The sequence below is a fragment of the Frigidibacter sp. MR17.24 genome (assembly GCF_037095655.1).
In the GTDB taxonomy this organism is placed as follows: Bacteria; Pseudomonadota; Alphaproteobacteria; order Rhodobacterales; family Rhodobacteraceae; genus Frigidibacter.
Genome location: NZ_JBAWKE010000004.1, coordinates 227056 through 281742, shown reverse-complemented (window position 1 = coordinate 281742; position 54687 = coordinate 227056). Strand labels below are relative to the sequence as shown.

The 54687-nt window shown below is 71.5% G+C and carries 55 protein-coding genes and 1 tRNA gene; 36 read left to right on the top strand and 20 right to left on the bottom strand.

Features of this window, described 5'->3' with window-relative positions; translation table 11 throughout:
- Positions 1 to 41: 41 nt before the first annotated feature.
- The 13 genes from fghA to V8J39_RS15695 all read left to right on the top strand — a co-directional run bounded on the left by fghA (position 42) and on the right by V8J39_RS15695 (position 12134).
- Positions 42 to 878, top strand: coding sequence for an S-formylglutathione hydrolase (gene fghA, locus V8J39_RS15755; protein ID WP_336461883.1), 837 nt, complete (start codon positions 42 to 44; stop codon positions 876 to 878).
- Between the two features lie 322 nt (positions 879 to 1200).
- Positions 1201 to 3003 (top strand): methanol/ethanol family PQQ-dependent dehydrogenase, encoded by a 1803-nt coding sequence (locus V8J39_RS15750; RefSeq protein WP_336461882.1) that lies wholly within the window; start codon positions 1201 to 1203, stop codon positions 3001 to 3003.
- Positions 3004 to 3172: 169 nt separating this feature from the next.
- A complete protein-coding gene (locus V8J39_RS15745; RefSeq protein WP_442902604.1) occupies positions 3173 to 3706 on the top strand; it encodes a c-type cytochrome, methanol metabolism-related in 534 nt (177 codons plus the stop codon).
- 1 nt (position 3707) lies between these two features.
- Positions 3708 to 4535 carry a substrate-binding domain-containing protein gene (locus tag V8J39_RS15740; RefSeq protein WP_336461880.1) on the top strand — a complete coding sequence of 276 codons (828 nt, stop codon included), beginning with the start codon at positions 3708 to 3710 and terminating at the stop codon, positions 4533 to 4535.
- Positions 4536 to 4634: 99 nt separating this feature from the next.
- Positions 4635 to 5846 (top strand): ABC transporter substrate-binding protein, encoded by a 1212-nt coding sequence (locus tag V8J39_RS15735; protein ID WP_336461879.1) that lies wholly within the window; start codon positions 4635 to 4637, stop codon positions 5844 to 5846.
- A complete protein-coding gene (locus tag V8J39_RS15730) occupies positions 5843 to 6805 on the top strand; it encodes a YVTN family beta-propeller repeat protein (RefSeq protein ID WP_336461878.1) in 963 nt (320 codons plus the stop codon). Before V8J39_RS15735 ends, V8J39_RS15730 begins: the two co-directional genes overlap by 4 nt.
- A 23-nt stretch (positions 6806 to 6828) precedes the next feature.
- A complete protein-coding gene (locus V8J39_RS15725; RefSeq protein WP_336461877.1) occupies positions 6829 to 7254 on the top strand; it encodes a hypothetical protein in 426 nt (141 codons plus the stop codon).
- An 8-nt stretch (positions 7255 to 7262) separates the two neighbouring features.
- Complete coding sequence (locus tag V8J39_RS15720; RefSeq protein ID WP_336461876.1) at positions 7263 to 7829, top strand: hypothetical protein; 567 nt, start codon at positions 7263 to 7265, stop codon at positions 7827 to 7829.
- A gap of 184 nt (positions 7830 to 8013) precedes the next feature.
- Entirely contained in the window at positions 8014 to 8724 is a 711-nt protein-coding gene (locus tag V8J39_RS15715) for a response regulator transcription factor (protein ID WP_336461875.1), read from the top strand.
- A gap of 6 nt (positions 8725 to 8730) precedes the next feature.
- Entirely contained in the window at positions 8731 to 9900 is a 1170-nt protein-coding gene (locus V8J39_RS15710) for an FIST N-terminal domain-containing protein (protein WP_336461874.1), read from the top strand.
- A complete protein-coding gene (locus tag V8J39_RS15705; RefSeq protein WP_336461873.1) occupies positions 9893 to 11239 on the top strand; it encodes an ATP-binding response regulator in 1347 nt (448 codons plus the stop codon). Before V8J39_RS15710 ends, V8J39_RS15705 begins: the two co-directional genes overlap by 8 nt.
- On the top strand, positions 11236 to 11784 hold the full coding sequence (locus tag V8J39_RS15700; protein ID WP_336461872.1) for a hypothetical protein: 549 nt from the start codon (positions 11236 to 11238) through the stop codon (positions 11782 to 11784). Before V8J39_RS15705 ends, V8J39_RS15700 begins: the two co-directional genes overlap by 4 nt.
- Positions 11781 to 12134, top strand: coding sequence for a hypothetical protein (locus V8J39_RS15695; RefSeq protein WP_336461871.1), 354 nt, complete (start codon positions 11781 to 11783; stop codon positions 12132 to 12134). Before V8J39_RS15700 ends, V8J39_RS15695 begins: the two co-directional genes overlap by 4 nt.
- On the opposite strand, the gene V8J39_RS15690 is transcribed toward V8J39_RS15695, so the two are convergent.
- The 8 genes from V8J39_RS15690 to mutM form a co-directional block, all read right to left on the bottom strand.
- Entirely contained in the window at positions 12135 to 13313 is a 1179-nt protein-coding gene (locus V8J39_RS15690) for a hypothetical protein (RefSeq protein ID WP_336461870.1), read from the bottom strand.
- Positions 13307 to 13903 carry a hypothetical protein gene (locus V8J39_RS15685; protein ID WP_336461869.1) on the bottom strand — a complete coding sequence of 199 codons (597 nt, stop codon included), beginning with the start codon at positions 13901 to 13903 and terminating at the stop codon, positions 13307 to 13309. Before V8J39_RS15685 ends, V8J39_RS15690 begins: the two co-directional genes overlap by 7 nt.
- Positions 13900 to 14826 carry a VWA domain-containing protein gene (locus tag V8J39_RS15680; RefSeq protein ID WP_336461868.1) on the bottom strand — a complete coding sequence of 309 codons (927 nt, stop codon included), beginning with the start codon at positions 14824 to 14826 and terminating at the stop codon, positions 13900 to 13902. The genes V8J39_RS15685 and V8J39_RS15680 overlap by 4 nt, the downstream gene beginning before the upstream one ends.
- A complete protein-coding gene (locus V8J39_RS15675) occupies positions 14823 to 15791 on the bottom strand; it encodes a VWA domain-containing protein (protein WP_336461867.1) in 969 nt (322 codons plus the stop codon). The genes V8J39_RS15680 and V8J39_RS15675 overlap by 4 nt, the downstream gene beginning before the upstream one ends.
- Before the next feature lie 3 nt (positions 15792 to 15794).
- Positions 15795 to 16178 carry a hypothetical protein gene (locus V8J39_RS15670; RefSeq protein ID WP_336461866.1) on the bottom strand — a complete coding sequence of 128 codons (384 nt, stop codon included), beginning with the start codon at positions 16176 to 16178 and terminating at the stop codon, positions 15795 to 15797.
- The gene (locus V8J39_RS15665) at positions 16175 to 17032 is read right to left on the bottom strand and encodes a DUF58 domain-containing protein (protein WP_336461865.1); all 858 of its coding nucleotides are present in this window, start codon (positions 17030 to 17032) and stop codon (positions 16175 to 16177) included. Before V8J39_RS15665 ends, V8J39_RS15670 begins: the two co-directional genes overlap by 4 nt.
- A complete protein-coding gene (locus V8J39_RS15660) occupies positions 17029 to 18033 on the bottom strand; it encodes an AAA family ATPase (protein ID WP_336461864.1) in 1005 nt (334 codons plus the stop codon). Before V8J39_RS15660 ends, V8J39_RS15665 begins: the two co-directional genes overlap by 4 nt.
- An 83-nt stretch (positions 18034 to 18116) precedes the next feature.
- The gene (mutM, locus tag V8J39_RS15655; protein ID WP_336461863.1) at positions 18117 to 18968 is read right to left on the bottom strand and encodes a bifunctional DNA-formamidopyrimidine glycosylase/DNA-(apurinic or apyrimidinic site) lyase; all 852 of its coding nucleotides are present in this window, start codon (positions 18966 to 18968) and stop codon (positions 18117 to 18119) included.
- 158 nt (positions 18969 to 19126) lie between these two features.
- On the opposite strand from mutM, the gene ubiE reads away from it, so the two are divergent.
- Together ubiE and ubiB are read left to right on the top strand one after the other, a co-directional pair.
- Entirely contained in the window at positions 19127 to 19891 is a 765-nt protein-coding gene (gene ubiE / locus V8J39_RS15650; RefSeq protein ID WP_336461862.1) for a bifunctional demethylmenaquinone methyltransferase/2-methoxy-6-polyprenyl-1,4-benzoquinol methylase UbiE, read from the top strand.
- A gap of 4 nt (positions 19892 to 19895) precedes the next feature.
- A complete protein-coding gene (ubiB, locus tag V8J39_RS15645; RefSeq protein WP_336461861.1) occupies positions 19896 to 21425 on the top strand; it encodes a 2-polyprenylphenol 6-hydroxylase in 1530 nt (509 codons plus the stop codon).
- A gap of 22 nt (positions 21426 to 21447) precedes the next feature.
- On the opposite strand, the gene V8J39_RS15640 is transcribed toward ubiB, so the two are convergent.
- Together V8J39_RS15640 and V8J39_RS15635 are read right to left on the bottom strand one after the other, a co-directional pair.
- On the bottom strand, positions 21448 to 22122 hold the full coding sequence (locus V8J39_RS15640) for a flagellar hook capping FlgD N-terminal domain-containing protein (RefSeq protein ID WP_336461860.1): 675 nt from the start codon (positions 22120 to 22122) through the stop codon (positions 21448 to 21450).
- A gap of 17 nt (positions 22123 to 22139) precedes the next feature.
- Positions 22140 to 24314, bottom strand: a complete 2175-nt coding sequence (locus V8J39_RS15635; RefSeq protein ID WP_336461859.1) for a flagellar hook-length control protein FliK — start codon at positions 24312 to 24314, stop codon at positions 22140 to 22142.
- A 111-nt stretch (positions 24315 to 24425) separates the two neighbouring features.
- Here V8J39_RS15635 and V8J39_RS15630 point away from each other — a divergent pair, with 111 nt between their 5' ends.
- The 6 genes from V8J39_RS15630 to V8J39_RS15605 all read left to right on the top strand — a co-directional run bounded on the left by V8J39_RS15630 (position 24426) and on the right by V8J39_RS15605 (position 28147).
- Complete coding sequence (locus tag V8J39_RS15630) at positions 24426 to 24746, top strand: chemotaxis protein chel (RefSeq protein ID WP_336461858.1); 321 nt, start codon at positions 24426 to 24428, stop codon at positions 24744 to 24746.
- Entirely contained in the window at positions 24739 to 25074 is a 336-nt protein-coding gene (locus V8J39_RS15625; RefSeq protein ID WP_336461857.1) for a hypothetical protein, read from the top strand. The genes V8J39_RS15630 and V8J39_RS15625 overlap by 8 nt, the downstream gene beginning before the upstream one ends.
- A gap of 173 nt (positions 25075 to 25247) precedes the next feature.
- Entirely contained in the window at positions 25248 to 26498 is a 1251-nt protein-coding gene (locus V8J39_RS15620) for a flagellin (protein WP_336461856.1), read from the top strand.
- 88 nt (positions 26499 to 26586) lie between these two features.
- The gene (flaF, locus tag V8J39_RS15615; RefSeq protein WP_336461855.1) at positions 26587 to 26958 is read left to right on the top strand and encodes a flagellar biosynthesis regulator FlaF; all 372 of its coding nucleotides are present in this window, start codon (positions 26587 to 26589) and stop codon (positions 26956 to 26958) included.
- A complete protein-coding gene (gene flbT / locus V8J39_RS15610; protein WP_336461854.1) occupies positions 26955 to 27359 on the top strand; it encodes a flagellar biosynthesis repressor FlbT in 405 nt (134 codons plus the stop codon). The genes flaF and flbT overlap by 4 nt, the downstream gene beginning before the upstream one ends.
- Positions 27360 to 27403: 44 nt before the next feature.
- On the top strand, positions 27404 to 28147 hold the full coding sequence (locus V8J39_RS15605; protein ID WP_336461853.1) for a DUF1217 domain-containing protein: 744 nt from the start codon (positions 27404 to 27406) through the stop codon (positions 28145 to 28147).
- A 411-nt stretch (positions 28148 to 28558) separates the two neighbouring features.
- Here V8J39_RS15605 and V8J39_RS15600 read toward each other — a convergent pair whose 3' ends face one another.
- The 3 genes from V8J39_RS15600 to V8J39_RS15590 form a co-directional block, all read right to left on the bottom strand.
- On the bottom strand, positions 28559 to 30214 hold the full coding sequence (locus V8J39_RS15600) for an FMN-binding glutamate synthase family protein (protein ID WP_336461852.1): 1656 nt from the start codon (positions 30212 to 30214) through the stop codon (positions 28559 to 28561).
- Between the two features lie 112 nt (positions 30215 to 30326).
- Positions 30327 to 30412, bottom strand: a tRNA-Leu gene (locus V8J39_RS15595).
- 113 nt (positions 30413 to 30525) lie between these two features.
- Positions 30526 to 30993, bottom strand: coding sequence for an Lrp/AsnC family transcriptional regulator (locus V8J39_RS15590; RefSeq protein WP_336461851.1), 468 nt, complete (start codon positions 30991 to 30993; stop codon positions 30526 to 30528).
- Between the two features lie 116 nt (positions 30994 to 31109).
- Between V8J39_RS15590 and putA the strand changes: the two genes are divergently transcribed.
- Both putA and V8J39_RS15580 read left to right on the top strand, forming a co-directional pair.
- A complete protein-coding gene (gene putA, locus V8J39_RS15585; RefSeq protein WP_336461850.1) occupies positions 31110 to 34565 on the top strand; it encodes a bifunctional proline dehydrogenase/L-glutamate gamma-semialdehyde dehydrogenase PutA in 3456 nt (1151 codons plus the stop codon).
- Between the two features lie 101 nt (positions 34566 to 34666).
- Positions 34667 to 35404, top strand: a complete 738-nt coding sequence (locus V8J39_RS15580) for a rhomboid family intramembrane serine protease (protein WP_336461849.1) — start codon at positions 34667 to 34669, stop codon at positions 35402 to 35404.
- Positions 35405 to 35418: 14 nt separating this feature from the next.
- Here V8J39_RS15580 and V8J39_RS15575 read toward each other — a convergent pair whose 3' ends face one another.
- Positions 35419 to 35985 carry a YqgE/AlgH family protein gene (locus V8J39_RS15575; protein WP_336461848.1) on the bottom strand — a complete coding sequence of 189 codons (567 nt, stop codon included), beginning with the start codon at positions 35983 to 35985 and terminating at the stop codon, positions 35419 to 35421.
- Positions 35986 to 36118: 133 nt separating this feature from the next.
- Here V8J39_RS15575 and V8J39_RS15570 point away from each other — a divergent pair, with 133 nt between their 5' ends.
- The 8 genes from V8J39_RS15570 to V8J39_RS15535 all read left to right on the top strand — a co-directional run bounded on the left by V8J39_RS15570 (position 36119) and on the right by V8J39_RS15535 (position 44424).
- Positions 36119 to 36988, top strand: a complete 870-nt coding sequence (locus V8J39_RS15570; protein WP_336461847.1) for a protein-disulfide reductase DsbD domain-containing protein — start codon at positions 36119 to 36121, stop codon at positions 36986 to 36988.
- Positions 36989 to 37129: 141 nt separating this feature from the next.
- The gene (locus V8J39_RS15565; RefSeq protein WP_336461846.1) at positions 37130 to 38434 is read left to right on the top strand and encodes an extracellular solute-binding protein; all 1305 of its coding nucleotides are present in this window, start codon (positions 37130 to 37132) and stop codon (positions 38432 to 38434) included.
- 91 nt (positions 38435 to 38525) lie between these two features.
- On the top strand, positions 38526 to 39479 hold the full coding sequence (locus V8J39_RS15560) for a carbohydrate ABC transporter permease (RefSeq protein WP_442902603.1): 954 nt from the start codon (positions 38526 to 38528) through the stop codon (positions 39477 to 39479).
- Positions 39480 to 39489: 10 nt separating this feature from the next.
- Complete coding sequence (ugpE, locus tag V8J39_RS15555; RefSeq protein ID WP_336461845.1) at positions 39490 to 40332, top strand: sn-glycerol-3-phosphate ABC transporter permease UgpE; 843 nt, start codon at positions 39490 to 39492, stop codon at positions 40330 to 40332.
- Between the two features lie 11 nt (positions 40333 to 40343).
- A complete protein-coding gene (locus V8J39_RS15550; protein ID WP_336461844.1) occupies positions 40344 to 41447 on the top strand; it encodes a sn-glycerol-3-phosphate import ATP-binding protein UgpC in 1104 nt (367 codons plus the stop codon).
- A gap of 286 nt (positions 41448 to 41733) precedes the next feature.
- Positions 41734 to 42003: a hypothetical protein gene (locus V8J39_RS15545; RefSeq protein ID WP_336461843.1), complete on the top strand. Its 270-nt coding sequence runs from the start codon at positions 41734 to 41736 to the stop codon at positions 42001 to 42003.
- 51 nt (positions 42004 to 42054) lie between these two features.
- Entirely contained in the window at positions 42055 to 43185 is a 1131-nt protein-coding gene (locus V8J39_RS15540; protein ID WP_336461842.1) for a capsular polysaccharide export protein, LipB/KpsS family, read from the top strand.
- Positions 43186 to 43401: 216 nt separating this feature from the next.
- Positions 43402 to 44424, top strand: coding sequence for an aspartate-semialdehyde dehydrogenase (locus V8J39_RS15535; RefSeq protein WP_336461841.1), 1023 nt, complete (start codon positions 43402 to 43404; stop codon positions 44422 to 44424).
- Between the two features lie 70 nt (positions 44425 to 44494).
- Here the strand turns inward: V8J39_RS15535 and V8J39_RS15530 are convergent, their stop codons facing one another.
- Both V8J39_RS15530 and V8J39_RS15525 read right to left on the bottom strand, forming a co-directional pair.
- Positions 44495 to 44926: a DoxX family protein gene (locus V8J39_RS15530; RefSeq protein WP_336461840.1), complete on the bottom strand. Its 432-nt coding sequence runs from the start codon at positions 44924 to 44926 to the stop codon at positions 44495 to 44497.
- 126 nt (positions 44927 to 45052) lie between these two features.
- Positions 45053 to 45700, bottom strand: coding sequence for a carbonic anhydrase (locus V8J39_RS15525; RefSeq protein WP_336461839.1), 648 nt, complete (start codon positions 45698 to 45700; stop codon positions 45053 to 45055).
- A 213-nt stretch (positions 45701 to 45913) separates the two neighbouring features.
- Here V8J39_RS15525 and V8J39_RS15520 point away from each other — a divergent pair, with 213 nt between their 5' ends.
- From V8J39_RS15520 to V8J39_RS15510, 3 genes are all read left to right on the top strand, one after another.
- Positions 45914 to 46318, top strand: coding sequence for a hypothetical protein (locus V8J39_RS15520; protein ID WP_336461838.1), 405 nt, complete (start codon positions 45914 to 45916; stop codon positions 46316 to 46318).
- Positions 46319 to 46562: 244 nt separating this feature from the next.
- Positions 46563 to 47957, top strand: a complete 1395-nt coding sequence (locus tag V8J39_RS15515; RefSeq protein ID WP_336461837.1) for a leucyl aminopeptidase family protein — start codon at positions 46563 to 46565, stop codon at positions 47955 to 47957.
- Positions 47954 to 48787: a C40 family peptidase gene (locus V8J39_RS15510; RefSeq protein WP_336461836.1), complete on the top strand. Its 834-nt coding sequence runs from the start codon at positions 47954 to 47956 to the stop codon at positions 48785 to 48787. Before V8J39_RS15515 ends, V8J39_RS15510 begins: the two co-directional genes overlap by 4 nt.
- A gap of 102 nt (positions 48788 to 48889) precedes the next feature.
- Here the strand turns inward: V8J39_RS15510 and V8J39_RS15505 are convergent, their stop codons facing one another.
- A complete protein-coding gene (locus tag V8J39_RS15505; protein WP_336461835.1) occupies positions 48890 to 49240 on the bottom strand; it encodes a DUF2794 domain-containing protein in 351 nt (116 codons plus the stop codon).
- Between the two features lie 103 nt (positions 49241 to 49343).
- Here V8J39_RS15505 and V8J39_RS15500 point away from each other — a divergent pair, with 103 nt between their 5' ends.
- Positions 49344 to 50201, top strand: a complete 858-nt coding sequence (locus V8J39_RS15500) for a fumarylacetoacetate hydrolase family protein (RefSeq protein ID WP_336461834.1) — start codon at positions 49344 to 49346, stop codon at positions 50199 to 50201.
- Positions 50202 to 50232: 31 nt separating this feature from the next.
- On the opposite strand, the gene V8J39_RS15495 is transcribed toward V8J39_RS15500, so the two are convergent.
- From V8J39_RS15495 to V8J39_RS15485, 3 genes are read right to left on the bottom strand one after another with little or no spacing between them, the layout of a single operon-like run.
- Positions 50233 to 51333, bottom strand: coding sequence for an ABC transporter substrate-binding protein (locus V8J39_RS15495; RefSeq protein ID WP_336461833.1), 1101 nt, complete (start codon positions 51331 to 51333; stop codon positions 50233 to 50235).
- The gene (locus V8J39_RS15490) at positions 51323 to 52771 is read right to left on the bottom strand and encodes a sensor histidine kinase N-terminal domain-containing protein (RefSeq protein WP_336461832.1); all 1449 of its coding nucleotides are present in this window, start codon (positions 52769 to 52771) and stop codon (positions 51323 to 51325) included. The genes V8J39_RS15495 and V8J39_RS15490 overlap by 11 nt, the downstream gene beginning before the upstream one ends.
- Positions 52764 to 53435 carry a response regulator transcription factor gene (locus V8J39_RS15485; RefSeq protein WP_336461831.1) on the bottom strand — a complete coding sequence of 224 codons (672 nt, stop codon included), beginning with the start codon at positions 53433 to 53435 and terminating at the stop codon, positions 52764 to 52766. Before V8J39_RS15485 ends, V8J39_RS15490 begins: the two co-directional genes overlap by 8 nt.
- 252 nt (positions 53436 to 53687) lie before the next feature.
- Between V8J39_RS15485 and V8J39_RS15480 the strand changes: the two genes are divergently transcribed.
- Positions 53688 to 54671: a Bug family tripartite tricarboxylate transporter substrate binding protein gene (locus tag V8J39_RS15480; RefSeq protein ID WP_336461830.1), complete on the top strand. Its 984-nt coding sequence runs from the start codon at positions 53688 to 53690 to the stop codon at positions 54669 to 54671.
- Positions 54672 to 54687 lie beyond the last annotated feature (16 nt).

Genomic DNA, 54687 nt, shown 5'->3' with positions numbered 1-54687 from the left:
CGGCCCCGTTTCCATGTTCGAAAACGATCGGGAGATCACCGATGGCGATGAAGACCGTCTCCGAGAACGCGAGCTTCGGCGGGGTGCAGGGCGTCTATTCCCATGCCGCCAGCTCCACCGCCTGCGACATGACCTTCGCGGTCTACCTGCCGCCCGAGGCGAAGACCGCGAAGGTGCCGGTGCTGTGGTACCTGTCGGGGCTGACCTGCACGCATGAGAACGCGATGACCAAGGCCGGCGCGCAGGCCTGGGCCGCGGCCTACGGGATCGCGGTGATCTTCCCCGACACCAGCCCCCGCGGCGAGGGCGTCGCGAATGACGAGGCCTACGACCTTGGCCAGGGCGCGGGCTTCTACGTGAACGCGACGCAGGATCCCTGGGCCCCGCATTTCCGCATGTGGGACTACGTGAAGACCGAGCTGCCGAAGCTCGTCTTCGACGAGCTGCCGCTCGACCCGTCCCGGCAGGGCATCACCGGCCATTCGATGGGCGGGCACGGCGCGCTGACGCTGGCGATGACCGACCCTGACACATACCGCTCGGTCTCGGCCTTCGCGCCGATCGCGCATCCGACGGCCTCGGACTGGGGCCGCAAGCAGCTGAACGCCTATCTCGGACCCGACGAGACCACCTGGGCCGCGCACGACTCGACGCTTCTGATGCGCGAGCGCGGCTATCCGGGCGAGATCCTGATCGACCAGGGCGCGAGCGACAACTTCCTCGACCTGCTGAAGCCCGAGGCGTTGGCCGAGGCGGCGGCGAAGCGGCGCCAGCCTGTGCAGTTCCGGATGCAGCCCGGCTACGACCACAGCTATTTCTTCGTCTCCAGCTTCATGGAAGACCACGTCGCCTGGCACGCCGAGCGCCTGGGCGCCTGACCGGCGTCTCTGTCCGGCCCCTGAACGCCCGGGGCCGGGGCAGCGCCCCGGTCCCCATCAGCCTGTCGTCGGCCTCTCGTCCGCACCTGTGGGCACCCTCTGCGCGGGGGAGCCGGGGGGTGCCGGGACGTTCCCGCGCGCCTGCGAAGCGGGCCGCGACAGCCCTCATACCTTAGGGTGACGCGCCCCTGCGGCCCGTTGACGCAGCCGTGATTGGCCCGCCAGATTGGCGTCATTGGAGCGCGGCCCCGGCTTTGGGAGGAGCCCTGATCCGGACTTCCGGATCAAAGCCGCGCTCTCCGCACCCAGGGAGGAGCCCCCGATGAAACATGTCATGCTCGGCGTCGCCGCGACGCTCTTGCTGACGACCGCCGCCGCCAGCGCCAACGAGTCGCTGATGGAGGTGATGAAGGACCCCAAGCAGTTCGGCACCCAGCTCGGCAATTACGCCGGCACGCGCTATTCCGAGCTTGACCAGATCACCAAGGACAACGTGGGCGACCTGCGCGTCGACTGGACCTTCTCGACCGGCGTGCTGCGCGGCCACGAGGGCGCGCCCCTGGTCATCGGCGACATCATGTATGTCCACGCGCCGTTCCCCAACACGGTCTACGCGCTCGACCTCAACGACGAGGGCAAGATCATCTGGCGCTACACGCCGCAGCAGAACCCCGACGTGATCGGCGTGATGTGCTGCGACACCGTGAACCGCGGCGTGGCCTATGGCGACGGGATGATCTTCCTCGGCCAGGCCGACAACACGCTGGTGGCGCTGGATGCCAAGACCGGCGAGGTGAAGTGGCAGGTGCAGAACGGCGACGCCGCCAAGGGCGAAACCAACACCTCGGCGCCCTTCGTGGTCAAGGACAAGGTGCTGATCGGCATCTCGGGCGGCGAATACGGCGTGCGCGGCCACATGACCGCCTACAACATCAAGGACGGCAGCCAGGCCTGGCGCGCCTATTCGACCGGCCCGGACGAGGAGATGCTGGTCGATCCCGAGAAGACCATGGTCCTGGGCAAGCCGATCGGCGCCAACAGCTCGATCGACAGCTGGGAAGGCGACCAGTGGCAGATCGGCGGCGGCACCACCTGGGGCTGGACCACCTACGACCCCGAGCTGAACCTGGTCTATTACGGCACCGGCAACCCCTCGACCTGGAACCCGGCGCAGCGCCCGGGCGACAACAAGTGGTCGATGACGATCATGGCCCGCGACGCCGACACCGGCATGGCCAAGTGGTTCTACCAGAAGACCCCGCATGACGAGTGGGACTATGACGGCGTCAACGAGCACGTGCTGATCGACAAGGAGATGGACGGGCAGATGCGCAAGCTGCTCGTGACCTTCGACCGCAACGGCTTCGCCTACACGATGGACCGCGAGAGCGGCGAGCTGCTGGTGGCCGAGAAATACGACCCCGCCGTCAACTGGGCGACCGAGGTCAACATGGACAAGAACTCGGACCAGTACGGCCGCCCGCAGGTCGTGGCCGAGTACTCGACCGAGCAGAACGGCGAGGACGTCAACACCACCGGCGTCTGCCCGGCGGCGCTGGGCTCCAAGGACCAGCAGCCCTCGGCCTACAGCCCGAAGACCGGGCTGAACTACGTGCCCACCAACCACGTCTGCATGGACTACGAGCCGTTCCGCGTCAGCTACGCCGCCGGGCAGCCCTATGTCGGCGCGACGCTGTCGATGTTCCCGGCCCCGAACAGCCACGGCGGCATGGGCAACTTCATCGCCTGGGACGCCGCGACCGGCGAGATCAAGTGGTCGCTGCCCGAGCAGTTCTCGGTCTGGTCCGGCGCGCTGGCCACCGCGGGCGACGTGGTCTTTTACGGCACGCTCGAGGGCTACCTGAAGGCGGTCGATGCCACCACGGGCGAGGAGCTTTACAAGTTCAAGACGCCCTCGGGGATCATCGGCAACGTGATGACCTACGAGCATGACGGCAAGCAGTACGTGGGCGTGCTGTCGGGCGTCGGCGGCTGGGCGGGCATCGGCCTTGCCGCGGGCCTGACCAACGCCAACGACGGTCTCGGCGCCGTCGGCGGCTATGCCGCGCTGTCGGACTACACCGCGCTCGGCGGTCAGCTGACCGTCTTCGCGCTGCCCGACTGACCCGGCCCGCAACCGTGATCCGGCGCCGTCCCGCTACAGCGGGGCGGCGTTTTCGCTGCGGTCTCGCTGCGCAGCGAAATGACGCCGCGACCAACTAAAGGCTGACGCGACAGCCCCCGGGCCGCGCCCTAGCTTGATCCCCGACAGCTCTTTGGGAGGAGAGACCATGATGCCCGAGACCCTGCGCCTCGCGACCCGGATCGGCGCGGTGCTGATCCTGGCGGCGACCGCCACGGCCGCGCCCGCCGCCGAGAAGACCGCCGCGGATCTCGCGGCCGTGTCGAACGACGGCATCCGCAACTTCGACGCCAACGACGAGCCGACCTACAAGATCGCCGAGGACGGCACGGTCGACTGGAACACCTTCTCGGGCTTCCGCCGCTATCACGCGGAATGCCATGTCTGCCACGGGCCGGACGGCGAGGGGTCGACCTACGCGCCGGCGCTGAAGAAAAGCGTGCTGCGGCTGGACTACTACGAGTTCCAGGGCATCGTCGCCGGCGGCAAGCAGGAGGTCGGCAACGCGCAGAACCAGGTGATGCCCGCCTTCGGCACCAACCCGAACGTGATGTGCTACCTCGACGACATCTACACCTACCTTCTGGCCCGCGGCACCGACGCGATCCCGCGCGGCCGGCCGGCGAAGAAGGAGGACAAGCCCGAGGCCTACACCGAGGCCGAGGACGAATGCATGGGAGGCTGAGATGCGCGCCGCAGGTCTCGCGACGGTACTCGTCTCGGCGCTCGCGGTGCTGGCGGGCGGGGCGCAGGCGCAGGTCGCCGACCTCGTCGACCGCTCGGCGCTGCGGGTCTGCGCCGATCCCGGCAACCTGCCGCTGTCGGCGCGCGACGGCAGCGGATTCGAGAACGCGATCGCCGAGCTGATGGGCCGCGCGCTCGACCGGCCGGTGCGCTACACGTGGTTTCCCCAGGTGATGGGCTTCGTGCGCAAGACGCTGGCGGCGGGGGAATGCGATCTCGTCATCGGCTATGCCCAAGGCGACGAGATGGTGCTGAACACCAACCATTACTACACTTCGACCCATGTGCTGGTGACGCGGGCGGACGACGCGCTGGCGACGGTCGAGCGGCTGGACGACCCGGCGCTGCAGGGCCACCGGCTGGGCGTCGTCGTCGGCTCGCCGCCGGCCACGCACCTGGCGCGGGCGGGGCTGATGAAGCTTGCCCATCCCTACAACCTGATGGTCGACCGCCGCGTCGAGGATCCCGCCGGGCAGATGCTCGACGACCTGCAGGCCGGGCGGATCGACGGCGCGCTGCTGTGGGGGCCGATCGGCGGGCCGCTGGCCAAGGCGCGCGGGCTGTCGGTGATGCCGCTGCTGCACGAGACCGCGGCGCCGAAGCTGTGGTACCGGATCACGATGGGCGTGCGGCAGGGAGAGCTGGACTGGAAGCACGAGCTGAACTCGCAGATCCGCCGCCACCAGGACGAGATCGACCGGATCCTCGTCGATGCCGGGGTGCCGATCCTGGACGATTACGGCACCGCGCTGAAGCAGGTCGCGAACTGAAGGCTCAGCCAGAAGTATGATGGCGCCCGCGCACGGCGTCCTGTCTTCTGGACCGCGAGAAGGCCCGGGTCGCGCCCGCGACCGGGCCGGGAGGAGAGGATGAGTGTCAGACATGCCGTCGCCGCCGGGCTGATCGCCCTGGCCGGCCTTGGCGTCCCAGGCACCCTGCAGGCGCAGGCCACCCCGGACGAGATCACGATCCGCGCGGCGGTCCTGAGGATCGACACGCCCGCCGAGGTGCTGCCGGCCTCGCGCCTCGACCTGCCGCCCGCGGATCTCGGGCTGGCCGGCGGCCGGCTGGCGACCGAGGACAACGCCACCACCGGACGCTTCCTTGGCCAGCGGTTCGAGACGCGCGAGGTGACCGCCGCGCCGGAGGCCGCGGCGCAGGCGCTGGCGCAGCTGCTCGACGACGGCATCCGCTTCGTGGTGACGCTTGCGGATGCGGAGGAGACCGGCGCGCTGGCGGACCAGGCGGCGGGGCGGGCGCTGGTCTTCAATGCGCGGTCCGGCGCGGAGGATCTGCGCAACGGCGGCTGCCGGGCGAACCTGCTGCACACCGCGCCCAGCGACGGGATGCGTGCCGACGCGCTGGCGCAGTTCCTCGTGTGGAAGCGCTGGGACCGCTGGCTTCTGGTCGCGGGCAGCCACCCCGAGGACCGGGCCCTGGCCGAGGCCTATCGCCATGCCGCGACGAAGTTCGGCGCGAAGATCGTCAGCGACCTGACCTTCGAGGACCGCGGCGGCGCGCGCGCGACCGACAGCGGCCACGCGCAGGTGCAGGCGCAGATGCCGGTCTTCCTGCAGAAGGCGCGCGACCACGACGTCGTCGTCACCGCCGACCGCTCGGGCGTCTTCGCCGACTGGCTGATCTGGAACACCTGGGCGCCGCGGCCCGTCGCCGGCTCGGCCGGGCTGATGCCGGTGAGCTGGTTTCCCGGGCACGAGGGCTGGGGCGCGACCCAGTGGCAGACCCGCTTCGAGGCCGAGGCGCGGCGCCCCGCACGCGAGGAGGACTATCAGGTCTGGCTGGCGCTGCGCAGCCTTGGCGAGGCGGCGAGCCGCACGCGCTCGGGCGATTTCGCGGCGCTGTCGGACTATATCCGCGGCCCCGACTTCCAGCTGGCGGGCTTCAAGGGCCAGGCGCTCAGCTTCCGCGACTGGGACGGGCAGCTGCGCCAGCCGATCCTGCTGACCTCGGGGCGGGTGCTGACCTCGGTCTCGCCGCAGGAGGGTTTCCTGCACCCGGTCTCGGTGATGGACACGCTGGGGACCGACCGCCCCGAAACCGGCTGCAATCTTGGAGGATGACGATGCGCCCCCTACTTCTGGCCGCGCTCTGCTGTGCCGCGACCCCGGCGCTGGCCGACCGGATCTTCGTGTCGAACGAGAAGGGCAACTCGATCACCGTGCTCGACGGCGAGACGCTGGAGCGGATCGCCGACTTCCCGGCCGGGCAGCGCCCGCGCGGCATCACCGCCTCGCCCGACGGCCGCACGATCTATGTCTGCGCCTCGGACGACAATCTGGTGCGGGTCTTCGATGCCGAGACCTTCGAGGAGAAACCCTCGCTGCCCTCGGGGCCCGACCCCGAGCTGTTCGTGCTGCACCCGTCGGGCAACCCGCTCTACATCGCCAACGAGGACGACAACATCGTCACCGTCGTCGACGTGAACACCCGCAAGGTGCTGGCCGAGGTGCCGGTGGGGGTCGAGCCCGAGGGCATGGGCGTCAGCCCCGACGGCAGGATCGTCGTCAACACCTCCGAGACGACGAACATGGCGCATCTGATCGACACCGAGACCTTTCAGATCGTCGGCAACGTGCTGGTCGACAGCCGCCCGCGGTTCGCCCAGTACGACAACGACGGCAGCCACCTGTACGTGACGGCCGAGATCGGCGGCACGGTCAGCGTGATCGACACCGCGCGCCAGGAGATCGTGCACACGATCCGCTTCGAGGTGCCCGGCGTCCTGCCCGAGGCGCTGCAGCCGGTGGGCTTGCGCGTGACGCCCGACAACGCCCGCGTCTTCGTGGCGCTGGGCCCGGCGAACCGGGTGGCGGTGGTCGACGGCGCGACATGGGAGGTGCTGGACTACCTGCTGGTCGGCCAACGGGTCTGGCAGCTGGCCTTCTCGCCCGATCACCGGTTCCTCTACACGACCAACGGCAACAGCAACGACGTTTCGGTCATAGATGTCGCCGCCGAAAAGGTGGTGAAATCGGTCCAGGTGGGACAGCAGCCCTGGGGGGTGGTCGCGGTTCCATGAGAGGTTTCAGGGAGGACAGAGAGATGAAGGCACTGATCGCCATGATGGCGATGGCCGTCGCCGCGCCGGCCGCGGCGCACGAGTTCGGGCCGGCGGGCCTGATGGACCGCGCCAACCGCACCGAGCTTGCGCCGCTGACGCTGGGGTCGGGCAAGCCGCTGGCCGAAGAAGGCTATCAGCTGAAGTCCGGCGGCTATTACACGATCGACATCGTCGCCGACGGCTCGGCCGAGCTGGCGGTGGCGGGGGCCGAGTTCTTCCGCGCGATCTGGATCAACGAGGTGGTGATCAACGACATCGAGGTGCGGCCGCTGGGGCTGGATTCACTCGAGTTCGACGACGAGGGCACCGCGACCATCAGCTTCGTCGCGATCAAGCCGGGGCGCTACACGGTGATGATCCCCGGCACCACCGGCGAGAGCCAGCGCACGAGCTTCGTGATCCAGTGAGGGGCGCGGTGATCCTGATCGCGGCGCTGCTGGCAGGGCCGGCGCTGGCCGACGGCCCGCCTGCCGATCCCGACTGGCCCTGCGTCCAGCGCCGGGTGCCGCACCTGTCGCTGGGCGCGATGTGGGCGGGCCCCGCGCCGGACGCGGAGGCCGAGGCGCGCGCCGGCACGCCCGCGATCCGGGCGCTGGCCGGGCGGCTCGCGCAGCGGCGCACCTCCGAGGACGAGGCGGCCGGGCTGATCGCCGCGCAGCCGCGCGAGGACCTGCTGCCGCTCTACCTCGCCACCTTCCACGAGATCGACCGCACCCGCGACCGCGTGATGCAGGGCATCGCGCGCTATGCCCGCAAGCAGGTCGCGCTGGATGCGCGCATCGCGGACCTGCGCGAGGATCAGCGCGGCCTGCAGGGCAGCAAGGATTTCGACCGGATCGACGCGGTCGAGAAGGACCTCGACTGGTCGACGCGGATCTTCAAGGACCGCCAGCAGTCGCTGACCTATGTCTGCGAGGTGCCGGTGATCCTCGAGCAGCGCGCCTTCGCGCTGGCGCGGCAGGTCATGTCGCAGCTGCAGTAGATTCGGTGCAGTTGCAGCAAATCGGCGGCGGCGCGCCGGCGGGGCAAATGCCCCTCCGATATGGGAAAAAACGCTCGGTTTTCCGCCGCGTCCGCGCCAGATTCAGGTTTGCGCCCGCGTCTTATCGGCCTAGGATCGTTTCTGTCGGAAGGGAGAGGAGGCCCGGACGACAAGGGAGGACATCATGCAGACCACGCTGAGCCGGCAGGTTGCCGGCACTGATGTCGCGCGCGGCGCGACCTCGCATACCGTCCAGGACGTGCTGATCATCGACGACCACCCGCTGATGTGCGACGCGCTCGCGGTCACGCTTGGCCACGCCTTCGGCCTGCGCCGGGTGCGCACGGCCTCGGGGCTGACCGCGGCGGTGGCGAGCATCCGCGGCGAGGGGCCGCCCGATGCGGTGGTGATCGATCTCAACCTGCCCGACGTCGCCGGGACCGAAGGGGTGATGAGCCTGCGCGCGATCGCGGGGCAGGCGGCGGTGACGGTGATCTCGTCGGATTACGACCCCGAGGTGGTGGCGACGCTGCTGGCGGCGGGGGCGCGCGGCTATATCCTGAAATCGCTGCCGCGCGCGAAGATGGTCAAGGCCTTCGAAGCGATGTGGGCCGGCGAGACGGTGACGCCCGAGGGCTACGACCCGGCCGAGCTGGGCGCCCAGGTCGAGGAGCAGGCGCGGCTGGCGCGCGACTTCGCGACGCTGACGCCGCAGCAGATGAACATCCTGCGCCTGATCTGCCAGGGCCGGCCGAACAAGATCATCAGCTATGAACTGTCGATCGCCGAGGCGACGGTGAAGACCCACATCGCCGCGATCATGTCGAAGATCAACGTGAGCAACCGCACCCAGGTGGCCCTGCTGGCCAACAAGGCGCGGATGTTCATGCGGTGACGGGCGATGGCCGGCGACGCAGCAGCCACCCCGGTGCTGACCGCCGGCATCCGGCCGATGGTCGCGGTCAGCCGCGGCTCGGCCGAGGCGATGGCGCGCGACTTCGCGGCGGCCTTCGCCGGCGCCGCGCCGGCCGCGATCCTGCTGTTTGCCGCAGATGGTGCCTGCCTGCCGGCGCTGTGGCTGAAGCTGCGCGCGGCCTTCGGGCCCGACTGCCGGGTGCTGGGCTGTTCCTCGGCCGGGGAATTCGCCTTCGGCGGTTATGACAGCGGATCGACGGTGGCGATCGCGCTGCCGGCGGCGCATTTCACCATCGCGCCGGTGCTCTTGCCCGAACTGCGCGCCTCGGCCAGCCTGAACTGGCTGCTGGCGCTGCGCGAGGCGGCCGAGCAGGTGCCCGACCAGCCCGGGCGCAGCCGCTTCGGCATCCTCTTGATCGACGGGCTGTCGCAGCGCGAGGAGCTGGTGAGCGCGCTGATCGACGCGACCCTCCCGGGCACGCTGGTGCTGGGCGGCTCGGCCGGCGACGGGCTGCGCTTCGCGCGGACCGAGGTGATGCTCGACGGCACGAACCGGCCCGATTCCGCGATCTTCTGCCTGATGTCGACCGACTTCGCCGTCGAGGAGATCGTGTTCGACCACATCATGCCGACCCCCGCCCGCATGGTCGTGACCGAGGCCGACCCCGAGCAGCGGCTGATCCTCGAGATCGATGCCGAACCCGCGGCGCAGGAATATGCGCGGCTGATCGGGGTCGCGCCCGGGGCGCTGTGCCCCGCCGCCTTCGCCGAGAACCCGCTGCTGGTGCAGATCGGCGGCAAGCAGTTCGTGCGCGCGATCTCGGGCGTGGCGCCGGGGGGCGGGCTGCGGCTGATGTCGTCGGTGGACACCGGCTCGGTGATGACGCTGGGGCGCGCGGTCGACCTGACCGACGGGCTCGAGGACCGGCTGGCGCGGCTGGGGCGACCGGCGGCGCTGATCCTCGGCTTCGACTGCATCCTGCGCCGGATCGCGCTGGAACAGGCCGGGCTGCAGGAGGATGCGGCGCGGATCTTCCGGCGCTGGAACGTCGCGGGCTTCAACACCTATGGCGAACAGCATGGCGGCATTCACGTGAACCAGACCTTCGTCGGCCTCGCCTTCCTCGATCCCGACCCGGTGTCCCCGCATGCCTGACACGGCGATGCCGACCGGAGACCTCGCCCGCCGGGTCGAGAAGCTCGAGCGGATCAACCGCGCGCTGATGCAGCGCATCGACCAGCTCGATGCGGCGCGCTCGTCGAGCTATTCGCTCGCCCGTACCGCCGAGCAGCTGGAGCGCGAGGTGCTGGCGCGCAACAAGGACCTCGAGCGGGCGCTGATGGACCTGTCGGCGTCGAACCGCGACCTGGCCACCGCGCGCGAGGCCGCCGAGGAGGCGAGCCGCGCCAAGTCGCGCTTCCTGCGCGCGGCCGGCCACGACCTGCTGCAGCCGCTGTCGGCCGCGAAGCTTCTGCTGTCGCATCTCGAGGACCGCAGTTGCGACCCGCACCTGTCCGAGCTGGTCAGCCAGATCAGCGCCAATTTCGACAGCGCCGAAGAGCTGATCCGGATGCTGCTCGAGATTGCGCGGCTCGACAGCCAGCGGCTTGAGATCAATCCCTCGCCGGTGGCGCTGGGCCGGCTGTTCCAGCGGCTGGCGGGCGACATGGGTCCGCAGGAGGGCGCGGTGACGCTGCGCTTCGTCACCAGTTCCGAGACGGTGGTCAGCGACCCGGTCCTGCTGCGCCGGATCGCGCAGAACCTGGTGTCGAACGCGCTGAAATACACCCGCGCGGGCCGGGTCCTGGTGGGCGCGCGCCGGGCGGGCGAGGGGATCTGGCTTGAGGTGCATGACACCGGTCCCGGCATCGACCCGGCCGACCAGGCGCGGATCTTCAACGAATTCGAACGGCTGTCGCGCGCCGACGTGCCGGGATCGGGCCTTGGGCTGTCGATCGTGCAGCGCGCCTGCGCCCAGCTTGGCCACCGGATCGAGGTGATCAGCGCGCCGGGGCGCGGGTCGTGTTTCCGGGTGCTGCTGCCGCGGATGGGGGGCGGGCTGTGCCTGCTGCCCACGGCGACCGTGCCGCGCGACGTGCGCGCGATCCCCGACTGCTTCGCACGGCGGATCGCGCTGGTGGTCGAGAACGACCGCGCGATGCGCAAGGCGTTCGTGCTGCTGTTGCGCAGCTGGGGCATGACCGTGGTCGATGCCGACGGGGCCGGCGCCGCGCTGGCCGCGCTGCAGGACCGGGCGCTGCAGCCCGACGTGATCCTGACCGACTACCGTCTGAACGACGGCGAGACCGGGCTTGACGTGATCGCGGCCGTGCGCGGCGCGGCGGGCGAGCCGATCCCGGCGCTGATCGTCAGCGGTGAATGCGCCGAGGCGATCGCGGTCGGCGCCCAGCCGCTTGGCGCGGCGGTGATGGAGAAGCCCGTGATCGAGATCGATCTTCGCGACATGCTGCAATCGCTTCTGGAGGCCGGATGAAACCTGCAATCGCGCTGATCGGCGCCCTTTTCCTTGCCGCGGCGGGCCCGCAGGCGGCCGTGTCCGACCTGGTGCTGGCGCCCGGCGTCTTCGCGGCGCTGCCGGTGGCCCAGCCGGTGGCCTTCCGCCACGCCCGGACCGGTGGCGAGGGCGCGCTGGACGAAACCCTGCAGCTGACGCACCGCGACGGCGGCGGGCTGGTGATCGCGGGCAAGGTGCCGGTGGCCGAGTTCGGCCTGGGCAGCGCCAACCCGATCGCACTGTATTTCTTCGAATCCGTCGTGCGGACGATGGCCCGCGAGAGCGGCGGCAGCCCGTTCTACATCCGCAACCGGATGCGCGAAGCGCTGGCCCGCGCGCCGCTGTCCGGGCCGGAAGTGGTGCTGAGCCCGTTCGAGACCGATCCGAACCGCGACCGGATGGGCGAGTGGGGGGCGCTGACGCTGACGATCCGGACCGATGCCGCGGCCCCGGGCGGGCTGCGCTCGCTCACGGCCGAGACCGCGGGCGGCTACCGCGAGGTGATGGAGGTGACGGGGACATGAAACGGGCGATCCTTGGCCTTTGGGCGGCGCTGGCGCTGGCGCTGCCGGCCGCGGCCCAGCCGGCGCCGGGCACGGTCAACGACTATCCGACCGATGCGCGGGCCGAGTACGTCTTCAGCTGCATGGCGGTGAATGGCCAGAGCGCCGATGCGCTCGAGCGGTGCTCGTGCTCGATCGACACGATCGCGTCGATCCTGCCCTATGACCACTACGTGGCCTCCGAGACGGTGCTGCGGATGCGCCAGACCAGCGGCGAGCGCGCCGCGCTGTTCCGCGGGACCCAGCCCGCGACCGATGCCGTGGCCGAGCTGCGCCGCGCGCAGGCCGAGGCCGAGATGCTGTGCTTCTGATCAGCCCCGGCGCGCCCGGCCGAGGGCGCGGCGGAACGCCCGCCGGTCGAAGGGGCCCGGCGCCGGCGCGTAGATCGCGCGGTCGAGCGGTGCCAGCGCCGCGGCGGCACGCTCGGGTGCGACGCCGCGCGCGGTGACCCAGCGGGCGGCGGCGCGGCGCAGGGCAAGCGGATCGCGCGCGCGCCGCAGCTGCCACCACGGGCCGGGGGCGATCCGGGCCCAGCTGGCGGCAAGGCGCGCCCCGGCCAGCCGCTCGCCCTGCAGCAGCAGCGCAAGCCCCGCCACCAGCCCGACCACACCCGTCGCGGCCAGCGCCAGCAACGTCCCCGCCGACAGCTGGCCCCCGCGGATCTGCGAGCTGCGGAAGCTGGCATAACCGATCGGCAGGGCCGGGATCTCGACCTTCTCGACGCGGCGGGTGGTGGTGTTGAAGAAGGGGATGACCTCGGCCGGCAGCACGCCGGGCTCGCCGGTATGCGGGCGGAACTGCCAGCGCCAGACCACGGTCGCCACCGGCCCCGCCGGGGTCAGCTCCAGCCGGCGCTCGACCGGGGCGGTGAAGGTGATCAGCCAGTTCTGCTGCACCACAGGGCGCGGCGGCAGCATCTCGGGCAGGGTGCCTTCGGCGCGCAGGGTGACGGTGCGGGTCACGGTCTGGCCGTCCCTGAGCGTCGCGGGATCGGTCGACAGCTCGTCGGTCAGCGACAGGCCGGCGGCGGCGAAGCGCCAGCCGTGCGGGCTTTTGAACGGGGGCGTGTCGGGCAGGGGCGCGATGGTCAGCTGCACGGGGCGGGCGGTCACGGTGGTCTCGACCCGCCGGCTGGTCTCGCGGTCGATGATCTGCAGCGCGTGCGTCACCGGCCCGAAGGTCGCGATGCCGGTATGGTTGGGAAACAGCGCCAGGTGCCGCTCGACCACGATCCGCTCGATCCCGTCGATGCGCTCGCGGTGCCAGTCGTCCTTGGCCAGCTGCACCCAGTCGAACCGGTCCGAAGGCGCGATCGTCATCTCCTCGCGCGCGACGGGGCGGTCGTAGACCCCGCGGATCGTGACCGGGATCATCTCGCCCTCCACGATCGCGGTGGCGCGGGGATGCGGCTCGATCGTCAGCAGGCGCGGCTCCTCGGCCCGGGCGGCGCCGGCCAGCAGCAGCAGGGCAAGGGCGATGCGGATCACCATGGGTCGCCTGCCTCGGGCGGGGTGAAGCCCATGGCGAGGCGGCGGCTGTATTCGTCGGCCAGCCGCAGCCGCAGGAAGGCGCCCGGATCGTCGGGCAGCGTGGCGAGCCAGTCGTCATCCGGCACGATGCGCCCCTCGTCGAGCGGGCGCGACACGGCCGAGAACAGCTCGACCGGCGGGCCGTCGGGGGCACGGCTGCGCGCCGCGATCCGCCCGGCGGAATTGGCCTCGCCCTGCACCTTGGGCGCCAGCCGGTCGACGACCGCGCGGTTGTCGCGCGCCTCGCTGTCGGCGGGGTTGGCGAACAGGACCGCGTCGAAATAGGCCCGCGCAAGCGCGTACTCGCCGGTCATCGCCAGCGACAGGCCGCGGTTGTAGGTGGCGCTGCGGCCGGCCTCGGCGAAAGCGGCGTCGGCGCGGGCATAGTCGCCCGCCAGCCACAGCGCCGCGCCGCGCGCGGCTGGGTCGCGGACCAGCGCCGCAGCCGGGCCGGGCAGCCCGAGGGCGAGCAGCAGCTTGCCCGCGGCCCCGGGCCCCGCGGCCAGCATCAGGGCCACGCCCGCCGCGCCGAGGATCAGCGCGCGCCTCATGCCGGCCGCCTGCGGAACATCAGCGCCGCCGGCGCGAGCGCGAGCAGCAGGAGCCACCGGCCAAGGTCGCGGAACACCTCTGGCGCGTGCTCCGACGCCGCGAGCCCGCCGATCTGGCGTGCCGCCATGCGGGCGGCCAGATCCGGCGCCGCCCCGGCCGGGGCCGTGCCGCCGCCGCCGGCCTCGGCCAGCCGGGCCAGCGCCGCGGCATCGGCGGGCGGCATCTCGGGCGCGGCGGGCGCGGCGGTCAGCGCAAGCGTCCACAACCGCGCGCCGCCCTCGGCCATCCGCCGCGCCTCGGCCAGCGCGGCCGGGGTACCGGCGCCGCCGCCGTCCGAGATCATCACAAGGTCGGCGCCGCCGATCGCCGCGCCCGCGCCGAACAGTTCGCGCACCGCGCCCAGCGCGATGTCGGGGCGGCTGCCGCCAAGCGGCATCGTCTGCGCGTCGAGAACCCCGACGAGACTTTCGAGCGAGGCCGCGTCGACCGTGGGCGCCGAGGCGACGAAGGCGTCGGCGGCGAAGACGAGCACACCCACCGGCCGGCCCTCGGCGCCCTGCAGAAGCGCGGCCGCCGCGGCGCGCAGATCCTCGATCCGCGCCGGCGTGCCGGTGACCGAGGGCGAGAGGTCGAGCATCAGCAGGATCGGATCGCCCCGCAGGAACCCGTCGGCCGCGCGCGTGAGCCGCGCAGGCCCGGTCAGCGCCACCGCGATCCCCGCCGCCGCCAGCACCGGCAGGATCCGCGACAGCCGCCCGCCATCGCGCCGCGCCAGCCCCATCTGCCCCAGCCGCGCCAGCACGGCGGGCGCCAGCACCCGCTCCCAGCCGCCGAAGCCGCCGCGGGTCCAGATCCGCCAGCCCGCCAGCGCCAGCGGCAGCAGCGCCAGTGCCCAGAGCGGTCTGAGCCAGATCAGGGTCATGCCGCCCGCGCCCCGCGCCAGCCAAGCCCCAGCCGCCCGAGGATCAGCGCCAGCGCCGCCGCCAGCGCCAGCCCCGCCGCCCAGGGCCAGAGCGGGCGCGCCACCACCACCGGCGGGCGGCGCGAGGGGTTCGGCTCGAGCCGGTCGAGCGCCTCGGCCATCGCGGTCAGATCCTCGGTGCGCCGGACGCGCCAGCTTTCGCCGCCCGCCGCCGCCGCGATGTCGCGCAGCATGGCCACGTCGACGGCATCGCGCGCGGCCGGGCGGGTCTCGAGATCCTCGGGGCCGAGCGCGACGGTGTGCACCCGCACGCCATGCGCCGACGCCAGCCGCGCGACCGCGCGCGCGTCAAGCCGCCGCCCGGTGTCGCGCCCGTCCGACAGCAGCACGATCGCGCGGCTTTGCGCGCCGCCCTCGTCAAGCCGCTTCAGCGCCAGACCCAGCCCCTCGCCGATCGCGGTCGACCGGCCGGTGACGCCCACCGAGGCCTCGTCTATGGCGCGCGCGACGGCGGTCAGGTCGTGGCTGAGCGGCGCCGCGACATAGGCGCGGTCGGCGAACAGCACCAGCCCCAGCCTGTCGCCCTGCCGCCCGGCCGCGAAGGCCCCCGCCACCCGCTTCACCGCGTCGAGCCGCGAGACCTGCGCCCCGTCGAGCGCGAAATCCTCGATCAGCATCGAGCCCGACATGTCGAGCGCCAGCACGATGTCGCGCCCCGAGGCGGAGCGGTCGCGCTCGAGCCGCAGCCGCTCGGGGCCCGCCAGTGCCAGCACGAGACCGACCCACAGGACCGACACGAGCAGGGTGGCGCGGCGCTCGGGGGCGTCGGCGCGGCCCGAGGTGGCGGGCGCGAGGGCGGGCGGAAGGTAGACCGCGCCGCCGGTCCCGCGCGCGGGCGGCAGCAACCGGCGCAGCAGCAGCGGCAGGGGCAGCAGCAGAAGCAGCAGCGGGGCGTCGAACTGCATGGCTCACCCCGCGCGCCGAACCGCCTCGGCCAGAAGCCGGTCGACGCGGGCGTCCGCGGCCTCGGCCTCGTGCGGCGGCAGCGGACGATAGAGGCCGGCGCGCAGGTCGGCCGGCAACCGCCCGCCGAGACCCGCGAACAGCGCCGCGCGCCGGGCCAGGCGCTCTGGCGGTGGCAGCTGCGCCAGCGCGGCGGCCGCGCGCGCGGCCTGTTGCGCGGGGCTGTGCCGGACCCGCGCGGTGGCGGCGGGACGCAGCAGCAGCCAGGCCAGCGCCGCCAGGACAAGCCCGATCCCCAGCGCCATCGCCAGGTCGCGGGCATCAAGCGCCAGGACGGCCTCGGGCAGGCGGGGCGGGTGCAGGGCGGCGCGCAGCTCGGTCTCGGTCATGCGGCCTCCGGGGACAGCGGGGATCCGACCGTCGCGACGGTCGCGCCCAGCGTGGCCAGACGGTCGCGCAGCGCACGCGAGGCAGCCGAGACGCCGTCGACGCGGCCGCGGTGCGCCCGGCCGAGCGCGTCGAGCCATCCCAGCCGCAGCCGCGGCGGCGCCGTCTCGATCGGGTCGGCGGGCAGCAGGATCTGCAGCGGGCCGCGCCGCAGGATCGCGCCGATCGCCGCGTCGAAGCCCGGCCCGGGATCGTCGAGCGCCGAGGCCAGCACCACCGCCGCGCCCCTTGGCGCGAGCCGCGCCGCGCGGGCCAGATCGGGCGCGAGCGGGCGCGGCGCAAGCCCGGCCGCGGCCACCGCATCGGCATGGGCCCGCGCGAGGCAGCCGGCGACGGCGGCCATCGCCGCCGGGCGCGTGGCGATGCGGCTGGCCTGGATCCCGGCATCGGTGATCGCGGCCACGCCGACCGACCCGCCGGCCGCGACCGCCTGCCAGCCGGCGCGGGCCAGCGCCTCGGCCGCGGTGATCGAGCGGAAACGCCGGCTGCCCCAGAGCATCGGGCGGCGGAAGTCGGCGATCAGGAACAGGCTGCGGTCGCGATCCTCGTGGAAGCTGCGCAGCTGCAGCTGGCCGCTGCGCGCGGTCGCGGCCGGGTCGAGATGCCGGGGATCGTCGCCGGGGACGAAGGGGCGGATCTCGCGGATCTCGTGGCCCTGCCCGCGGGGACGCGTCGGCACGGTGCCGGGGCGGCGGGCCAGGCGCGCCTCGGCGCCGGGGCGGCGGTCGGCGCGGGCCAGCGCCAGAAGATCCGCCGCGCGCAGCTCGGTCGCGCGGGCGATCTCGTCGGCGCTCACCACGGCCGGACCGTGGCCAGCAGCCGCGCGACGATCTCGCGCCCGCCGATCCCTTCGGTGCCAGCGCGCCAGCTGGGCACCAGCCGGTGCGCCAGCGCGTCGGGCGCCAGCGCCTCGACATCCTCGGGCAGCGCGTGGTCGCGGCCCCGCAGCAGTGCCCGCGCCCGCGAGGCCGCCGCCAGCGCCAGCGTGCCGCGGGGCGAGACCGGGTGCTCGATCAGCCCCTCGAGCGGGGTGCCCGCCGTCTCGCGGGTGGCGACGACCAGCCGGACGATGAAGTCGCGCAGCGCGGGCGCAAGGTGGACCTGCGCCGCGGCCGCGCGCGCAGCAAGGACCGCCGCCGGGTCCGTGCGGCCCGGTGCCGGCGCGGGCGCGCGCGTCTCGTCTTCGACAAGGTCGAGGATCCGCCGCTCGGCCTCGGCGCCCGGCAGGGCGAGGTCGATATGCAGCAGGAAGCGGTCGAGCTGCGCCTCGGGCAGGGGGAAGGTGCCCTCGTGCTCGATCGGGTTCTGGGTCGCGGCGACCATGAAGGGGCGGGGCAGCGGGCGGGTGACGCCGCCCGCGGTGACCTGCGCCTCGGCCATCGCCTCGAGCAGCGCGGACTGCACCTTGGGGGGGGCGCGGTTGATCTCGTCGACCAGCACCAGCGAATGGAACAGCGGCCCGGGGACGAAGTCGAAGCTGCCGCTGTCGGGGCGGAAGACCTGCGTGCCGGTCAGGTCCGAGGGCATCAGGTCGGGCGTGCACTGGATGCGCGCGAAGCTGCCCGAAAGCCCGCCCGAAAGACCTTCGGCCAGCAGGCGCACCGCGCGGGTCTTGGCCAGGCCCGGTGCGCCCTCGATCAGCACGTGGCCACCGGCGATCAGCGCGACCAGCAGGCCCTCGATCAGGGGCTCGTGCCCGATCAGCCCGGCGGCCAGCCGGTCGGCCAGCGCGCGGATCTGCGCGGGACCGTCCTGCACCACCGCATCGGGCGCGGCGCGCGCGACGCTGCATTCCATCGGCTCCTCCCAAGGCTTGCGGCCTTCGGCGACAGACTGTCAGAGCCCGCGCTGGATTGCGCCTCGGCCGAAAGGATGAGGGCTCAGCGCTGGCAGGCCGGGCACCAGAAGGTCGAGCGGCCCGACTGCACGATCCGCTCGATGGTGCCGGTGCAGCCCTCGGTGCGGCAGGGCGCGCCCTCGCGGCCATAGGCGCGGAAGCTGTGCTGGAAATAGCCAAGCTCGCCACTGGCCTGCCGGTGATCGCGCAGCGACGAGCCGCCGGCCTCGATCGCGTCCGCGAGGACCTGGCGGATCACCGGCACCAGCCGCGCGATCTCGGGGCCGGTCAGGCTGCCGGCGGCGCGGCGCGGATCGAGGCCCGCGCGGTGCAGCGCCTCGCACACGTAGATGTTGCCCAGGCCCGCGATCACCCGCTGGTCGAGCAGCATCGCCTTGGCCGGCGAGCGGCGCCCCGCCAGCCGCGCGGCAAGGAAATCCTCGTGGAAGGCATTGTCGAACGGCTCGGGGCCAAGGCCCTGCAGCAGCCAGTGGCCCTCGGCCCGCGGCGTCGCGATCAGGTCCATCGCGCCGAAGCGCCGCGCGTCGTTGAAGGTGACGCGGGCGCCGCCCTCCATCTGCAGCTCGACATGGTCGTGCTTCTGCGCCGGCGCATGGTCGCGCACGAAGACGCCCGGCACCGCCCCCGAGACGAGCATCCGCCCCGACATGCCGAGGTGGATGATCAGCGTCTCGTCGGTCGAGAGATCGGCGAGGATGTATTTCGACCGCCGCCGCAGGCGGTCGACCCGCGCGCCCGTCAGGCGCTCGGCCATCCGCTCGGGCAGGGGCCAGCGCAGGTCCGGGCGGCGGACCTCGGCGCGCTCGATCCGCCGGCCCTCCATCGCGGGGGCAAGGCCACGGCGCACGGTCTCGACTTCGGGAAGTTCTGGCACGGCCGGCTCCTTCGCATCACGCGCCCCGATGTAGGCGCGGGCGCGATGAAGGGAAAGTGTCGGCGGTCCGGGGCGCTGGCGGTTTGCCTATGGCCGGATCGCGGTATATCCCTCGGGCGGCCGGGGCGTTCCCGGCGCATCGGGAAGGCAGGCGGATCATGACCGGCAGCACGGACGACATCGGCGGGCGCACCACGCATTTCGGTTACCAGACCGTCGACGAGGATGCGAAGGCCGGCATGGTCCATGGCGTGTTCAGCCGCGTCGCATCGAAATACGACATCATGAACGACGTGATGAGCGTCGGCATCCACCGGCTGTGGAAGGATGCGATGATGGACTGGCTGGCGCCACGGCCGAACCAGCGGCTGCTGGACGTGGCCGGCGGCACCGGCGACGTGGCCTTCCGCTTCCTCAAGCGCGCGCCCGGCGCGACGGCGATGGTCTGCGACATGACCGAGTCGATGCTGATCGAGGGGCAGAAGCGGGCCGAGGCCGAGGACATGGCGGACCGGCTGTCCTGGCAGGTGGGCGACGCGATGGATCTGCCCTTCGAGTCCAACAGCTTCGACGTCTACACGATCAGCTTCGGCATCCGGAACGTGACCCGCGTCGCCGATGCGCTGTCCGAGGCCTATCGCGTGCTCAAGCCCGGCGGCCGGCTGGTGGTGCTGGAATTCAGCCAGCTGCCGAACCCGGCGATGCAGAAGGCCTATGACCTGTATTCGTTCAACGTGATCCCGGTCATGGGGCAGGTGATCGCGTCGGATCGCGACAGCTACCAGTACCTTGTCGAGTCGATCCGCAAGTTCCCCGACCAGGAGACCTTCGCCAGCATGATCCGCACCGCGGGCTTCGGCCTGGTGAAGTACCGCAACCTGTCGATGGGTATCGCCGCGCTGCATTCCGGCTGGAAGATCTGAGCGGATGCGCGGGCCCCACAACCTTCTGCGCCTGATCCGGACCGGCGCCACCTTCGAGCGGACCGGCGCGATGGGCCAGGCGCTCGAGGCGATGGAGGCGCCGCCCCGCCTGCGCGCGATCGCCCGCGTCATGGGCTGGCCGTTCCGCTGGCTGGGCTATGCCGGCGATCCCGCGCTGCCGCCGGTCACCCGCGCGATCACCGCGCTGGGGCCGGCCTACATCAAGTTCGGCCAGATCATGTCGACCCGGCCCGACGTCGTCGGCGTCGACCTGGCCCAGCAGCTGCGGGTCCTGCAGGACCAGCTGCCGCCGTTCCCGACCGAGGTCGCCAAGCGCGTGTTCGAGGCCGAGACCGGGCGGCGGGTCGACGAGGTGTTCTCGGAATTCTCCGAGCCCGTCGCCGCCGCCTCGATCGCGCAGGTGCACCGCGCACGGCTGGCCGACACCGGCGCCGAGGTCGCGGTCAAGGTGCTGCGGCCCGGGATCGAGCGCGCCTTCTACCGCGACATCGACGCCTTCTACCTTGCCGCCGGGCTGATGCAGCGCGCCGCGCCCTCGGCCCGCCGGTTGCGGCCGACCGAGGTGATCCGCCATTTCGAGGGGGTGGTGCTGGGCGAGCTGGACCTGCGGGCCGAGGCCGCGGCCGCGTCGGAATTCGGCGCGAATACCGCGCGCGACGAAGGGTTCCGGGTACCGCAGCCGAACTGGGGCCTGTCGGGCAAGCGGATCATGGTGCTGGACTGGGCCGAGGGCCTGCCGCTCGGCGACCGCGACGCGCTGGCGGCTGCCGGCCACGACCTGACGCGGCTGGCCGAGCGGGTGCTGCAGCTGTTCCTCGCGCATGCGCTGCGCGACGGCTATTTCCATGCCGACATGCACCAGGGCAACCTCAAGGTCGGTGCCGACGGCGCGATCGTCGCGCTGGATTTCGGGATCATGGGCCAGATCGACGGCTACACCCGCCGCGTCTATGCCGAGATCCTGATGGGCTTCATCCGCCGCGACTACCAGCGTGTCGCCGAGGTGCATTTCGAGGCCGGCTATGTGCCGGCCAACCAGGACGTCCATGCCTTTGCCAGGGCGCTGCGCGCGGTGGGCGAGCCGATCTTCGGCATGGATGCCACGCATATCTCGATGGCGCGGCTGCTGAATTACCTGTTCGAAGTCACCGAGCGCTTCGGCATGGAGACCCGGACCGAGCTGATCCTGCTGCAGCGCACCATGGTCGTGGTCGAGGGGGTCGCGCGATCGCTCGATCCGCATCTCAACATCTGGGAAGCCGCGCGCCCGGTGGTCGAGACCTACATCGCCGAGAACGTGGGGCCGAAGGCGGTCCTGCGCGACCTGAAGCGCACGGCACAGGTGGCGGCGCGCTTCGGCCCGCATATGCCCGAGCTGATCGAAAGCCTGCTGAAGCGCCGCGATACCGAGGTGAACCTGTCCGTCTCGGCGCCGCGGTGGCGCGCGGCCGGGCTGGTGCTGCTGGGCGCGGGGCTGGCCCTGGCCGGGGTTGCGCTCGGAACGCAGCTCTGACGCTGGCATGAGGCGGGCGGCCTCACTCGCCGGCAGACTTCAGGCCGGTCACGGCCGAGGCCGCGACGCTCAGCCCGCCCTCCCGCACCAGGATGACCGAGCCGCCTTCGTTGCGGGCCTCGGTGATGGTCGAGAAGCTGGAGACGCTGTCCGAACTGGCGGCGACCCCGCCGACGACATGATCAAGGACGAAGTGGTAGGCGCCCTCGGGCAGCGGATCGCCCTCGGCATCGGTGCCCGTCCAGTCGAACCGGGTCGTGCCCAGCGGCACTTCCTGCTGCCGCACGAGGTGGTTGGAGCTGTCGTAGACGGACAGCAGCTCGCGCTCCGCGTCGGAATCGGGGGTGAGCGTCAGTTCCACCGGGTCGCCGGAGAACCAGACCGGCCCCTCTGCCTCGGCCTCGAGCCCGACCCAGCCGACGAGGTCCGACAGGGCCAGCACGTTGAGCCGCGTGCCGAGATCCTCGAGCAGGCTGTTTGTCTTCACCTGCTGTTCGACCCCCGAAAAGGTCGCGAGCTGCACGGCGAAATCGGTGGCCTCCATCGGGTTGAGCGGATCCTGGTTCTGCAGCTGCGTCGTCAGCATGGTCAGGAAGGTCTGGAAATCGGACGAGATCTGCGGCGTGGACGACGTGTCCGCGGCGGTCTGGGTCGCCGCGGTGGAAGTCGTCGTGCCGAGCACTTCGGTAACGGCCATGGTCATCTCCTAGCGGCTCAGAGCCGCAGATCCAGGGTTTCGGACGTCGGGATCGCGCGGCTGGCAGAGGTTGGCGCCGCCGCTTGCGGGCCGCGCGTTTCGGCGAGGCGGGGAAAGTCCTCCTCCGCCTCGGGACGGGACCGGTCGGAGCGCCGCTGCGAGCCGGTGGAGCGATCCTGTGCGAAGTAGAAGGTCGCATTGCCAAGGCCGGTGTCGCGGATGTCGCGCATCAGCTGATCGGCATGTCGCTTGAGCAGGTCCAGGGTTTCCGGCCGCTCCGCGGCGATGGCGATCGTCAGACCTTCGGCCGCGGGGTGCAGCGACAGCTTCAGATGGCCGAGTTCGCGCGGCGACAGCTCTATGTCGATGGAATGATCCTGGGTCATCCGGATGCGTGCGGCGATCTGGGCGCCGGGCCAGCTGGCTGGCAGGTCCTGCTGCGCCGTGGCGGCCTGCGCGTGCGACGGTGCGCGCTGCGCCTGGCCATGGCCCGTCGCCCGGTCCGTCGGCACCGCCAGGCCGGACATCGGATCGACCCTCGTCTCTGATCCGCCGCTTCCGACCGCGGGATCGGCCGCAGCCGCGACCCGGCCGATGCTGCGCGCCTGGGGCAGCAGGTTGACCGCCAGTCCCTCTGCCGCTTTCTCCGTCGTCAGGGTCGAAACAGGGGAAGAAATGTCTCTGGCGGGCTCGGCGGACTCGGCACTGCGCGCTGCGGTCTGCGTCCGCGACGGTTGCGGCCTCGGGGCGATACGTCCAGGTTCGGTTTTCGTGACGAGCGAAGCGCCTGCCAGCGATTGCGAGGACCACGGAAGTTCGGTCGGGCGACGCGATCCAGGCGGCTCGAAGACTGCTGTCGCGGGAAGGGGCGTCGACTGGGCAGGCGGCGGATCGGACTGCACCGGAGACGGGCCCGTCGTCGCCGTTGTCCCAGCCCGCTCAGCCGGGACGACGGCCTCCGTTTCCGCCTTCGGCCCCCTCGGGGGGGCGGGCCGCGGAGGTGGGGCCATAGACGGCTGGATCGCCGGGGCGGCGCTTGGCGCGGCCTCCGGCGCCGCGGACAGCGACTGCCCGATGCGCGTGGCGCCATCCCGACGCACGTGAGGCGCGCCGGTCTGCAGGGCCTCGGCCGCTTGCCCGGAGTCGATCGGCGGTTCGTCTGCGGCGGCGTCGGATGATCGCGGCACGGAGCCAGCGTCCGCTTGGTCCAGCGAGGGCGATGGGAGAGATGACGACGTCTCCCCCCCGTCGCGCACCGCTTCGCGCGAGGAGGCAGTGGCGATCCCTGTCGCGCGGTCGGACGGCTGTTCCGCCGGGGCTGTGCGGACGGGTCGCCCTGCCTCCGTGGCCGGCACTGAAGACCGGCCGAATTCTGCGCTCGTCATCTCTGCCAGGCGCGTCGGCGTCTCCGCCGATCGCTCGATGGCCGGTGCGGGATCGGCCTGTGGTCCCGAGGGGGTCGACCGCGCCGACGCGGGCTCAAGGGCAGACTTGGCCGTCGTCGTCGCGGCCGCCCGCGACAGCTCCGCCTTGTCACCCAGGTCTCCGCTGGCTTTGCCCTGGCCGGCTGCAAGGGGCGTTGGCGCCACGCCAAGAGTGTTGGTGGCCGGGCTCTCGGCAATGCGGGCGGAGGGCGCGTCGCTCGGGCCGGCGTGCGGGTGGATCCTGTCCTCTGCCTCAGCTTCGGTCTCTGCGCTCGCGCCCGGGTCGATGGCATCGGCACCGCTGTTTGCCTGCGGGTCGATCTCGGGCGACGGGCCGGACAGCCCGGACCCTCGACCGGACGGCTGCTGCGCCATCCGCGGCAGGCTGGGCACGGGGGCTCCGGGCGGGTGGCCGGGAGGCGGTGCCGCATCGGGCGTCGCGTTGGCCGATGAGGGCTCGGCGAAATCTGTGGTCGCATCGACATCGGGCGCGTCGACGGGCTCGTCCGCCGCCCAACCGGTCTCGTCAAAGACGACGCCGATCAGGGACACATCGCGCGTGGCGTCGGGGCGGGGCACGGCCACCAGCGCCGCGACGTCCGGCGCCGCGACCTCGCTGGGCGGGGCGGTCGGGTCAGCAGGGGCTTCGGCCGCTCCCGCCTCGTCGAGGACGGCCGCGAATCCGGTCTGGTCAGGCGTGGCCGGTTCCTCGCCGCCGCGAAAGAACTGCACGATGCGAAGAAATGTCGGGGCAAGGCTTGCCTGCACGGCGGACCTCTGGACCTAGGGAGCACCCCCCGGTTTTCCGCCCTGCGCATTACCAGATGTTTACCGCGACAGCGGCAAATGCCCAGAAATCGCCACGATCCGGAGATGCCGATGGACCCCGTTTCCTTCCCCGTCCCGTCCGCCCAGCCCGGGCCGCCGGGATCCGTGCGCCTGCCCTCGAAGGCGGAGGCGGTCGATGCGTTCGAGGCCAGCTTCCTCGCCACGGTTTTCAAGGAGATGGGCCTCGGCCGTCCACGCGAAAGCTTCGGTGGCGGTATCGGCGAGGAGCAGGTCGCCTCGATGATCTGCGATGCCCAGGCGCGGGCCATCGTCGCGGCCGGGGGAATCGGGCTGGCCGAGCGGTTGCTGACGGCCGGCGCGTTCGCCGACGCGGCACCGTCGAGTGCGCCGTCGGGTGCGCCGGATGAGTGACGCGGCGGCGCTCGAGCGGCTGCTGCGGCGCGAGGCGGCCCTGCTGCGGGCCGGCGAGATCGGCCGGCTGCCCGAGCTTCTCGGCCGCAAGGCGGAGCTGATCGCGCGGATCGAGCAGCGCGGGGCGACGCCGGCGGCGGTCCGGCGCCTGCAGTTGCTGGCGGCCCGCAACGGCCGGCTGCTCGCGGCCGCGATCGCCGGCGTCACCTCGGCCGTCGACCATGTCGAGGCGCTGCGGCGGGCCGGCGGGCGGCTGGAAAGCTACGACGCCCGCGGCCGGGCCCGGGTCATCGCCACCGCGCCGCCAGGGGTCGTGCGCAAGGCCTGAGCGGGGCCGATGATTCGTTCAGGGCTTCTTAGGATCTCTCGGCGAATGTGGCCCTGCGTCCCGGAAGCGGGCGGCGCGCCGAAGACTGGCGCGGCGGCGAGAACGCCCTCGCGCCCCGGAAGGGGCTCTCCTGACATCCGGCGCAAAAGGCGCTTTTCCAAGGGACGACATCTATGTCGAGCATTCTCACGAACACCGGCGCCATGGTGGCGCTGCAGACCCTCAAAGGCATCAACGCGGGCCTCGGGAAGACCCAGTCGGAGATTTCGACGGGCAAGAGCATCTCCAGCGCCAAGGACAACGCGGCGGTCTGGGCCATCTCGAAAGTCATGGAATCCGACGTGAAGGGCTTCCAGGGCATCGCCTCGAGCCTCGATCTGGGCGAATCGACCGTCGCCACCGCGCGCAAGGCGGCGGAGACGATCACCGGCCTGCTCACCGACATGAAGGGCAAGATCGTCGCGGCCCAGGAAGAGAACGTCGATCGCACGACCCTGCAGACCGACATCTCGGCGCTGAAAGACCAGATCAACTCGATCGTCGGCGCCGCGCAGTTCAACGGCCTGAACCTGATCAACGGCTCGTCCTCGAGCGACATGCGCATCCTGTCGTCGCTCGACCGCTCCACGACGGGCAGCGTCGCCACCTCGACGATCGACGTCGCGCGTCAGGACCTGTCCAGTGGCGGCTACACCGCGGCGGCCGCCTTCACCGGGACGACCGGTGCCTCGACCAACGCCGATGTCGCGGTGATGACGCTGGGCCAGACCGACAGCACCACCGGCGTTTCGCTGGTGCTCGACGACGCCGTGACCTATGCCGCCGGGGACAAGATCACCATCTCGCTCGGTGACAAGAAGGTCAGCTATACCGTGACGGCCGAGGATGCCGCCCAGACCGCTGCGGCGGTCACGGATCTGATCGGCGCGGGCCTGAAGACGGCGGCCGACAAGCTTGGCATCACCGACCTTCGCGTGAACTTCGCGGCCAACTCTGGTGGTACTGACACGACGCTGACCTTCATCGTCGCCGATACCGACACCAGCGGTGTTGCGGACCTTGGGGCCGACCTTCGGATCACCGCGCAGTATCAGAACGCGGGTTCCGGTGGCCTTGGCCTGATGTCCGGCATCGACGTCACGACCGATCCGACGTCGGCGCTCGCCAATGTCGAGACCCTGATCGCGACGGCCACGCGGGCCGCGGCCGCCTTCGGTTCGGCCGAAGGCCGGATCCAGACCCAGTCCGACTTCATCTCGGGCCTGACCGACGCGATGAAGACCGGGATCGGCGCGCTCATCGATGCCAACATGGAAGAGGCGTCGGCGCGGCTCCAGGCTCTGCAGACGCAGCAGCAGCTTGGCATCCAGGCGCTGTCGATCGCGAACCAGCAGCCGCAGAACATCCTGGCGCTGTTCCGCTGATAACCAACGGGGCGGGCGGTCCACCGTCCGTCCCGCCTGACGGCGAAGCCGTGGCGAGATCGAGGCCTCCTGCTACGGGAGAGGGTACATGAATGCGACCAGGATGGCCAAAACGGCCTATTCCGCCCCCAGCGAGCCGGTTCGGACGGCGCGGGGCATCGAATACGAGATCTTCGCTCGGGTGACCGGGCAACTGCAGCGGGCGCGGTCGAACGGTGTCTTCGTCGACATGATCGCGGCCCTGCACGAGAACCGCCGGCTGTGGCAGGTTCTGGCGTCGGATCTGGCCCTTCCCGACAACGGGTTGCCTGACGATCTGCGCGCACGGCTGCTCTACCTCGCCGAATTCACCCGGCAGCACAGCCGCAAGGTGTCCTCGGGCGAGGCCGAGGCGCAGGTCCTGATCGATATCAACACGATGATCATGCGCGGCTTGCGCGCCGCCGGGCCGGCGACATGACGGGCCTGGTTCTGAAACTCGGGCCCCAGGAACGGGTTCTGATTAACGGCGCGGTCATCGAGAACGGCGAGCGGCGATCGCGTCTGGCGATTATGACGCCCAACGCCCATATCCTGCGGCTGCGCGACGCGATCCATCCGGACGAGGTCAACACGCCGGTCCGGCGGGTCTGTTATATCGCCCAACTGGTGTTGTCGGGCGATGCGGAGCCGGAAGAGGCGCGGTTCCAATTGCTGCGTGGCATCGAACAGCTGAGCCAGGTCCTGACAGATCCGGACAGCCGCACACATCTTCGGCAGGCGACGGTCGCGGTCGTGGCCGACCAGCCCTATCAGGCGCTTAAGGCGCTTCGCGGCCTTCTGCCACGGGAGGAGCGGCTGCTGGCCGCTGCCCAGAAATGAGCTTTCAGCCCGTCACGCCGATCGGCGGCTATGCCGGGTGGATGATGCTGAACCGGACGATGGCCACCCAGAAAGCGGCCTATGCCGCGTCGGGAGAGCCCGCCCGGAATGTCGAGGCCTTCCGCGAGCGGATCGCGGGCATCACGACGGCCGAAGAGCTTGTCGCGGACCGGCAGCTTTTGTCCGTGGCGCTGGGCGCTTTCGGCCTGCAGGACGATATCAACAGCCGCTATTTCATCACGAGGATCCTGTCCGACGGCACGACCGACTCGACGGATCTGGCGAACCGGGTGTCGAACAAGGCCTACCTGTCGCTGGCGCGGGTTTTCGGCTTCGGTGACGGAACCGTCCATACCGGAGACGAAGGCTTCGCGGATCTTATCACCGCGCAATACCTCGACCGGTCCTTTGAGGTCGCGGTGGGCGACAGCAACGAGAGCTTTCGCTTCGCGCTGAATGCCCAGCGCGAGCTGGCCGCGCTGGCCACGGATGGGTCGTCGGACGCGACGCGGTGGTTCAGCGTTCTGGGGTCGAAACCGCTGCGGACGGTGTTCGAGACGGCCTTCGGCCTTCCGACAGCTTTCGGCGCGATCGACATCGACCTGCAGCTCGAGACGATGCGTGACCGCGCCGACCGCTACTTCGGTTCGCGCGATTTCGCGCAGTTCAGCGATCCCGATACCCTTGATCGCCTGGTCCGCCAGTATCTCGCCCGCGCCGATGCCAGCGGCACGCAGACCGGTCTCAGCGGGGCAGCGATCGCGGTGCAACTGCTGGGCGGTGCCTGACATCGGGCAGTGCCTGACACCTCACTGCCGTGGGGCGCAGCCGACGGCTCTGGCCGGGCGCCTTGGCTGGCGCCAAGGTCCCGAGGGGGATTGTGTGCCGCCATCGGGGCGCGTCGTGATGGATTGCGCGACGCCACGGACCTTGCGGTGCCATGCACGGCGCGTCGTGCTCCGCTGCGTGTCGCGAAGCCTTGCGCGTCGCGTAGCCTTGCGTGTCGCGAAGCGTTACGGGTCGCGAACCGTCATGGGCCACGAAACTCTGTGCGCCGGAAAGCGCTGCGCGTCCCGGCACCGCGCGCGTGGCCACCCGGGGTGAGACTCGATGCAGCGCGTGGCGATGGACCGTGGGGCGATCGTGACGGCAGGTCGGGACCGTACAGCCGCCCGGTCCCGTTGTCTCGCGGACGGCGGTCACGGCCGGGCGCGCGGCGGCACCTCGAACGGCCCGGGCGGGATCATGCTGGGCAGGAAGGTGTCGGCCGAGGCGCGATCCCAGCGGCGATGCCACTCCCAAAGCTCTTCGACCTCGGTCTCCGCCAGCAGGAAACCTTCCGGCAGGTAGGGATAGGCCTGGTTGCCGTCGAGGAAGTCGTCCCGTTTGCGGAACATGAAGTGATACGGCATGAAGCTGCGCGGATCTTCCAGCCCGGCGGCGCCGGCGATCTCGGCCAGGGCGTGCAGGGTGTTGCGGTGGAACCGCGCCACCCGTTCGGACTTGTCGCCGACGTCGAGCGCGCGCTGGCGCAGCGGGTCCTGGGTCGCGATGCCGACGGGGCAGGTGTTGGTGTGGCACGACTGCGCCTGGATGCAGCCGATTGCGAACATGTAGCCCCGGGCCGAGTTGCACCAGTCCGCCCCCAGCGCGAGAGCGCGCGCAAGGTCGTAGGCGGTCACGATCTTGCCGGCCGCGCCGATCTTGATCCGCTCGCGCAGCCCCGCGCCGCGCAGGCTGTTGTGCACGAAATGCAGCCCATCCATCATCGGCATGCCGACCCGGTTGGCGAATTCCAGCGGGGCCGAGCCGGTGCCGCCTTCCTTGCCGTCGACGACGATGAAGTCGGGGGTGACGCCGGTCTTCAGCATCGCCTTGACCATGCACATGAATTCGCGCCGGTGCCCGATGCACAGCTTCAGGCCGACGGGCTTGCCGCCCGACAGATCGCGCAGCTGCTTGACGAAGTCCATCATCCCGACCGGGGTCGAGAAGGTCGAGTGCGCGGCCGGCGACACGCAGTCGATCCCCATCGGGATGCCGCGGGCCTCGGCGATCTCGGGCGAGATCTTGGCGGCCGGCAGCATGCCGCCGTGGCCGGGCTTGGCGCCCTGGCTCAGCTTGATCTCGATCATCTTGACCTGCGGATCGCGCGCCTGGGCCGCGAATTTCTCGGGGTCGAAGCCGCCGTCGTCGCGCCGGCAGCCGAAATAGCCCGAGGCGACCTGGTAGATCAGGTCGCCGCCGCCCGCCCGGTGATAGCGCGAGATCCCGCCCTCGCCGGTGTCATGGGCGAAGCCGCCAAGCTTGGCACCGGTGTTCAGGGCCTGGATCGCGTTGGCCGAGAGCGAGCCGAAGCTCATCGCCGAGATGTTGTAGATCGACGAATCGTAGGGCTGGGTGCAGTCGGGCCCGCCGATGTGGATGCGGAAGTCGCTGTCGCGGATCACCTTCGGCACCACCGAATGCGTCAGCCAGCTGTAGCCCGGATCGTAGACCCGCTCGGTCGTGCCGAAGGGGCGCTTGTCCTCGACCCCCTTGGCGCGCTGGTAGACCAGGCTGCGCATCTCGCGCGAGAACGGCTCTTCGTCCTTGTCGGATTCGATCAGGTACTGGCGGATCTCGGGGCGGAAATCCTCGAACAGGAAGCGGATGTGGCCGATCACCGGGTAGTTGCGCAGGATCGAATGGCGGCTCTGGACCAGGTCGTTGATGCCAAGCCCGAACAGCGCGGCGAAGGCCAGGAACGGCAGCAGCATCCAGGCCGACCACAGGCTGAGGGCAAGGAACGCCACGGCCAGAACCCCGCAGAGGGCGAAGGTCGCGTAGCGGTTCATCAGGCGGATCTTCTGCATCAGGCGTCTCTCGGGTGGCCTCGGAACCCCCCGACCTTGGGCCGAAGCGCGCCCGGCTGTCCAGCCCGCCCCGGCGACAGCCGCGCGGGGCGCGCGACGTCCCGAAGGGTCATGGTACGGGCGGGGGGACTCGAACCCCCACGGCCTTCCGGCCAAGGCATTTTAAGTGCCGTGTGTCTACCATTCCACCACGCCCGCAGATGGCCCGGATGTCCTAGCCCGACCGGCCCGCGACGGCAATCGCGGTCGCGCCGCAGCGGCCGCCAAGCTCATGCCGGCAAGGTCGGGCGACGACCGTCAGGCGGGCGCAGTCAGCCCAGCCCGGTCTCCTTCACCGTCTCCATCGCCACATAGGTCGAGGTCGAGGCGACATGCGGCAGGGTCGAGATCCGTTCGGCCAGCACCCGGCGGTATTCCGAGATGTCGCCGGTGCGCACCTTCAGCAGATAATCGAAGCCGCCGGCGATCATGTGGCACTCCTCGACCTCGGGCAGGGCGCGCACGGCGCGGTTGAAGGCCTGCAGGGCCGCCTCGCGGGTGTCGGCCAGCCGGCATTCGACGAAGGCGACATGCGCCTGCCCCATCCGGATCGGGTTCAGCATCGCGCGATAGCCCGCGATCACCCCGGTATCCTCCAGCCGTTTGACCCGCGCCTGCACCGGCGATTTCGTCAGCCCGACCCAGCGCGCAAGCTCGGTGTGGCTCATGCGCCCGTCCGTCGCCAGGGCGGCGAGTATCGCGCGGTCGAACCTGTCGAGCTCTGCCGGGCCGTTCGTCATGAAAACCTCCAAGTCTTCAGGCGAAGCGCCTGTCAAAACCCGATATGCGGGCGAACTGGCTTTGATCATCGCGCTATCATGGGCGTGACGCAACCCTCCCGCCATGGATGCCGCCGATGACCGCGCCCCACCTGTCCAGCTTTGCCCAGGATCCCCTCGCCGCGATCGACGCCGGCACCCTCGCGCCCGAGGCCGTGCTGCTGCCGCGGCTGATCGAGGCGGCGGCCCTGACGTCGCGGGCGCGGGCCGCGATCTCGGCTAGGGGCGCCCAGCTGGTGCGGCAGATCCGCAGCGGCGCGAAGCCGGGGCTGATGGAGGTGTTCCTTGCCGAGTACGGCCTGTCGACGGACGAGGGCATCGCGCTGATGTGCCTGGCCGAGGCGCTGCTGCGCGTTCCCGATGCGCCGACGATGGACGCGCTGATCGAGGACAAGATCGCCCCCTCGGACTGGTCGCGCCACCTTGGCCATTCGGCCTCGCCGCTGGTCAACGCCTCGACCTGGGCGCTGATGCTGACCGGCCGGGTGCTCGAGGAGCGCGAGCCGGGCCTTGCGGGCCATCTGCGCGGGGCGGTGCGGCGGCTGGGCGAGCCGGTGATCCGCGCGGCCACGCAGCGGGCGATGAAGGAGATGGGCCGCCAGTTCGTGCTGGGAGAGAGCATCGGCGCGGCGATGACCCGGGCCGCGACGCGCGAGGCCGAGGGCTATACCTACAGCTACGACATGCTGGGCGAGGCGGCGAAGACCGCCGCCGACGCGCGCCGCTATGCCCAAAGCTACGGCGCCGCGATCGACGCGATCGCGCGGGGCTGCACGAAGCCGGACATCCGCGACAATCCCGGCATCTCGGTCAAGTTCTCGGCGCTGCATCCGCGCTACGAGGTCGCGCAGGAGGCGCGGGTGATGGCCGAGCTGGTGCCGGTGGTGCGCGATCTCGCGCGCAAGGCGGCGGCCGCGAACATGGGCTTCACCGTCGATGCCGAAGAGGCCGACCGGCTGGTGCTGTCGCTGAAGGTGATCGAGGCGGTGCTGGCCGACGACGGGCTGGCGGGCTGGGACGGGTTCGGCGTCGTGGTGCAGGCCTATGGCCGGCGCTGCGGCGCGACGATTGACTGGCTGCACGGGCTTGCCACCCGGCTTGACCGCAGGATCATGCTGCGGCTGGTCAAGGGCGCCTACTGGGACGGCGAGGTCAAGCGCGCGCAGGTGCTGGGGCTGGACAGCTTCCCGGTCTTCACCCGCAAGGCGGCGACCGATGTCAGCTACATCGCCAATGCCCGCAGGCTGTTGGGCATGACCGACCGGATCTACCCGATGTTCGCCGGCCACAATGCCCATACCGTGGCCGCGATACTCGAGATGGCGACCGATCGCGGCGCGTTCGAATTCCAGCGCCTGCACGGCATGGGTGAGCGGCTGCACGACATCGTCCACCGTGCCGAGGGCACGCGCTGCCGCATCTACGCCCCAGTCGGCGCGCATCGGGACCTGCTGGCCTATCTCGTGCGCAGGCTCCTTGAGAATGGGGCGAATTCCAGCTTCGTGCACCAGATCGTCGACGAAAGCGTCGCGCCCGAGACCGTCGCCGCCTGTCCCTTCGCCGCGATCGAGGCGCTGCTGCCCGCGCCCGAGAATGCCGGGCTGCGCACCGGGCCATCGCTGTTCCCCGATCGCGGCAATGCCGCTGGGTTCGACCTGACCTGCGCGCCGACGCTGCACCGGATCGCGGCCGCGCGCCGGCTGCCCGGCGTGCCCGCCGCGCCGCTTGTCGCGGGGCCCGTGGCGGGCGGCACGCGCTATCTCGCGCACAACCCTGCGACCGGCGCGCCCCTTGCCGAGGTGACGCCGGCGAGTGCCGCCGATGTCGAGACCGCCTTCGCCGCCGCCCGCCCCTGGGACGATGCGCCCGAGGCGCGCGCCGCGGTGCTGGTGCGGGCGGCCGCGCTTTACGAGGCCGAATTCGGGCCGATCTTCGCGCTGCTCGCGGCCGAGGCCGGCAAGACCCAGGCCGATGCCGTGGCCGAGCTGCGCGAGGCGGTCGATTTCCTGCGGTACTACGCGGCGCGGATCCCGACGCTGACCGGCAGCCCGCGCGGCATCGTCACCTGCATCAGCCCGTGGAACTTCCCGCTGGCGATCTTCACCGGTCAGGTCGCCGCGGCGCTGGCCGCGGGCAACGCGGTGCTGGCCAAGCCGGCCGAGCAGACGCCGCTGATCGCCGATCTCGCGGTGCGGCTGCTGCACCGGGCAGGCGTGCCGGCGGCGACGCTGCAGCTGCTGCCCGGCGACGGCCCGACGGTCGGTGCGCCGCTCGCCGCCGATCCGCGGGTGGGGGCCGTGGCCTTCACCGGCTCGACCGAGACCGCGCAGGCGATCCGCGCCGCCATGGCCGAGCGCTGCGTTCCGGGCACGCCCCTGATCGCCGAGACCGGCGGGCTGAACGCGATGATCGTCGATTCGACCGCGCTGCCGGAACAGGCGGTGCGCGACATCGTCGCGTCGGCCTTCCAGTCGGCCGGCCAGCGCTGCTCGGCGCTGCGCTGCCTTTATGTCCAGCAGGACATCGCGCCGGCGCTGATCGAGATGCTGGAAGGCGCGATGGACCAGCTGTCGCTGGGCGATCCCTGGCACCTGGCGACCGACATCGGCCCGGTGATCGACGCGGCCGCCGCCGACGGCATCCGCGCCCATGTCACGACCGCCCGGTCCGAGGGTCGGCTGCTCAAGCAGCTGCAGGCGCCCGGGCAGGGCCATTTCATCGGCCCCGCGCTGATCCGCGTTCCCGGCATCGCGGCGCTCCGGCACGAGGTCTTCGGGCCGGTCCTGCACGTCGCGACCTTCCGCGCGGGCGAGATCCCGCAGGTGCTGCAGGCGATCGCCGCCACCGGCTACGGGCTGACCTTCGGGCTTCACAGCCGGATCGACGACCGCGTGCAGGAGGTGACCGAGGCGGTCGCCGCCGGCAACCTCTATGTCAACCGCAACCAGATCGGTGCCGTGGTCGGCAGCCAGCCCTTCGGCGGCGAGGGGCTGTCCGGCACCGGCCCGAAGGCGGGCGGCCCGGACTACCTCGCGCGGTTCCGCGGCCAGCCGGCGCCGATGCAGGGCCGTGCCGCGACCGGCGAGGAGCCTGCGCTCGCGCCCCGCATCGCGGCGGCGCGGCCCGCGCCGGGCGCGATCGCGGTGCAGGACCTGCCGGGTCCGACGGGCGAATCGAACCGGTTGTCGCACCACCCGCGCCTGCCGGTGCTGTGCCTGGGCCCCGGCGTCGCGGCGGCCGAGGCGCAGGCGGTGGCGATCCGCGGCTTCGGCGGGGTGGCGGTGACCGCGCCGGGCACCGTGCCGCCCGCCGCGCTGGCATCGCTCGACGGCTTCTCGGCCGTGGTCTTCTGGGGCGATGCAGAGACCGCGCGGGCCTATGACCGGGCGCTGGCGGGCCGCGCGGGGCCGATCCTGCCGCTGGTCACCGGCCAGCCCGATCGCGGCCATGCGCTGCTCGAGCGGCACCTGTGCATCGATACCACGGCCTCGGGTGGCAACGCCCAGCTGCTGGCCGAGGCCGGTGGCCGCTGACCGGGCTGCCCCGTCCTGCCCCCATCCTGCCCCCCGGCCTGTCTGATGACGGCGGGACGGGGGCTTGACGGCGACTGAACTCGGCGGTCTAGCTCGGCGCCATGTTCCCGATCCGCGACCACAATCCCTCGCGCCGCCCGGCGCATGTCACGCGGTTGCTGATCGCGGTCAACGTGGGGGTGTTCCTGCTGACATGGCCGGCTTTCGCCGACGACCGGGGCCTGCTGCAGCTTTGGGTCGACTGGGCGCTGATCCCGGCGGCGGTCAGCCAGGGCTACCAGTGGCACAGCGTCCTCAGCTCGATGTTCCTGCATGCCGGGGTGATGCACCTGGGCGGCAACATGCTGTTCCTGTGGATCTTCGGCGACAACCTCGAGGACGAGATGGGCCGGCTGCGCTACCTGGCCTTCTACCTCGCCTGCGGCGTGATCTCGGGGCTGGCGCATGTGCTGGCCGATCCGTCCAGCACGGTGCCGACCGTCGGCGCCTCGGGGGCGATCGCGGGCGTGATGGGAGGCTATCTGCTGATGTTCCCGCGCGCCCGCATCGACGTGCTGCTGATCTTCGTGATCTTCTTCAAGGTCATCCAGGTCCGGGCCTGGGCGGTGCTGGGGATCTGGTTCGCGATCCAGCTGGTGCTGGGCACCCGCGGCGCGCCGGGCGCGGGCGTGGCCTACTGGGCCCATGCCGGCGGCTTCGTCGCCGGGGCGATCCTGTGCCTGCCGCTGTGGCTGCGCCGGGGCGGGCCGCGGTTCTGGCGCCTGACCGGCGGCCGCCCGCCGCATGCCCCGGCACTGGCGCCGACGCATGTGCCCCGCGTCGCCCGCCGCCGGCCCTGACCCGGCGCAGGCGCTCAGGCGTGCCCGGCCGCCGAGGACAGCCCCGAGGGATCGACCCCGAGGCTGCGCAGCGCGGCCTCCCACTTGCCGCCGTCGCCCTCGCCGAACACGAGGTCGGGCGAGGCATCGGCGGTCAGCCAGCCGTTCTGCAGGATCTCGGATTCCAGCTGCCCCGGCCCCCAGCCGGCATAGCCGAGCGCCATCAGCGACCGGCGCGGACCGCCGCCGCGCGCCAGCGCGACAAGGATGTCGACCGTCGCCGTCATCGCGAAGCGGTCGTCCACCTTCAGCGTCGCGTCCGAGCCGGGATAGTCGCCCGAATGCAGCACGAAGCCGCGGCCATGCTCGACCGGGCCGCCCATGTGCACGCGGATCTCGCGGCTTTCGGGGCCGCGGGCGATGCCAAGCTGATCAAGCAGCTCGGGGAAGCTGATCTCGCGCACGGGCTTGTTCACGATCAGGCCCATCGCCCCCTCGGGGCTGTGCACGCACAGGAACACCACGCTGCGGTCGAAGGGGGAATCCCCCATGCCGGGCATGGCCACGAGAAGCTTGCCGGTCAGGTCGAGGTTGCTTTCCATGGCCAGAAGCTTGGCACCCGCTGCGGCATCGTCAAGGACCGCCGGACATGCCGCGGTGTCGCAGCGGCCACAGCGGCAGGTTCTGGCGCAAACGTGACTTCCGCTCGGGCGCCGCCTGCACGACTTTGGCGCCATGACAGCCCAGATCCGTCCCGCCCAGATCCTGCGCCGCCTTGCCGGTGTCCTCGTCGCGCTGAGCCTGGCCGCGCCCGCGGCGCAGGCGGGGCCGAAGATCGCCGACATGGTCCAGGCCGAGTTGCTGCCGGGCTGGCAGACCGCCTCGGGCACCCGGATCGCCGCGCTGCGGCTGACGCTGGCAGACGGCTGGAAGACGTATTGGCGCAGCCCCGGCGATGCCGGCATCCCGCCGGACTTCAACTGGTCGGGGTCGTCGAACCTTGGCTCGGTCGCGCTTCGCTGGCCCACGCCCGAGGTCTTCGATCTCAACGGCATGCGCTCGATCGGCTACAAGCACGAGCTGGTGCTGCCGGTCGAGGTCACGCCCCGCGACCCGTCGCAGCCGGTCAATCTGCATGCCGAGATCGACATCGGCGTCTGCCGCGACATCTGCGTGCCGGTCAGCCTGCGCGCGGCCATCGACCTCGCGGGCGAGGGCACGCCGGACCCGGCGATCCGCGCGGCGCTGGCGCGCCAGCCGGTGCGTGGCCGCGACGCGGGTCTGCGCGGCATCGACTGCGCGGTCGAGCCGACGTCGGACGGGCTGCGCGTCACCGCCACGCTGTCGCTGCCCGCCCCGCGCGGCACCGGACAGGTCGCGGGCCCCGCCGGGGCGACCGACAGCGGCGAGATCGCGGTGTTCGAACCCGCGGACCCGACGATCTGGGTCTCGGACAGCGAGACGCACCGCGACGGCGGCCAGCTTGTTGCCTCGTCCGACCTCGTGCCCTCGACCGCGGGCCCGGTGATGCTCGACCGCTCGAAGCTGCGCATCACCGTGCTCAGCCCCGGCCGGGCCGTCGAGGTCGCCGGCTGCAACGGCTGAGCGCGGCCCCGGGCGCCGGTGGCGGCGTCATCAAACTGATATCGAACTGCAACGTCAGGGTCACATCGCGCCCCTAAGCACCCCCTCGAGACATCGAAGCGGAATCCCGCGCCGGATTCCCCGAACATCCGAGGGACAGACATGCTCCGCAACGCGACGGTTTCCGCGATCGCCCTGATCGCCACCCTGGCCACCGCCCAGGCGCAGGCCGCCACCGAGATCACCTGGTGGCACGGCATGGGCGGCAAGAACCAGGAGGTCATCAACGAGATCTCCAAGCGCTTCAACGAGTCGCAGCAGGCCTGCGCGCTGACCCCGGTGTCGCGCGGCACCTATGAGGAGGCGCTGGCCTCGGGCATCGCCGCCTTCCGCTCGGGCGAGCAGCCCAACATCCTGCAGGTCTTCGATGCGGGCGCGGCCACGATCATGAACGCCCCGGGCGCCACGATCCCGGCCGAGGACCTGATCACCAAGGCCGGCTACAGCTTCGACCGCGATGCCTTCGTCAACGGCGTGCGCTATTTCTACGCCGACGCGAACGGCAAGTTCGTCGGCATGCCGTTCAACTCGTCCGCGCCGATCATGTACACCAACACCGAGGCCTTCGAGAAAGCCGGCGTCGCGCCGCCGAAGACCTGGGAAGAGTTCGAGACGATCGCGCCGAAGCTGAAGGCGGCGGGCTACATCCCGCTGGTCGGCAGCCAGCTGACCTGGATGTTCTTCGAGAACTTCTTCTCGCGCAACAACGTGCAGATGGCGTCGAACACCAACGGCTACGACTCGGTCGAGGGCACGACGATCAACGCGACCGACCCGAACCTGCTGATGATGTGGACCAAGCTGAAGGAATGGCACGACGCCGGCCTCTTCGGCTTCTACGGTGCCGGCTGGTCCGACAACCAGGCCCCGTTCGAACAGGGCAAGGTCGCGATGTGGATCGGCTCGTCGGGGTCGTTCGGCGGGCTGCAGTCGACCGCCACCATGCCGTTCTCGGCCGATTTCCTGCCCTACTGGTCCTCGATCGAGGGCGCGGGCACCAACAGCTTCATCGGCGGCGCCGCGCTCTTCGCGATGGCCGGCCACGACGAGGCGCAGAACAAGTGCACCGCCGATTTCTTCCAGTTCCTGACCTCGCCCGAGATCCAGGTCTTCTACCACAAGGCCACGGGCTACGTGCCGATCACCACCGCCGCCTACGAGCTGGCGAAATCGGAAGGCTACTACGACGAGAAGCCGGTGGCCGAGGTCGGCATCAAGCAGCTGACCCTGCCGGGCGGCGAGTGGTCGAAGGGCTATCGCCTGGGCTTCTACCCGCAGATCCGCTCGATCGAGGAGCGCGAGTTCAACCGCATCTTCTCGGGCGAGACCTCGGTCGAGGACGCGTTCGAGACGATCAAGTCGGAAGGCGACGCGCTTCTGGCCCGCTTCGCCAAGACCGCCGGCTGATCCGGGTCGCGACCCCGCGCCGGGGCCGGGGGCATGACCCCCGGCCCCGTGCCTTTCCCCATTCCCGCCGACGGAGCCCGCCTTGGCCGATCTGACCGAAAGCCCGCCCCTGCGCGCCGCGCGGGTGCGCCGCAGCCGCGCCCCGGCCGCAGCGCCGGCGCCCGCCAAGCGCGTGCAGTTCGACGCCCCGGTCCTGCCCTGGCTGTTCCTCGCGCCGCAGCTGATCGTGGTGGCGGTGTTCTTCTACTGGCCCTCGGTCCAGGCCGTGACCTCGTCCTTCTACATCGAGGACCCGTTCGGCTTCGGCGCCACCTTCGTGGGCCTGTCGAACTACACCGACGCGCTGGGCTCGGCGGAATACCACCGCGTCGCGCGGTTCACCGCCGCCTTCACCGCGATCGTCACCGCGCTCGCGCTCGCGATCGGGCTTCTGCTGGCGGTCAAGGCCGACGCGGTGATCCGCGGTGCCGCGACCTACAAGACGCTGCTGATCGCGGTCTACGCCATCGCGCCGCCGGTCTCGGGGCTGATCGGGATGATGTTCTTCGACATGCACATCGGCCCCTTCGTCACCTTCGCGCGCTGGCTCGGCTGGGACATGCAGGTGGGCCTCGACTATGTCGACACCGCCACCGCGATGATCGCGGTCTCGGTCTGGAAGCAGGTGCCCTACAACTTCATCTTCTTCCTGTCCGGGCTGCAGGCGGTGCCGGTCTCGGTGCGCGAGGCGGCGATGATCGACTGCGCGAGCGGTTGGCGGCGGTTCCGTACCGTGACGCTGCCGCTGCTGGCGCCGACCGCGTTCTTCCTGCTGATCATCAACGTGACCTACGCGCTGTTCGACACCTTCGGGATCATCGACGTGATGCTGAAGGACAAGCCCGCCAACAACCCGGTCACGCTGGTCTACAAGGTCTACAACGACGGCTTCCGCGGCAACGACATCGGCGGGTCCTCGGCGCAGTCGGTGATCCTGATGGTCGTGGTCTTCGCGCTGACCATCCTTCAGTTCCGCTTCCTCGAGAAGCGCATCCACTACGGCTGAGGCCCGCCCGATGCATCGCACCCGTCCCCTCGACCACCTGATCCTGATCCTCGGCGCGGTGTTCCTTGCCGCGCCGGTGCTGGTCGCCTTCATGACCTCGACCCATACCGCGGCCGAGATCCATACCGGCGGCCTGCAGATCCTGCCCGGCAGCAACGGGCCCGCGACCTATGCCGAGGTGCTGACCCGGCAGGGCGGCTTCACCGGCGAGGTGACCGGCCTTCGGATGCTGATGAACTCGCTGATCCTCGGCTTGGGCTTCGCGGTCGGCAAGATCGTGTTCTCGATGCTCGCGGCCTATGCGCTGGTCTACTTCCGCTTCCGCTTCGCCACCGTGCTGTTCTGGGTGATCTTCACCACGCTCCTGCTGCCGCTCGAGGTGCGCATCGTGCCCTCGTTCCAGGTGATGTCCGACCTTGGCCTGATCAACACCTACCCCGGGCTGATCGTGCCGCTGCTGGCCTCGGCCACCGGCACCTTCTACTTCCGCCAGTTCTTCCGCTCGGTCCCCGACGAGCTGCTGGAGGCCGCGCGGATCGACGGCGCGGGGCCGGTGAAGTTCTTCTGGGACATCCTCGTGCCGCTGTCGCGCACGATGATCGCGGCGATGTTCATCATCATGTTCGTCTATGGCTGGAACCAGTATCTCTGGCCGATGCTGATGACCACGGACGAGCGGATGTTCACGCTCATGCGCGGCATCAAGTCGATCCTGCAGGTCTGGGTCGGCAGCCAGATCCCCGACTACAACCAGGCCTTCGCGCTGGCGGTGCTGGCGATGCTGCCCCCCGTCGCGGTGGTCGTCATCTTCCAGCGGTGGTTCATCAAGGGCCTGACCGAGAGCGACAAGTAAGGACCGGACCCATGGGCGCGATCTCCCTCCGCAACGTCTCCAAGACCTATCCCGGCGCGGCCGCCCCCTCGGTGGCCGGTGTCGATCTCGACATCGCCGAGGGCGAGTTCCTGGTGCTTGTCGGTCCCTCGGGCTGCGGCAAGTCCACGCTGCTGCGCATGATCGCCGGGCTCGAGGCGATCTCGGGCGGCGAGATCGCGATCGGCGGGCGGGTGGTCAACGACCTCGATCCCGCGCATCGCGACATCGCGATGGTGTTCCAGAACTACGCGCTTTACCCGCACATGACCGTGCGCGAGAACCTCGCCTACGGGCTGCGCAACCGAAAGGTGCCGGCGGCCGAGATCGAGGCCCGGGTGGCCGAGGCCGCGCGGATGCTGGAACTGGGCCGCTACCTCGACCGCAAGCCGCGCGCGCTCTCGGGCGGGCAGCGCCAGCGCGTCGCCATGGGGCGCGCCATCGTGCGCGAACCGGCGGTGTTCCTGTTCGACGAGCCGCTCTCGAACCTCGACGCGAAGCTCAGGGTGCAGATGCGCGGCGAGATCAAGCAGCTGCAGGCGCGGCTGGGCACGACCTCGGTCTATGTCACCCACGACCAGCTCGAGGCGATGACGCTGGCGCATCGGCTGGTGGTGCTGAACGGCGGCCGGGTCGAACAGGTGGGGCGGCCGCTCGAGCTGTATCACCGCCCGGCCTCGGCCTTCGTGGCGGGCTTCATCGGCTCGCCGGCGATGAACCTGATCGACGTGGAATGCGCGGGCGGCTGGGTGCGGCTCGGCCCGTCGGGGCTGCAGCTGCCCGGCGCGCCGGACGGGGCGGCGATGCTTGGCATCCGCCCGGAAAGCCTGCGCCCCGTGGCGCCGGGCACGCCCGGCGCGCTGCCCTTCGCCGTGGCCTATGTCGAGGAGCTGGGCGCGCAGCGGCTGGTGCATGGCCATGTCGAGGGCCAGGCGCTGGTCGCCGCGCTGCCGGTGACGCTGGAGCTTGGGCCCGAGCTGGCGCTGGTGCCCGATCCGCAGGCGCTGCACCTGTTCGACATCGCCTCGGGCCGCCGGATCGAGACCGCGGAGCCGCGCCCGGCCGTCTGGCAGGCGCCGGTTCCGGCGCGGGCCTAGGCGCTGCGGCACGACGGGACCGGTACAGGCATAGGTTGGGGTAGGGCCGGGGCGCGAAACTGCCGGTTTCGCGGGCACCGCGCGACCATTGCGGCGGCGCTGCCGCAGTGCGCGGCGAAAAAAGCGCCGCACCCGCGAATTGTGATCGGAATTCCGCCGGCGGATCGGCTAAAGCTTGCCTGCGCTTCGGGTCGGGGGGAACCGCCGGCCCCGGGGGACGCGCAGCCGGGGCGCAGGCACGCCCGGGCGCCTTGACCGCAACCGATCGTCGACGGGGACCGACCGCATGAAACTGCCTTTGAAACCCGGCAAGCTGAAGACCGTGAAACTGCCGCCGCGGCTTGTCGCGCTGGCCGCCTCGGGCACGCAGACCCGGGCGATCCTGACGATGTACGCGATCTCGGCGGCGCTGATCGTGTCGATGCTGCCGGCGCTGTCGGACATGCACCTGTGGCCCGATCTCGGCAAGCTCGAGATGGTGGGGGCGGCCGCGCTGGTCACGCTGGTGCTGGGGCTTGGCGTCGACTGCTGGACGCATCTGAAGGGCAAGCGCTGAGCCGTCCGCTGCGGGCTTCCCAGCCGGCCCGCGACCGGATAGGTCGGGGCCATGCCCAGCCCTGATGTCACCCTCGTCTATCCGCGGGAATATGCCCGCAAGAAGGACAGCGCCTTCGCCTCGGTCGCCGCGGCGGCGGGGCGGGGCCGGCCGCTTGCGGCCATCGGCCTGTCGTGGCGCGACCATCCCGAGACCGCGGCGCGCACCGAGACCGCGATCGCGCGCGCCAAGAAGCAGCCGGCCGGGCTGGGTCTGGTGGCCAAGCGGGCCCTGATCCGGGCGCAGTACAACTGGTCGCGGGCGCATTTCTCCCGCCATCCCGATCATGTCGCGATGTGCTGGAACGGGCTGACCGGCAGCCGCTGGGCCTTCATGCAGGCGGCGCGGGATGCCGGCGCGCGGCGGCTCTACCTCGAACTGGCGCCGGTCCCGGGGCGGGTGACGCTCGACCCCGAGGGGGTGAATGCCGAGGGCTCGGTGCCATGGGGACGCGCGTTCTACGACGACTGGGCGGCGGCGCGGGCCGCGCGCTCGGGCGAGGGCTGGCGCGATCTCGGCCGCGACCTGACCGCGCGGGTCTCGCGCCGGGCCGATGTCGGGCAGGGCGCTGCGGGGGACCTGTCGGCCCCCTTCGTCTTCGTGCCGCTGCAGGTGCCCGACGACAGCCAGATGCGGCTGTTCGCGGGCTGGGCCGGCGGGCTTGCGGGCTTCGTCGCGGCGCTCGGGCGCACCGCGGCGGCGCTGCCCGCGGGCTGGGTGCTGCGCGTCAAGGAGCACCCTTCGGCGAAGCAGTCGATGGCCGGGCCGCTTGCCGCGGCGCAGGCGGCGGCGCCGGGGCGGATCGTCGTCGACAACGCGACCGACAGCTTCGCGCTGGTGGCGGCGGCGCGGGCCGTGCTGACGATCAATTCCTCGATGGGGCTGCAGGCCTTCTTCCACGACCGCCCGGTGATCGCGACCGGGCGCGCCTTCTGGAACCAGCCCGGCCTGACCTGCCCGGCCGGGAGCGAGGCGGCGCTGGCCGAGATCTTCGGGCGGGCCGGCACGCTGGGCTTCGACGCGGGCTTTCGCGCGCGGTTCATGAACTGGCTCGACCAGGTCTACTACCCGCGCGTCGAGGTGACGCCGGACGGCGCGTGGCAGGTCGACCCGGCGGCGGTGCGGCGCATCCTCGGGCGGTGACGTGGCCGGACCCGGCCGGCGGCGCGCCTCCGTCGCGGCCGGTCGCGGTCCGGCCCGCGCCCCTGCCGCGGGGCAGGCGCCGGATGGCGCGGGGGCGGGGCAGGGGTGGGGCAGGGGCGGGGCCACCGCGGGCCGGCGGCGCGCGGAGGCTTTCGCTTTCCCTTGCGTCCGGCTTCGGCTAAGGGGCTGCGGAACTGAGAGTCGGGAGGTCCGGACATGGGCTACAAGGTCGTCGTTGCGGGCGCCACGGGGAACGTGGGCCGCGAGATGCTGAACATCCTCGCCGAGCGGGAATTCCCCGTCGACGAGATCGCGGTGCTGGCCTCGCGCCGCTCGAAGGGGACCGAGGTGTCCTTTGGCGAGCGCACGCTGAAGATCCAGGACATCGACAGCTTCGACTTCGCGGGCTGGGACATCGCGCTGTTCGCGATCGGCTCGGACGCGACGAAGACCTATGCGCCCAAGGCCGCCGCCGCCGGCTGCGTCGTCATCGACAACTCGTCGCTCTACCGCTACGACCCGCAGATCCCGCTGGTCGTGCCGGAGGTGAACCCCGAGGCGGTCGACCAGTACACAAACCGGATGATCATCGCGAACCCCAACTGCTCGACCGCGCAGATGGTGGTGGCGCTCAAGCCGCTGCATGACCGCGCGAAGATCAAGCGCGTGGTGGTCTCGACCTACCAGTCCGTGTCGGGCGCCGGCAAGGAGGGCATGGACGAGCTGTGGGATCAGACCAAGTCGATCTACAACCCGGTCCAGGAAGTGCCGCCGAAGAAGTTCAGCAAGCAGATCGCCTTCAACGTGATCCCGCATATCGACGTCTTCCTCGACGACGGCTCGACCAAGGAAGAATGGAAGATGGTCGCCGAGACCAAGAAGATCCTCGACACCAAGATCAAGGTCACCGCGACCTGCGTCCGGGTGCCGGTCTTCGTCGGCCATTCGGAATCGATCAACATCGAGACCGAGGAGTTCCTCGACTGGGAGGAGGCGACCGACATCCTGCGCGAGGCGCCCGGCATCATGGTCGTCGACAAGCGCGAGCCCGGCGGCTACGTCACCCCGATCGAATGCGTCGGTGAATACGCGACCTACATCAGCCGGATCCGGCAGGATTCGACCGTCGACAACGGCCTGAACTTCTGGTGCGTGTCCGACAACCTGCGCAAGGGCGCGGCGCTGAACGCCGTGCAGATCGCCGAGACGCTGGGCCGGCGCTGCCTGAAGAAGGGCTGAGCCCCCGGATCGCCGGTCGGACGACAGCGGGCCGCGCCGAAGCGCGGCCCTTTTCGTGCCGGAACGGCGCTCAGGCGAAGGCGGCGCCGTCGGCCGGGGCGCGGCCCAGCGTCGGCTTCAGCGCGAAGGCCCCGGCGCCCAGCCCGGCCTGCACCAGCAGCGCGAGCGTCCAGAAGGCCGGGTATTCCCAGCCGCCGTTCGGGTTGGTGAACCAGAAGCCCGCCGGCCCGTGCACCGTGACGATCGCGCCCAGCATCACCGGCACCAGCCCCAGCGCCACCAGCCGCGGCAGGATGCCGAGGATCAGCGCGAGGCCGCCCGCGACCTCCCAGGTCATGGTGATGTAGGCCAGCACCGGCGGCAGGCCGAGCGAGGCGAAGAACTGCGCCGCGCCGGCGGGCGTGAACACGAAGATCTTCAGCCCGGCATGGGCCAGGAACAGCAGGCCCAGCGCGACGCGCAGGGCAAGGGCGGCATAGGGGGCGGTACGGTGATCGATCATGGCTCTGTCTCCATTCGGGCGGCGGTGCGCCGTCCTGTTGATGAAGCCGAACCTATGCGCCTTCCGCTGCGGGGATAATCCGGGCGGAAGGCGATTCAGTTCTTCCTTAATGGAAGATGTCTGCGGTCAGACCGGCTCGAAGGCGCCGATCGTGCCGTCGTATTGCATCAGCGTGCCTTCGCCGAGGTGGTGCCAGAGCCCGTGCAGCGACAGCTGGCCCGACTCGACCGCCTCCTTGACGAAGGGGAAGCCCATCAGGTTTTCCAGGCTGACCATCACCGCCTGGTGTTCAAGCGCGCGCACCTGCTCGTCCGCGGGCAGCGAGACCACGCGCTCGTAGCCCGGGCGCAGCACGTCCATCCAGCGGCCGACGAAGCTGGTCTTCTCCTCCAGCTGCGGCGCATGGCCCGAGCACATGTCGTGGCAGCCCTGCACGCCGCCGCAGCCCGAATGGCCCATGACGATCAGATGCGCGACCTTGAGCGCGGTCACCGCGTATTCGACCGCGGCCGAGGTGCCGTGCTGGTTGCCGTCGGGCCCGTAGGGCGGCACCAGGTTCGCGATGTTGCGGTGGATGAAGAACTCGCCCGAATCCGCGCCGAACAGCGAGCCGACATGCACCCGGCTGTCGCAGCACGAGATGATCATCGCGCGCGGGCGCTGGCCCTCGTCGGCGAGCCGCTTGTACCAGGCGCGGTTCTCGGTGAAGGACGTGGCCTTCCAGCCCTGGTAGCGATGGACGAGATAGCTGGGCAGCGGTCTGGCGTTGTGCATGTCGTCTCCGTCTGGTGCGCCGTCTGCGGAAAGGGGGGGCGGATCGACACCCGCGTCAGGCAGGGCATATCCCGCCGCCGGGCGGCATTCGAGCGGAAATGAACGGGTGCGGCAACGCTTTCTTGACGCAGCTGCGTCAGGATCGGCCGCTGGTGGGGGCACCTGAAGGGGAAAGGGTGTCGGGTGACGTTCTTCAAGGGAAGGCCCGGTGCGGTGGCGCCGGACGAAACGGCGCGTCCGTCGGGCGGCGTGCAGCTGCTGGTGCCGCGTGCGGACCCGGCGGCGATCGACCGGCAGGTGATGATCGCGCTTTACGAGGTGTTGGGCGAGCTGGAGGCCGAGCGGCAGATCGCCGCCACGGTCGAGGCGATCGCGCTGCGGCTGATCGACATCCGCGCGCTGTCGCAGGCCGGGCGGCTGCCCGACATGGCGCCGCTGGCGCTGGCGGTCAGGGTCGATGCCGAACGGCTGGGGCTGGTGGCGCTGGGCCGGGCGGCGCAGGTGCTGGCGCGCTGCGCGCCAGAGGGCGACGCCACCGCCGTGCTGGCGGTGCTGTCGCGGCTGTTGCGGCTGGGCGAACAGGCGCTGGGCGAGATCCTCGGCCGGGCCGGGCGATGATCCGCGCGGGCCGGGCCGCCGCACCGCGCAGGGCACGGCGCCAGGCCGGCATGGCCTCAGGGCAGCTCGGGGCCACGGCAGCATAGGGCCTTGGCGGCACGGAGCCGTGGCGGCACGGGGGCTTGCGGCACGGGGGCTTGCGGCGGACGGGCAAGGGGATAGGCTGGCGCCGACGCGGCAGGCGAAGCCGCCCGGGACCCGCCCGCGCCATCGCCCTGCCGCCCGCAGACCGCCGAGAGGACCCATGCGCTTCGCCTTTGCCGCCCCCACCGCCGCAGCCCTGCCGCTGCACATCGTCTCCCCCGCCGATCTCGCGGCCTTCCGCGCGGATCAGCCCGCGCCTGTCGCCGCCTGGCTCGAAACGGCCGGCTTCGCCGCCGGCCCGGGCGAGTGCTGCCTGCTGCCGGGCCCCGATGGCCGCCCCGCGGGCGCCGTCGCCGGGCTGGGCGAGGCCGGGCCCCGCGCGCGCGGCCGCTTCGTGCTGGCCCGCGCCGCGGCCGACCTGCCCGAGGGCGACTGGCAGCTGCGGGTCGCGGGCACGGCGCTGCCGCCCGAGGCGCTGGCCGAGGCCGCGCTGGGCTGGCTGCTCGCGGGCTACCGCTTCACCCGCTACCGCGCCGGCAAGGCGCCCGCCGCGCGTCTGGTCGCACCCGAGGGCATCGACGCGGCCCGCATCCTCGCCATCGCCGAGGCCGAGGCGCTGACCCGCGACCTGATCAACACCCCGGCCTCGGACATGGGCCCGGACGAGCTCGAGGCAGCGATCTTCGCGCTGGCCGAGGAGTTCGGCGCCACCGCCTCGGCGATCCGGGGCGAGGACCTGCTGGCGCAGGGCTTCCCGATGATCCACGCGGTCGGGCGCGCCTCGCCGCGTGCGCCGCGGCTGGTCGAGATGACCTGGGGCACCGAGGGGCCGGCGGTGACGCTGGTCGGCAAGGGCGTGTGCTTCGACACCGGCGGGCTGGACCTCAAGCCCGCGTCCAGCATGGGGCTGATGAAGAAGGACATGGGCGGCGCGGCGACCACGATCGGGCTTGCGCGGATGATCATGGCCACCGGGCTGAAGCTGCGGCTGCGGCTGCTGGTGCCGGCGGTCGAGAACGCGGTCGCGGGCAATGCCTTCCGGCCGCAGGACATCCTGACCTCGCGCAAGGGCCTGACGGTCGAGATCAACAACACCGATGCCGAGGGGCGGCTGGTGCTGGCCGACGCGCTGGCGCTGGCGGACGAGGGCCGGCCCGACCTCATCGTGTCGATGGCGACGCTGACCGGCGCCGCCCGCGTCGCGCTCGGCCCCGACATCCCGCCGTTCTTCACCGATGACGAGGCCTTTGCGACCGCCATCGCCCGCGGCGCCGCGACGGCCCGCGACCCGCTGTGGCGGATGCCGTTCTGGGACCCCTACGAGCCGCTGATCGAACCCGGCATCGCCGACCTCGACAACGCGCCCTCGGGCGGCATGGCCGGCGCGATCACCGCCGCGCTGTTCCTGCGCCGCTTCGTGACGGAAACCCCGCGTTATGCCCATTTCGATATCTACGGCTGGCAGCCGGCTGCCCAGCCCGCGCGCCCGAAGGGCGGCGTGGGGCAGGGCGCGCGGGCGCTGCTGGAGGCGATCCCCGAGGTTCTGGGCCTATGACCAAGCGTGACCGACGTACCACCCCCGCCACCCCGCGCGTGGCCCATGCCTCGCTCAGGGGCGTGGTCGAGGCGAAGCACTTCACCGAGGGCGAGCCCGCGCGCGTGACCGCGCCGCTGGTCGACCTGCTGGCCGCGCCGGGCGGCGCGCGCGACCGCCAGCTGCTGTTCGGCGACCGCGTCACGGTGATCGAGCGGCGGCAGGGCTGGGCCTTCCTGATCGCGGCCAAGGACGGCTATTGCGGCTGGCTGGCCGAGGCGGCGCTGGGCCCCGACGCCCAGCCCACCCACCGCATCGCCGGCCGCTCGACGCATTGCTATCCCGAACCCTCGCTGAAATCCCGCGCCGCGGGGGCCCTCAGCTTCGGCGCCACCCTCACCGTGACCGGCGAGAGCGGCAAGTTCGTCGAAACCGCCGAGGGCTGGTTCGTGCCCCGCGCCCATGTCGCCCCGGTGGCCGAGCTTGAGACCGACCCGGTCGCGGTGGCCGAGAAGTTCCTGGGCACGCCCTACCTGTGGGGCGGCAACTCGGCCGAGGGCATCGACTGCTCGGGCCTCGTGCAGGCGGCGCTGCTGTCCTGCGGGCTGCCCTGCCCGGGCGACAGCGACCTGCAGGCGGCCGAGCTGGGCCACGAGGTGTCCAAAACCGGCGACTGGCGGCGGGGCGACCTGTTCTTCTGGCCCGGCCATGTCGCGATGGCGATCGACGGCGCGCATCTCGTCCATGCCAACGGCTTCCGCGCCGCCGTCAGCCACGAGGGGATCGAGATGTGCCTTGCGCGCATCGATGCCGCCGGCGAAGGGCCGCTGCTGGCGGTGAAGCGTCTCTGACAGCCGCGCGCGCCGCGGCCGGCCCATGCCCGGGCCGGCCCTCTCTCGGGGCAGATGTCGGCGGGAATTTCTCCGCAGGGCGGATCCGCGGCGGGACCGGCGTCAGTCGAGGTCGACCGGCCGGATCAGCTTGCGCTCGAGCACGCGCAGCACCGTCGGCAGCTCGTGCCCGCGGCGCAGCACCTGCCCGTCCATGCCGATGACGGCGTAGATCCCCTGTTTCGCGCGCAGCTTCGGCCGTTTCTCGATCCGGTAGAGCGGGTTCTCGGCCGTGCGGCGGAACACCGAGAAGACGGCGGCCTCGCGCAGGAAGCTCATGCCGTAGTCGCGCCACTCGCCCGCCGCGACCATGCGCCCGTAAAGCGACAGCAGCACCGACAGCTCGGCCCGGTCGAAGGTGACCCGATCGGGAACGGGCGCGGCAGGGAAGGGCGTGGGCGGGAGCACCGACATGACCGAAAGATGACAAGACCGCCGCCGCAAATCAAGGGCCGGGCTTTGCCGCGCCGCCGAGGAGTGCTACCCAAGGCGCGAAGACGCCTTGGGAGGACGTGCGATGAAATTGCTGCGCTATGGCGAAAAAGGTCAGGAAAAGCCGGGCCTTCTGGATGTCGACGGCCGCGTGCGCGACCTGTCGGGCGTGATCGGCGACCTCTCGGGCGAGGCGCTGTCGCCCGGCAGCCTGCGCCGGCTGGCGGCGCTTGATCCCGCGACGCTGCCGCTGGTCGAGGGCATGCCGCAGGCCGGGCTGCGCCTGGGCTCCTGCGTGGCGCGGCCGCCGAAGTTCATCGCGATCGGGCTGAACTATGCCGACCACGCCGCCGAGACCGGCGCGCCGGTCCCGGCCGAGCCGATCGTGTTCAGCAAGTGGACCTCGTGCATCGCCGGGCCGGACGACGACGTCACCCTGCCGCGCGGCTCGGTCAAGACCGACTGGGAGGTCGAGCTGGGCGTGGTGATCGGCACCGGCGGCAGCTACATCGACGAGGCCGCGGCGCTGGACCATGTCGCGGGCTACTGCCTGGTGAACGACCTGTCCGAGCGCGCCTGGCAGGCCGAGCGCGGCGGCACCTGGGACAAGGGCAAGGGCTTCGACGGCTTCGGCCCGGCCGGTCCCTGGCTGGTGACCCCGGACGAGGTCGGCGACATCGACGCGCTCCGGCTGTGGTGCGAGGTCTCGGGCAAGATGATGCAGGACGGCTCGACCGAGACGATGATCTTCAAGGTCCCGCACCTGATCGCCTATGTCAGCCAGTTCCTGACGCTCGAGCCCGGCGACATCATCACCACCGGCACGCCGCCCGGTGTCGGGCTGGGGATGACGCCGCAGCGCTACCTCGTGGCGGGCGACGTGGTGCGGCTGGGCGGCGACCGGCTGGGCACGCAGACCCAGCGCATCCTGGCGCCGGCCTGACGACGGCGGCGACGGCGGCGGCGGCGCGCGGTCAGGGCGCGGCCGGCGGGAAGGTCTCGCGCCAGCGGTCGATGAAGCGCTCGCGCGCCTGCGCGTCCAGCGCCAGCAGCAGCGGCAGCCGCAGCCCGATCGGGCGCAGCTGCGACTGGCCCGACGCGTCGGCGGTATCGCTGTCGGGCATGTCGGCGGCATCGACGATCAGGGCCCGGCGCCGCAGCGCCAGCTGCCCCTCGGGCGACAGCAGGAAGGCCAGCAGCCGCTTGGCCGCCGGGGCCGCGGTGGCATCCTTCGGGATCATGAACGCCCGGCTCAGCACCAGCGTGTAGTCGCGCGGCGCGATGACCCCCAGCCGCGGGTCCTGCGCCGCGCGCCATTGCGCATAGGATCCCAGCACGTTGTAGGCGATCAGCCAGCGCCCCTGCGCCACCCCGTCGATGATCTCGGCCGAACAGCAGGTGGCGACCGCCCGCGCCCGCCCCAGAGCCTCGAGCAGCGAGCCGAAGGTCGTGGCCTGCTGGCTGTCGGCGAAGGCGAACAGGTAGCCCAGCCCCGAGGCCTCGATGTCGTAGGTCGCGACCCGCCCGTGATAGCGCGCGCCGTCGCGGCGCAGCAGGTCGAGCAGGTCGAAGCGGGTGTGCGGGATCTCCTCGGGCGGGACCAGCGCGCGGTTGTAGACCATCACCGCGGGCTCGCGCGTGATGCCCCACAGCTCGTCGCGCCAGTGCAGCGCCTCGGGCAGCCCCTCGGCGCGGGCGCCGGTCGCGGTCTCGGCGCAGCCGCGGTTCACCAGGTCGACCAGCTGGTGCGCGCCCGAGCTGATCAGCACGCTCGCCCCGGGGCGCAGCCCGCCCGCGGCGCGCCGGGCGCAGTCGGCCCGCGCGGTCTCGTACAGCTCGTTGGTCAGCCACTGCTCGTAGACGATCGAGATGTCGGGATTGGCGGTGACGAAATCCTGCATCACCGGCCCCAGCACCTCGGCATCCGTGGTCGAGCGCACGACCAGCCGCTCGCCCAGCCGCGGGTTGCCATAGGTGAACACCGCATCCTGCGCGGCCGCGGGGCCGGCCATGGCAAGCCCGAGCCCCAGCCCCAGCCCCGCCGCCAGCCGGATCAGCACTGCCCTAAGCCGCATCGTCATCCTCCGTTCCCGGCAGGCCCGCCGCCAGCAGCGGCAGCACCAGCACCATCCGAAAGCCGCCCTGCGCCGGCCGGCGCGCGTCCAGCCGGCCGTCGAAGGCCGCCGCGACCGCCTCGGCGATCGACAGCCCAAGCCCGGCGCCGCGGCCGTTGCCGGCGGCGGCGAAGCGGCGGCGGCGGGCGGCCAGCACCTCGGGGGCGGGGCCGGGGCCCGCATCCTCGACCCAGATCTCGGCCTCGGCGCCCGTCGCCGTCTCGGCGATCCCGGTGCCGATCCGCACCGGCGCCTGGCCGTGGGCAAGGGCGTTGTTGGTCAGGTTCCGCAGCGCCTCGGCCAGCGACAGCCGGTCGGCCAGCACCGTCACCGGCACCTCGCCCAGCACCAGCCCGGGGCCAGGCCGGCCCGGCAGCTGGTCGGCCTCGACCTCGTCGAACACCTCGAGCGCGATCTCGCGCAGGTCCACCGCCACCCGCCGCGCCGCGCCCGAGCGGTGGATGACCATCGCCCGGCTCAGCATCTGGTCCAGAAGCCGGCCGAGCCCGACGGCGCGGTCGTGGATGCGCGCGACGATCGCGGCGCGCCGGGCCTCGTCGCGCTCGCCCGCGGCCAGGTCCGCCTGCGCCCGCAGCACCGCGACCGGCGTGCGCAGCTGGTGCGCGGAATCCGAGATCAGGTCGCGCATCTCCTGCATCTGCCGGTCCAGCCGCGCCATCAGCGCATTGACCGCGGCGACCATCACCGCGGGCTCGCGCGCGGCCGGCAGCGGGATCGGCGTCAGGTCGTAGGGGTCGCGGGCGGCAAGGGCGGCGCTTGCGCGTTCCATCGGCCGCACCGCCTTGCGCACCACCAGCACCGACATCGCCACCATCATCGCGCCGAAGGCGGCCAGCACCACCATCGCCCGGCGCGAGATGTCATGCGCCAGCGCCTGGCGCGCGTGCAGCGTCTGGCCGACGATCACCCGCACCGTCCCCGACAGCTCTCGCTCGGCGAAGGGGCGGCTGACGGCGACATAGCGCGCGGGCTCGCCGGCGAAATCGCCGTCCCAGAACTGCGGGCCCAGCGCCCCGGCGCCGCGCGGGCGCTCGGGCGGCAGCGGGGTCTCCTCCATCCCGGTCGCGGTCGCGCCATCGGGGCCGACGACGCGATAGGCCATGCGGTCGTCGCCGGCGAAGGCCATCAGCTCGAAGGCGGCGACCGGCAGGTCGACCGCGATCCGCCCCTCCTGCACGCTGATCGCGCCGGCGATGTCGCCCGCGGCCCCCATCAGCAGCTGGTCGTAGGTGTCGCGCGCCGCCTGCCGGCCATAGGCCAGCGCCGCCGCCGCGACCAGCACCCCGCCCACCAGCAGCAGCGTCGCCACCGCGCGCGCGACCCGCCCCGCGATCGACTCGCGCGGCAGGGGGCCGGGGGCCGGGGCCTCGTCAGCCATCCGCCACCAGCCGATAGCCGATCCCGCGCTGGGTCTCGATCCGCACCCCGCCGGGGGCAAGCTTCTTGCGCAGCCGCGCGACGTACAGCTCGACCGCGTTCAGCCCGACATCGGCCTCGTCGAAGGTGTAAAGCCCCTCGAACAGCCGCTCCTTCGACAGCACCGTGCCGGGCTGGCGCGCCAGCATGTCAAACAGCGACAGCTCGCGCCGCGTCAGCGCGACCGGCGTGTCGCCCACCCGCAGCAGCCGCGCGCCCGCATCCCACACAAGGCCCCCGAGCCGCTGCTCGCCGCCCTTCTGGCCCTGCTCGCGCCGCCACAGCGCCCGCACCCGCGCTTCCAGCTCGCGGTGGTCGAAGGGCTTGACCAGATAGTCGTCGGCGCCAAGGTTCAGCGACCCCACCCGGTCCTCGACCGAGAAGTTGGCGGTCAGCATCAGCACCGGCACGCGCGCGCCCCGCGCCCGCAGCCGCGCCAGCAGCTCGGTCCCGGTCCCGTCGGGCAGGTTGATGTCCAGCACGATGACATCGTAGCGCTGCACCGCGAGGCAGTCCTCGGCCGCGGCGACGGTCCCGGCGAGGTCGCAGGCGATGCCCTCGCGCTCGAAGCGCGCCTGCGTCGCCTCGGCCAGATCGCGCGTGTCCTCCACCAGCAGCAGCCGCATCCGTGCCCCCGTACCTGTCCCGTGCCGTTCCGCTGTCTTGCCCGCCCTCGCGGGGGCCATCGTTCTGGCGCGGCACAATGGTCGGCGCGGCACGACGACGCAAGACGGCGCGGTCCGCGCAGGACCGTTTCTCAAACTGCCTTAACGATAGACAGCTTGGTGACAGCTTTGGCGGATAACAAGGCATATGCGACCCGCCAAGGAGGCCGATCCGATCGGTGGCCGGGTCCCGTCATTCAGGAGGATCTACCGATGAAGACCATCGTCACCCGTCTGGCCCTGTCCGCCGTCCTGGCCGGCACCACGGCGCTGGCCGCCCATGCCTTCACCCCCGAGGCACCCGAATGCATCGCCCCCGCCAACCCGGGCGGCGGCTGGGACTTCACCTGCCGCCAGGTCGGCAAGGTCCTGCAGGACCAGAAGCTGATCGGCTCGACCATGCAGGTCGTCAACCTCGCCGGCGGCGGCGGCGGCGTGGCCTTCGCCGAGGTCGTCAACAAGCGCAAGGACAGCAACGACCTGATCGTCGCGGCCTCGTCCTCCACCTCGACCCGCCTCGCGCAGAACGCCTACCCGGGCAACACCATGGACCAGGTCCGCTGGGTCGGCTCGATCGGCGCGGATTACGGCGTGATCGCCGTGGCCAAGGACAGCCCGATCAACACGCTGCCCGAGCTGATGGAGAAGATGAAGTCGGACCCGACCTCGATCTCGATCGGCGGCGGCTCGGCCGTGGGCGGCTGGGACCACCTCAAGGTGCTGATCGCCGCCAAGGCCGCCGGCATCGAGGACGTGCGCAAGGTCAAGTACATCGCCTTCGACGGCGGCGGCGAGGCGGTGACCCAGCTGCTCGGCGGCTCGCTGCAGGCCTTCACGGGCGACCTGTCGGAGGCCAAGGGCTTCGTCGACTCGGGCGACATCAAGATCCTCGCGGTGCTGGCGCCCGAGCGGCTGGAGGGCGACTACGCCCAGTTCCCGACCGCCAAGGAGCAGGGCATCGACGCCGAGGGCGCGAACTGGCGCGGCTTCTACGCGCCGGGTGGCATGTCGGACGAGGCCTACGACTACTGGACCGACGCGATCGCCAAGCTCTACGCCTCGGACGAGTGGAAGCAGGTGATGGCCACCAACGGCATCGCGCCGCTCGACCTGTCGGGCGACGAGTTCCAGGCCTTCGTCGCCGACTCGGTCGCCGAGATCACCGCGATCTCGAAGGAGATCGGCATCCTCAAGTGATGTCGTGCGGCGGCGG

Excerpts from the sequence above, each read along its gene's own strand:
- V8J39_RS15705 (WP_336461873.1), top strand. The coding sequence starts at position 9,893 with ATGCCTGACACGGCGATGCCGACCGGAGACCTCGCCCGCCGGGTCGAG.
- V8J39_RS15695 (WP_336461871.1), top strand. The coding sequence starts at position 11,781 with ATGAAACGGGCGATCCTTGGCCTTTGGGCGGCGCTGGCGCTGGCGCTG.
- V8J39_RS15685 (WP_336461869.1), bottom strand. The coding sequence starts at position 13,903 with ATGAGGCGCGCGCTGATCCTCGGCGCGGCGGGCGTGGCCCTGATGCTG.
- V8J39_RS15530 (WP_336461840.1), bottom strand. The coding sequence starts at position 44,926 with ATGATCGATCACCGTACCGCCCCCTATGCCGCCCTTGCCCTGCGCGTC.
- V8J39_RS15690 (WP_336461870.1), bottom strand. The coding sequence starts at position 13,313 with ATGGTGATCCGCATCGCCCTTGCCCTGCTGCTGCTGGCCGGCGCCGCC.
- V8J39_RS15630 (WP_336461858.1), top strand. The coding sequence starts at position 24,426 with ATGGACCCCGTTTCCTTCCCCGTCCCGTCCGCCCAGCCCGGGCCGCCG.
- V8J39_RS15550 (WP_336461844.1), top strand. The coding sequence starts at position 40,344 with ATGGGCGCGATCTCCCTCCGCAACGTCTCCAAGACCTATCCCGGCGCG.
- V8J39_RS15525 (WP_336461839.1), bottom strand. The coding sequence starts at position 45,700 with ATGCACAACGCCAGACCGCTGCCCAGCTATCTCGTCCATCGCTACCAG.
- V8J39_RS15485 (WP_336461831.1), bottom strand. The coding sequence starts at position 53,435 with ATGCGGCTGCTGCTGGTGGAGGACACGCGCGATCTGGCCGAGGCGACG.
- V8J39_RS15590 (WP_336461851.1), bottom strand. The coding sequence starts at position 30,993 with ATGACGAACGGCCCGGCAGAGCTCGACAGGTTCGACCGCGCGATACTC.
- V8J39_RS15700 (WP_336461872.1), top strand. The coding sequence starts at position 11,236 with ATGAAACCTGCAATCGCGCTGATCGGCGCCCTTTTCCTTGCCGCGGCG.
- V8J39_RS15740 (WP_336461880.1), top strand. The coding sequence starts at position 3,708 with ATGCGCGCCGCAGGTCTCGCGACGGTACTCGTCTCGGCGCTCGCGGTG.
- V8J39_RS15605 (WP_336461853.1), top strand. The coding sequence starts at position 27,404 with ATGCTGAACCGGACGATGGCCACCCAGAAAGCGGCCTATGCCGCGTCG.
- ugpE (WP_336461845.1), top strand. The coding sequence starts at position 39,490 with ATGCATCGCACCCGTCCCCTCGACCACCTGATCCTGATCCTCGGCGCG.
- flaF (WP_336461855.1), top strand. The coding sequence starts at position 26,587 with ATGAATGCGACCAGGATGGCCAAAACGGCCTATTCCGCCCCCAGCGAG.
- V8J39_RS15540 (WP_336461842.1), top strand. The coding sequence starts at position 42,055 with ATGCCCAGCCCTGATGTCACCCTCGTCTATCCGCGGGAATATGCCCGC.
- V8J39_RS15725 (WP_336461877.1), top strand. The coding sequence starts at position 6,829 with ATGAAGGCACTGATCGCCATGATGGCGATGGCCGTCGCCGCGCCGGCC.
- V8J39_RS15505 (WP_336461835.1), bottom strand. The coding sequence starts at position 49,240 with ATGTCGGTGCTCCCGCCCACGCCCTTCCCTGCCGCGCCCGTTCCCGAT.
- V8J39_RS15600 (WP_336461852.1), bottom strand. The coding sequence starts at position 30,214 with ATGCAGAAGATCCGCCTGATGAACCGCTACGCGACCTTCGCCCTCTGC.
- V8J39_RS15735 (WP_336461879.1), top strand. The coding sequence starts at position 4,635 with ATGAGTGTCAGACATGCCGTCGCCGCCGGGCTGATCGCCCTGGCCGGC.
- V8J39_RS15680 (WP_336461868.1), bottom strand. The coding sequence starts at position 14,826 with ATGACCCTGATCTGGCTCAGACCGCTCTGGGCACTGGCGCTGCTGCCG.
- ubiE (WP_336461862.1), top strand. The coding sequence starts at position 19,127 with ATGACCGGCAGCACGGACGACATCGGCGGGCGCACCACGCATTTCGGT.
- V8J39_RS15575 (WP_336461848.1), bottom strand. The coding sequence starts at position 35,985 with ATGGAAAGCAACCTCGACCTGACCGGCAAGCTTCTCGTGGCCATGCCC.
- V8J39_RS15480 (WP_336461830.1), top strand. The coding sequence starts at position 53,688 with ATGAAGACCATCGTCACCCGTCTGGCCCTGTCCGCCGTCCTGGCCGGC.
- V8J39_RS15545 (WP_336461843.1), top strand. The coding sequence starts at position 41,734 with ATGAAACTGCCTTTGAAACCCGGCAAGCTGAAGACCGTGAAACTGCCG.
- V8J39_RS15660 (WP_336461864.1), bottom strand. The coding sequence starts at position 18,033 with ATGGAATGCAGCGTCGCGCGCGCCGCGCCCGATGCGGTGGTGCAGGAC.
- V8J39_RS15640 (WP_336461860.1), bottom strand. The coding sequence starts at position 22,122 with ATGGCCGTTACCGAAGTGCTCGGCACGACGACTTCCACCGCGGCGACC.
- putA (WP_336461850.1), top strand. The coding sequence starts at position 31,110 with ATGACCGCGCCCCACCTGTCCAGCTTTGCCCAGGATCCCCTCGCCGCG.
- V8J39_RS15580 (WP_336461849.1), top strand. The coding sequence starts at position 34,667 with ATGTTCCCGATCCGCGACCACAATCCCTCGCGCCGCCCGGCGCATGTC.
- V8J39_RS15625 (WP_336461857.1), top strand. The coding sequence starts at position 24,739 with ATGAGTGACGCGGCGGCGCTCGAGCGGCTGCTGCGGCGCGAGGCGGCC.
- V8J39_RS15620 (WP_336461856.1), top strand. The coding sequence starts at position 25,248 with ATGTCGAGCATTCTCACGAACACCGGCGCCATGGTGGCGCTGCAGACC.
- V8J39_RS15570 (WP_336461847.1), top strand. The coding sequence starts at position 36,119 with ATGACAGCCCAGATCCGTCCCGCCCAGATCCTGCGCCGCCTTGCCGGT.
- V8J39_RS15730 (WP_336461878.1), top strand. The coding sequence starts at position 5,843 with ATGACGATGCGCCCCCTACTTCTGGCCGCGCTCTGCTGTGCCGCGACC.
- V8J39_RS15490 (WP_336461832.1), bottom strand. The coding sequence starts at position 52,771 with ATGGCTGACGAGGCCCCGGCCCCCGGCCCCCTGCCGCGCGAGTCGATC.
- flbT (WP_336461854.1), top strand. The coding sequence starts at position 26,955 with ATGACGGGCCTGGTTCTGAAACTCGGGCCCCAGGAACGGGTTCTGATT.
- fghA (WP_336461883.1), top strand. The coding sequence starts at position 42 with ATGGCGATGAAGACCGTCTCCGAGAACGCGAGCTTCGGCGGGGTGCAG.
- V8J39_RS15565 (WP_336461846.1), top strand. The coding sequence starts at position 37,130 with ATGCTCCGCAACGCGACGGTTTCCGCGATCGCCCTGATCGCCACCCTG.
- V8J39_RS15495 (WP_336461833.1), bottom strand. The coding sequence starts at position 51,333 with ATGCGGCTTAGGGCAGTGCTGATCCGGCTGGCGGCGGGGCTGGGGCTG.
- V8J39_RS15535 (WP_336461841.1), top strand. The coding sequence starts at position 43,402 with ATGGGCTACAAGGTCGTCGTTGCGGGCGCCACGGGGAACGTGGGCCGC.
- V8J39_RS15675 (WP_336461867.1), bottom strand. The coding sequence starts at position 15,791 with ATGCAGTTCGACGCCCCGCTGCTGCTTCTGCTGCTGCCCCTGCCGCTG.
- V8J39_RS15710 (WP_336461874.1), top strand. The coding sequence starts at position 8,731 with ATGGCCGGCGACGCAGCAGCCACCCCGGTGCTGACCGCCGGCATCCGG.
- V8J39_RS15745 (WP_442902604.1), top strand. The coding sequence starts at position 3,173 with ATGCCCGAGACCCTGCGCCTCGCGACCCGGATCGGCGCGGTGCTGATC.
- ubiB (WP_336461861.1), top strand. The coding sequence starts at position 19,896 with ATGCGCGGGCCCCACAACCTTCTGCGCCTGATCCGGACCGGCGCCACC.
- V8J39_RS15750 (WP_336461882.1), top strand. The coding sequence starts at position 1,201 with ATGAAACATGTCATGCTCGGCGTCGCCGCGACGCTCTTGCTGACGACC.
- V8J39_RS15715 (WP_336461875.1), top strand. The coding sequence starts at position 8,014 with ATGCAGACCACGCTGAGCCGGCAGGTTGCCGGCACTGATGTCGCGCGC.
- V8J39_RS15515 (WP_336461837.1), top strand. The coding sequence starts at position 46,563 with ATGCGCTTCGCCTTTGCCGCCCCCACCGCCGCAGCCCTGCCGCTGCAC.
- V8J39_RS15670 (WP_336461866.1), bottom strand. The coding sequence starts at position 16,178 with ATGACCGAGACCGAGCTGCGCGCCGCCCTGCACCCGCCCCGCCTGCCC.
- V8J39_RS15500 (WP_336461834.1), top strand. The coding sequence starts at position 49,344 with ATGAAATTGCTGCGCTATGGCGAAAAAGGTCAGGAAAAGCCGGGCCTT.
- V8J39_RS15510 (WP_336461836.1), top strand. The coding sequence starts at position 47,954 with ATGACCAAGCGTGACCGACGTACCACCCCCGCCACCCCGCGCGTGGCC.